Genomic DNA, 43,803 nt, shown 5'->3' with positions numbered 1-43,803 from the left:
GACCTGTTCAGCGACTGCAACAGCAGTCAGCGAACCAGACAGTGCAGCTTCAGCAGAACCTGCGGATGCAGGGGCAGTACCTGGACAGGGAAACGGGGCTGCACTACAACACGTTCCGGTACTACGACGCGGACTTGGGGGCGTTTACGACGCCGGATCCGATTGGGCTGTCGGGCGGATTGAACCTGCACCAGTATGCGCCTAACCCGATTAGCTGGATTGATCCTTGGGGGTGGTCGCCGTGCGATAAAAAAATTGCTGCATTGCGTAACGGTGGCAATGGGACAGCAGTTAACGTCAAAACTAAGAAAGAAGCAGATGAATTGCTAAAAGCAGCATTTCCTGGAGCCCAAAAGGTAAGAGGCATTGGGTCGCAAGATGCTCAAGGTATCCGTAAGCAGAGAAAAATGGAGCAGTTTAAGAAAAACGATGGTCAAATTCGATACCGTAAAGACTACGCGATGGACTCAAAGACTGGGCGTGTTTATGGACATAATGATCCAAAAGGCACTGGGCACGGATCCAAGCCCCATATCAACATTAAAAATCAGACGGTAAAATGGTTCGAATCGATATAGGGGATTGATTTTGAGTGTGCAGAAAATTATTGAGGCAATAAATTCGAGAAAGACGTGGGGTTATTCTTGTGAAGAGTGCGATGGGAATGTTGTTTTCTTTCTTCAGTTCGCGATGAAGAGGGAAGGCTCAAAGTTCATCTGCTATTTTTTTAAGATTCCCGTATCTGAAATGGACGTCGTAGAAGATATTCACGACTACGAAAAACTCTCTGAGTTTAATTCTTTTGATGATGCTCTTGATTTCATTCGATCAAACGGGGGATGCTTCGAGAATTTTTCTGCGTTTAAGGGGCTGAAGCCAATATAGCCGATTAGCGAAGTATTGAAATTTCCGGCGGGCTGATTTCGTCCCGATGTTTGCGCTATGCACCGCTGGCGCGCCTTCATGCCAGCGGGGCCGCCACGGAGCAAGGGGGCTGGAGCCACCCAAGAGCCGGCGCAGCAGATCCAGTAATCAATAACGATAGCGACCAGTGCTCTACCCACAGGCGCTGAAAGCCAAAACTCTCCAAATAGTAAACGGCGGAAGCGCAATACTGGGCCTCGTTGGAAACCCAGTCGCAACGACAAGCCATCCCTAGAACTGGCACGCAAGGGACTACAGCCTCGACCTCGTTTTGCGAGGTGTATCACTTCCACACCCAGCCCAACGGCCTGCCGGAAGAGCTGAGCGACACCAGCCGCCATTTGGTGTGGACAGCGCAGTACAGCACGTGGGGCAGTACTGTCAGGGAGGAATGGCAGAGCTACGACGAAGCGGGAAGACCTGTTCAGCGGCTGCAACAGCAGTCAGCGAACCAGACAGTGCAGCTTCAGCAGAACCTGCGGATGCAGGGGCAGTACCTGGACAGGGAAACGGGGCTGCACCACAACGCGCGATGGAGGTCCGTCGCCGCCATGGAGTACCAAACGCCGCAGTCTCAGGGTGTGGGCGGGGTGCACGAAAGTAGAGCGCGTCCCATCCTGCGAGTCCAAGGTCATGTGCGCTATCTGGAACAGCAGCGCAATTGACGGGCCGTTCTGCAGCCCACTTCACTTGGATAGAGGAGGAGATGCCCTGCCTACTTCGCCGTGATCTTCACCGCATGCAGTGCCTGCGTGGTGTTGAACTTCACCCGGATGGACTTGGCGGGCACGCCTTGCTTGACCAGTTCGTTGCGCACTGCCATGGCACGCATCAATGCGATCTCACGGGCATCGACCGGTGCGTCTTTGCGGTGGCAGAAGCCGGTAATCTCCAGGCGTTCTGTGGGCTCGCGTGTCGCGGCCAGGCGGGTCAGGATGGCCTGCGTCTCGGGCGACAGCTTGACTTGGTTGGCTTTGAACTGGGCCACCATGCCATCCTCAGGCAGGCGCGGCTCCTCCGGCACCGGTGCGGGCGCGGGTTCAGCCGGGGGTGCGGGGGGTACAGGGGCGGGCGCGGCAGCCACTTCGGGCTCCGGCGGCGGGGGCGGCGTGTCGGCGCAACCTGCAAGCAGCAGTGCGGCGGCGGTCAGCAAACCAACGGGGGCGAAGCGTGTGTGAAAGAGCATGGACATCCCTTCGAGTTGAAAAAATAGTGATGGAAACTTGCGCGCTGAAACGATGACTCTTTGAGCGGCCTGGAACTGACCAGTAGGTCCTCGCCAGTCCGCGCGGAGGCCCTCAGAGGGCCACTGGCGCGGCGGCCTGCTACCGGCGGGACACATTTCGCGGCCAGCCAGATAGCGACTGGCGGAGGCGTCACCTTGGTGGCGCAAATCCCGCCACAGAAGACCGAAGACGAGACTCGGTGCCGTGGCAGTGGCAGAGCCGCACAGCGGCCCTGTCCGCTATTGCACCAGTTGCCAGAAGGTGACCTGCGCGAATTTGGCGTCGTTGGCCCAAGGGTCCCAGATGGTTTTGTCCCCCCGGCTTTTGGCACCTGGCCACGAGCCCAACGAGGTGGACATGGCCGGCGCGTAACTGCCCCGCGTGCGCAGGGTCTCTGCCTTGCCGTCGCGGGTATAGCTGTAGCCGCCCGCCGTCGTGTCTGGCCCAGGGTAGACAACGATCACGTGCCCGTTGGTGGCCTCGGATTTGCCGCCCACCACCAGCACACCTTCGCGCGCCAGACGGCCCACCTGTCCTGCCGGGACGATCTTCCAGTGCGCCTGCCCGCGCATGTGTTCGACCAGTGCGTTGGCGCTCATCCAAGCCTGGTTGGGCAGGTACTGCTTGATCACATGCCAGACGGCATGGCTGCATGAGTTGGGATACAGCGCATAGGCAGCATCGCAAGCCTGCTTGAGCTTGCTGACGGACTGCGCGGTTTCGGCTACGTCTGTGGGCACGAGGTCTTGTCCTGTGAAGGGGTGGTGTTCTTGGGGGTGTAGGTCCCCTTGTGAGGATTCCAGTGCAGGCTGGGCAGCGTGGAGTCACCGCCCACGGCAGGGGACTGCACCTTTAGGCGCAGTTCGTGCGGGGTACCGCGCTGCCATCGCCCGGCGCTGATGGTTAATTCCTGCGGGGGATCGACTGGGAAGAGGTGCGGGATGCGGCCCAGGCAGCGACCCGTCGCGTCAACGAGCATGGGCAGAGGAAAGTCGCGCCACGCCGCATCAGCGGGCAAGGTTTTGTAATAGTCGTCGGTGAACACGCTGAGCAAGCTCACCTTGGCAGCAACCGGCGCAGCCACGGAAGGCGGCTGCTGCGCGATGGCACATATACGCACTGCAGCACGATAGGGCTCCATCTCGGCAGGCAGACCCACGCTGCGGTCCACCGGCACGCACAAGGCTGGTGGTATGTTCACAAAGTCATGGGCTTGAGCAGCGCAGGCGGCGACAAGAAATGACGCAGCGGCAAAGCACGCTCGCCATCCAGCGAAAGCAGACATGAAGAGGGGCCTCCCAAACAGCAGAAAATGCGACCGAGTGGTCTCTGCCACTCTGAAACGACGCCGAGTGTCGCCGGTGTTTTCTGCTGTTTTGACGTCAATGCGTCTGTAGGCAACTGCTTGATTCAGCTTTCACAAATGCCTACATGGCGCATCAATTGGTAACGCCAGGCATGCGCGGAGCACCCTGATATGTGCTGATAAGCTCATCATCGCCTGTGATGGCGCGCGCAAAGAGCGGTGCCGTCCTCCGCGAGCCGGGGCAGTGGGTTCAGGCCGCCAGTGCCGCCTCAATATCCCCCCCCAGCTTCTTCGGCGCGTCCTGCGGTGCATAGCGGCGTATCACGCGGCCGTCCTTGCCGACGAGGAACTTGGTGAAGTTCCACTTGATGGCCTTGCTGCCCAGCAGGCCCGGGGCTTCGGCGGTGAGCCACTGGTACAGGGGCGAGGCGTTGGCGCCGTTCACGTCGATCTTGGCCATCATCGGAAAGCTCACGCCGTAGTTGAGCTGGCAGAAGCTGGCGATCTCGTCGTTGCTGCCGGGGTCCTGGGCGCCGAACTGGTTGCAGGGGAAGCCCAGCACGACGAGGCCTTTGTCTGCGTATTCCTTGTGCAGTTCTTCCAGCCCGCCGAACTGGGGCGTGAAGCCGCAGGCGCTGGCGGTGTTCACGATGAGCAATACCTTGCCGCGGTATTGCGACAGGGGCACGGCCTGGCCGTTCATCTGCAGGGCTTCAAAGTCGTAGATGCTGGTGGACATGCGGGTTCTCCGGGTGGGGATGACGGGCCATCGTAGCCCCAGCTGCAGAGGCCTGTGCGCAGGCGGGTCAATCCATCAATGAGGGCCCGCAGCACCCGGTCGGCGGAACTGCAGCGCCGCCAGCAGCGAAGCCAGCAGGATCAGCGCCCCGCCCAGCACGGTGCGCGTGTTCAGCGTGGCCGCGCCCAGCAGGGCCGACGACACGCTGGCAAACATCACCTCCGACAGCATCACCAGCGCCGTCGTGCCCGCCGCCAGGCGGGCGGCGCCAAATTGCAGCGCCCAGTTGCCCAGCATCAGCACCCCGGCCAGCAGCAGGCCGGTGACGACCCAGGKGGCATTGACGGCAGGGAAGGGTTCCACCACGCCCACTTGCAGGCCAATGCTGGCCACCGCCAGCGCCATGAGCATGCAGCCGCCAAACATCGAGAACATGCGCGCGGGCCCCGGCACGGTGTGCAGGCGGCGCAGTGTGACGTTGGTGAGCGCGAACATGAAACCGCCCAGCAACGCCAGAGCGTCGGCCAGCGACAGGTTCTGCAGCAGGCGCGATGCAGGCGCGCCCTCGGGCAGCAGCACCAGCACCACGCCGCAGAAAGCCAGCGCCAGGCGCAGCAGCGCCGCAGGGGTAGGGCGCTCGCCCAGCACCTTCCAGGCCAGCAGCACGGCCCAGGCGGGCATCAGATAGAACAGCAGGATCACGCGCACCACGTCGCCAATGGTCACGGCCCAGTTGAAGGCCACGTTGTTCAGCCCCGAGGCCAGCGCCAGCAGCCACAGCTGCGGATGCGCGCGCACCTGCTGCACGATGCCGGGGCGCCACGCCAGCAGCGCCAGCAACACCACCGCATACATGCAGGCCGTGGCCCACAAGGGGTGCAGCCCCGCCTGGTGCATGTGCTGGAAAGGCCACCACGCCAGCCCCCAGACAAAGGCGTTGAACAGCAGGGCGGCAAAGGGGAGTGGAGAGTGCATTGAAGGCAAAAACAGGCTGTAGCGCTTTTTGAATATGCGCTGATAGCTATAAATTGTGTAGCAAATGGCGGTGATTCGTGCCGCTCAAAAACCGGCGCGGCCCAGACCAGTGCCACCGTGGAGCTGGCTTTGCCAGTCCACTGGTGGCGTCCCCCTACGGGGGAAGCGGCGCAGCCGCTCAGGGGGGCTTCTCAATGGTGCGTATCGTGCCGCGCGATGTCCAGCAGGTGGTTCACTTCGTCGCGGTGGTTCACGCAGTTGCGCTGGTGCCAGCGGCGGATGACCCACATGATGCCCGCCACCACCAGCCCGAAGGTGGTGATGGCACCAAACACCGACAGGCCCAGCTTGAGCGACAGGCTGTAGAACGCCCCCAGGCCCAGGATGCAGGCCTGCTCGTTGAAGTTCTGCACGGCAATCGASCGGCCYGCGCCCATGAGGTTGTGGCCSCKGTGCTGCAGCAGGGCGTTCATGGGCACTACCAGATAGCCGCCCAGGCCACCCAGCACGATGAGGAACGGAATGGCCAGCCAGATGTTGCTGATGAACACCATCAGGATCAGCAGCAAGCCCATCGCAATGCCCAGCGGGATCACGCGGGTGGCCATGTCCAGGCGCATGCGCATCGATGCCACCACGGCACCCACGGCGGTGCCGATGGCCACCACGCCGGTCAGGGCCGAGGCCTGGGTGGTGTTGTAGCCCAGGGCCACGGCGGCCCAGGCCAGCACGATGAACTTGAGGTTGCCACCGGCGCCCCAGAACAGGGTGGTGGTGGCCAGCGAGATCTGGCCCAGCTTGTCGCGCCACAGGCGGCTGTTGCAGGCCCAGAAGTCGGGCAGCAGGTTGAGCGCGTTGGCCACCACGCTGCGCGACGGGTCRGCGCGCAGGGGGCGCATCTCCACCCCGGTGTGCGGGATGCGGGTGTTGAACCAGGCAGCCAGTGCATAGACAGCGATCAGCGCTGCGATGGCGGCCTCGGCGGGGGTGTCCACGCCGGTGTCGATCACGGGGAAGTCAAAGCCCAGCAGCATGCCCGACAGCTGCTGCCCCACCAGCTGGCCGCCCAGTAGCACGCCCAGGATGATTGATGCAATGGTCAGGCCCTCGATCCAGCCGTTGGCCTTGACGAGCTGGGACGCGGGCAGCAGTTCGGTCAGGATGCCGTACTTGGCGGGCGAGTAGGCCGCAGCACCCAGCCCCACCACGGCGTAGGCCATGAGCGGGTGCGAGCCAAACAGCATCATCAGGCAGCCCGCCACCTTGATGGCGTTGCTGACAAACATGACCTTGCCCTTGGGCAACGCATCGGCAAAGGCGCCGACGAAGGGCGCCAGCACCACATAGAACAATGCGAACATGGGCACCAGGGCCGCACGCTGCCACTCGGGGGCGCCTCCGGTGCGCAGGAGTTCCACAGCGGCTACGAAGAGTGCGTTGTCGGCCAGCGAGCTGAAAAACTGCGCCGACATGATGGTGTAAAAACCGCGCTTCATCGAATGGCTGGTGAGAGCATCAGTTGGGCTGATGCCCTGGTAAATGTGAAGAATCGTAGCGAGGGACAGGCGGTTATATCACGCGGATAAACGGCCACAGTGCCAGAATCCGGCGCTGGTCCCCCGGTAAATCCCTCGCTCCATCAGGTCTGTCCCATGCCCCGTCCCATTGCTGCCACCATCCACACCACGGCCCTGCACCACAACCTCGCGCGCGTGCGCCAGTCGGTGCCTGACGCCAAGGTGTGGGCGGTGGTCAAGGCCAATGCCTATGGCCATGGCATCGAGCGGGTGTACGAGGGCCTGCGCGGCGCCGACGGTTTTGCGCTGCTGGACCTGGCCGAGGCCGAGCGCGTGCGCCACCTGGGCTGGCGCGGGCCCATCCTGCTGCTCGAAGGCGTGTTCGASSCGCGCGACCTGGAGCTGTGCTCGCGACTGGGCCTGTGGCATGCGGTGCACTGCGACGAGCAGATCGACATGCTGGCTGCGCACAAGACGCAGGTGCCGCACCGGGTGTTCCTCAAGATGAATTCGGGCATGAACCGGCTGGGCTTCACGCCCGAGCGCTACCGCGCCGCGTGGGCCCGGCTCAATGCGCTGCCGCAGGTGGACGAGATTTCGTTCATGACCCACTTCAGCGACGCCGATGGCCCGCGGGGCATTGCGCACCAGATGGCGGCCTTCAACGCCGCCGCGCAGGACCTGCCTGGCGAGCGCAGCCTGAGCAACAGTGCCGCCACGCTGCGCCACGCGCAGGATGCGGGCGTGCGCGCCGACTGGGTGCGCGCGGGCATCGTGGTCTATGGCAGCGCGCCTGACTTCCCCGAGCACCAGGCTGGCCACTGGGGGTTGCAACCCACCATGACGCTGTCCACGCGCCTCATCGCCACCCAGCAACTGCAGGCGGGCGACACCGTGGGCTATGGCTCGCGCTTCACGGCCGACGGCCCGCTCACCATTGGCATCGCCGCCTGTGGCTAYGCCGACGGCTAYCCGCGCCACTGCRACACCGGCACGCCGGTGCTGGTGAACGGCRTKCGCACSCGCMTGGTGGGSCGSGTGAGCATGGACATGGTGACCGTGGACCTTACGCCCCTGCAGCAGGCGGGTGTGGAGGTGGGCTTTGGCAGCGAGGTCACGCTCTGGGGCCGCGCCAGCAATGGTGTGGTGTTGTCCATCGACGAGGTGGCGCAGGCGGCAGGCACCGTGGGCTACGAGCTGATGTGCGCCCTGGCGCAGCGCGTGCCGGCGGTGGTGGACGCCGGGGCCTGAAGCCCCCCTTCATTGGCGTGCGGCAGGGCGCGGTTCGCGCACAAGTTCACGCCGCAGGGCCCGCCGGTGTGGGGCGCGGCCTGAAACTGGTGTGAAATGGCGCCGTCTGTTTGCCGCCGCGCGCAGCGCGCTCCTTCCATGGCCACACCCCGCAGCAACTCCTCCAGTTCCAAGAAAAAAGGCAGCTCCACTTGGCGCTCGGTGCGCATGCCGCACCACGGCGCGGTGGCGCGCACCCTGCAGCAGCGCTACAGCCTGCGCTGGCACGGGCTGCTGATCGGCAGCTTCACGCTGCTGCTGATGTGGGCCACCTCGTACCTGCAGATGGTGCTGGGCGTGGATTCACTGGCGCTGCGGTACTTGATCACGCTGTCGGTGGGCTACGTCGGCTATCTGCTGGTGCTGCGCGCCTGGGCAGCACGGCTGGTGCGTCGGGACGGGTCGTCGGGCGATGGCAGCAGTGTGGAATTGCCCGACATCTCCTGGCCCAGTGGCAATGGCCCCTCCGGTGGAGGCCAAGTGCCCTTGCCGCGCACCGGCGGTGGCAACTTTGGCGGCGGTGGCGCATCGGGGGACTTTGGGGGCGGATGGACGCAGGGCCTGTCCAGCGGGGGCTCCGGCAGCGACTCCAGCGTGCTGGGCGATATTGCCGGGGGCGCGGCCGATGCGCTGGGCAGCGCCGACGAGGGCGCCGTGGTGGTCGTGCCCGTGGTGGCCATCTTTCTCATCGGCGCGGCGCTGATCCTGGGCGCGGGCTCGCTCGCCATGCTGTTCTTTGGCTGGGATGTGCTGCTCACAGTGGCGGTGGAGATTGCCTTTTCGGTGGCCACGGCCCGCGCCGCCGTGGGGGTGGAGCGCGAGGGCTGGCTCAGCGCCGCCGTGCGCCTGACCTGGAAGCCGCTGCTGGGCGCGCTGGTTTGCGCCGTGCTGCTGGGCGCCACCATCGACCATTTCCTGCCCCATGTGCATTCGCTGCCCGAGGCGCTGCGCGTGATCCAGGGGCGCTGATTTGCTCTCTATCTGATAGCTGCCAGGGCATATTGCACTAGCGCTTGGGGCAAAAATCCCTTCAAAAGCGTTGGAAACCCCCTGTGGGGCCCTTAACGGGAGGACCGACCCTTGCCATGGCCGCAGTCCTCGCCAGTCTCCAGGGGTGGCAGCGCGTCCAGGTTGGTCCGCACCCGCGCCAGCAGGGCCAGCAGCTGCGCCTGGGTGGCGTCGTCGCAGCCCGCCAGCACCTGGGCCGACAGGGTTTGCCGCGCGGCCTGCAGCGCCTGGTAAAGCGCTTGGCCCTCGGCGCTCAGCGTGAGGCACAGGCTGCGCCGGTCCTCGGCGTGGGGCTGGCGCTCCAGCCAACCCTTGTCCTGCAACAGGCCCAGCATGCGCGCCACCTGCGCCTTGTCGGCGCCGCTGTGGCGCACCAGCTCTTTCTGCGTGGCGCCGGGGTGGCGGCCAATGAAGTTCAGCGCGCGCACTTCATTGAAGGTCAGGTCCGGGTGCACGGAGGTCATCGCGCGCACCATGCGCGCCCGGTAGGCGTGCATCAGGTCGTGCAGGGCTTCAAACACATCGGGGCGGGCACGTGGGGGCATGGCGTGGCTATCGGTTGACAAAGTCAACTGAATGGCGGATGATTTGGTTGATTAAATCAACATTTTACGCCATGAACGCTTCCTTGCCCCTGGCCGCCACGGCCCCCTCCCTCGCTATCGAGCGCATTCGCCATCCCCTGCAGGGCCGCCATCTCCAGGTGGTGCGCCGCACCCAGGTCAGCCCCGGCTTTGTGCGACTGACCCTGGCCGGCCCCGAGCTGGCGGGGTTTGTGAGCGCCGGGTTCGACGACCACCTCAAGCTCATCCTTCCCTCCCCCGGGCAAGACCGCCCCACCTTGCCCACGCTGCAGGACGGTCGCCCCGTGTTCGACGGCCCCCGCCCCGTGCTGCGCGACTACACCCCCGCGCGTTTTGACGCCGCAGCGGGCGAGCTGGACATCGAGGTCGCACTGCACGATGCGGGCCCCGCCACCGACTGGGCCGCCAGCGCCACCGTGGGCCAGTGGGTGGGCATTGCCGGGCCGCGCGGCAGCATGGTCGTGCCCACGGGCTTCGATTGGCACTGGCTGCTGGGCGACGAAACCGCGCTGCCCGCCATCGCCCGCCGCCTGGCCGAGCTGCCCGCCAGCGCGGTGGCCACCGTGCGCATCCAGCTGAGCAACCCGGCCGACCAGCGGGTGCTGACCAGCGCGGCGCAGCTGGACCTGCAGTGGGTGAGCGCGCTGCCAGCCGCTGTGGAGGCGCTGCCGCTGCCCGCGGGCGCGGGCTTTGTCTGGGCTGCGGGCGAACACAGCGACATGGCCGCCGTGCGCCGCGTCGTGCTGGCCAAGCCGGGCGTGGACCCGAAACGCATGCGCATCTCCGCCTACTGGAAGCGCGGCGCGGCGGACCACCACGAAGACCTGGCGAGCGCTGCGTAGTCGGCCCTTGCTTGCTACATCACTCTCGACTTTCCTCTCAGCGCAGCAGCGTCAGCGCAGCCGCCTTTTGTACTGCCTGCGTCACGTGCTGCAGGGCCTGCACGTTCAGGCGCCAGCACTGCCAGTACAGCGGCACGTCCACCGGCTTGTTCGCAATCAGCTCGACCAGGGCGCCGGTCTTCAGGTCGTCCTCTACCAGCGGGTCGGGCGTCATGCCCCAGCCCAGGCTGGCGCGGGTGGCTTTGACGAACGCATGCGCCTCGGGCAGCCAGTGCACGGGCGGCGCCAGCTTGCGGCGCGTGATGCGGCCCACAAAACGCGCCTGCAGCGCATCCTTGCGGTTGAACACCAGCATGGGTGCCTGCGCCAGGGTGGTTGCGTTCACGCCCTGCGCAAAGTGGCGCTCCATGAACGCAGGGCTGGCGAGCGCGCGGTAGCGCAGCGTGCCCAGCGGCAGCACCTGGCAGCCCTGCACGGGCTGCGGGTCGGCCGTCACGGCGGCCATCACGCGGCCTTCGCGCAGCAGGTTGGCCGAATGGTCCTGGTCTTCCACATGGATGTCGAAGGTGATGGCCTGCCCCTCGGCCGCCTGCGCCATGGCGTGGGGGAACCAGGTGGCCAGCGAGTCGGCATTCACGCCAATCGCCAGCCGCGCGGTGCTGTGCTGCCCGCCGCCAATGGTGGCCAGCGCATCGGCCTCGCTCAACGCCACCTCGCGCGCATGGCGGTACAGCGCCTGCCCGGCCTCGGTGGGCGTGCAGGGCGTGGCGCGGCGTACCAGCACCTGGCCCACGCGCTCTTCCAGCAGCTTGATGCGCTGCGACACCGCCGAGCGCGTGACATGCAGCACGGCCGCCGCCCGCTCGAAGCTGCCTTCATCGATCACCGTGGCAAAGGCGTTGAGCTGGGCGGAGTCGAGTTGCATGGGTGGTTAGCAATTCTGACGGATCGTTAAAAAGTATAGCTGGCGTCAACGCAGGCCCTTGGCCAGAATCCCTGCCCATGGTCTCCACTGCCTTCGTTCACGGTTTCACTTCCACTGCCATGCTCATCATGGCCATTGGCGCGCAAAACGCATWTGTGCTGCGCCAGGGTCTGCGGCGCGAGCATGTGATGCCCGTGGTGATGGTGTGTGCGCTGTCGGACGCGCTACTGCTGCAGGTGGGCGTGTGGGGCATGGGCGGCGTGCTACTGGCCCGGCCTGAATGGGCGCAGTTCATGCGCTGGGCGGGCGCGCTGTTCCTGTTGATGTATGCGGCACAGACGGCCTCGCGGGCGCTGCGCCCCGGCCAGTTGCTGGTCGCCACCAGCGGCCCCGGCGCCAGCCTGCGCACCACGCTGGCCACGGTGGTGGCGCTCACCTGGCTCAACCCGCATGTCTACCTGGACACCGTGGTGCTGCTGGGCACCATGGCCACGCCGTACCCGGCCTGGGGGCGTGCACTGTTTGCGGCGGGTGGCTCGCTGGCCAGCGCGCTGTGGTTCTTGTTGATCGGCCTGGGCGCCCGCTGGCTGGCGCCATTGTTTGCCACACCGGCGGCTTGGCGGGTGCTGGACGGGGTGACGGCCACCACCATGCTGGTGCTGGCAGGGGTGATGGCTCTAAGCTAAGAAGAATAAGTTCGTTTTCTAAAAGCGCCGCTTGGGGGATAGTCTGGCCATTCAGCATTCTTTGGCGTTTTTGCCTATCCTCCCGTCCATGCGCTTCAAGCACCTTCTCCTGGCCGCCGCCGTTGTTGCGGCCCTGCCCCTGGCCGCACAGTCCGCCACCTTCCGCTGGTCCCGCTCGGTGGACATTTCCACCTGGGACATCCACACCCAGAACGTGGGCGTGAACAACACCATGCACGGCGCGGTGTACGACACGCTGGTGGAATACAACAGCAAGACCTTCAAGCCCGAGCCCTCGCTCGCCACCGAGTGGAAGCTGATCAAGCCCACCCAGCTGCGCCTGACCTTGCGCAAGGGCGTGAAGTTCAGCGACGGCAGCGAGTTCACGGCCGACGACGCCAAGTTCTCGCTGGAGCGCGCCAAGGCCAAGAGCTCCAACTTCGCGGTCTACACGCAAGGCATTGACCGTGTGGAAAAGGTCGATGCCTACACCATCGACATCCACTCCGACCTGCCCAACCCGGTGCTGGTGAACCAGCTGACCGAGCTGCGCATCATGAGCAAGGCCTGGGCCGAGAAGAACAAGTCGGTCGAGCCCAAGGACATCAAGACCAAGGACGAAAACTTTGCCCACCGCAATGCGCTGGGCACTGGCCCCTACCAGCTCAAGCAGTGGACGCCTGACCAGCGCGTGGTGCTGGAGCCCAACCCCCACTGGTGGGGCAAGGGCAAGTACCCCACCAACCTTACCGAGATCGTCTACACCCCCATCAAGGCCGACGCCACGCGCACAGCGGCGCTGCTGTCGGGTGAGGTGGATTTTGTGATCGACCCGAGCCTGCAGGACCTGGCGCGCATCAAGCAGACGCCCAACCTGCAGGTGCTCGAAGGGCCCGAGTACCGCACCATCTTCCTGGGGCTGGACCAGTTCCGCGACGAGCTGCCCGGCTCGGACGTGAAGGGCAAGAACCCGCTGAAGGACCTGCGCGTGCGCAAGGCGCTGTACCAGGCCATCGACATCCAGTCCATCCAGCGCGTGGTGCTGCGTGGCCTGGCCCAGCCCACGGGCACACTCATCGCCAACCAGGTCAACGGCTGGACCAAGAAGGCCGACGTGCGCTACCCCTACGACCCCAAGGCCGCGCAAAAGCTGCTGGCCGATGCGGGCTACCCCAACGGGTTTGAGGTGGACTTTGCCTGCAGCGCGGGCCGCTACATCAACGACGAGCAGCTGTGCCAGGCCATCACCTCACACTGGGCCAAGGTGGGCGTGAAGGCCAAGCTGCGCTCGCTGCCGTTTGCCACCTACTTCCCGATGATCCAGCGCAACGAAGCCAGCATCTACCTGCTGGGCTGGGGTGTGCCCACGTTCGATGCGTTCTACAGCCTGCAGTCGCTGGTGCGCACGACGGGCGCGGGTGGGGACGGCAACTTCAACCTGGGCCGGTTCTCCGACCCGCAGATGGACGCGCTGATCGAGCGTGTGAAGAAGGAAACGGACACCGCCACGCGCAACGGCCTGATCGAACAGGCGCTGATCAAGGAGCATGAGCTGGTGTCGCACATCCCGCTGTACAACCAGGTGATTCCGTGGGCGGGCACCAAGAAGGTGGACATCATCCACCGCGCCGACAACCGCATCGATTGGCGGTATCTGAAGGTGAACTGATCCCGGTTGCCAGCAAAAAGCCCCGGTGCTTCGAGCCAGAAGCACCGGGGCTTTTTTGCGTCCGCAGGTGGCGTATCAGGCCAGTGCGCGCTGCACGGCGGGGCGCTGCAGCATGCGCTGCGTGTGTGCAAACACCTTCGGGAACTGGGCGATGTCCACGCCGTCGCTGTGCAGCCAGGTGCCGATGGTGAACAGGTAGCCGTCGGCCACGGTGTATTGCTCGCCCATCACCCAGGGCCCCTGGTCCGCTTGCGGCAGGTAGTGGGTTTCGATGAGATTGAAGCAGTCGGTCATGTTCTGCGGCACCTTGCGCTGCATGGCCGCCTGGGCTTCGGGTTCATCGGCCCAGCGGCTGGCGCGGGGGCGGTGGGCATGGGCGATGTGCACGGTGGACGCGAGGTAGCTGTGGAATTCTTGCAGGCGCGCAAAGCCATGCGCGTCGGCGGGCGCCAGGCGCGCCTCTGGAAAGCTCTGCGCCACGTAGGCCAGCAGGGCAGGGGTCTCCGTCAGCGTGCCGTGCGGCGTGGCCAGCGCGGGCACGCGGCCCTTGGGGTTCACCGCCAGGTATTCGGGCGTGCGTTGCTGGCCGGCGGCGAAGTCCACGCGCACCAGGTCGTAGGGGGCGCCCGCTTCTTCCAAAGCGATGCGAACGGCCTGCGCGCAGGTGCCGGGGGTGTAGTACAGCGTGAGTTGGGTCATGGTTGGTTTGCTATAAATTAAATAGCTGCTGGCACATATTCCACCAGCGCCTGCAGTCGATTTTGCTTGAAATGAATCAGTACAGGCCCCGCGTGCGCGCCATCAGCCGCGTGAGGCCCAGCAGGGCGTCTGTGTGCGGCGTGGGCGTGTGGGTGATCTGCCCCAGCTCGCGCACCGCGCCCACCAGGGCGTCGATCTCCATGGGCTTGCCCGCCTCCACATCCTGCAGCATCGAGGTCTTGAATGCACCCAGCTTGCGCGTGACGGCGTGGCGGTCCTCGGGCTGCTGGTCGATGGGCAGGCCCAACTGGTCGCCGATGGCCTTTGCTTCCAGCATCACCGCGCTGACAAAGCCGCGCACCAGCTCGTCGTCCAGGATGCGGTCGGTGGTGGCGCCGGTGAGGGCGCTGATGGGGTTCATGGTGAGGTTGCCCCAGAGCTTGAACCAGATGTCCTTCTGGATGCAGTCGCTCACTTCCACATCGATGCCACCGCGCTGCAGCGTGTCGGCCAGTGCTTGCAGGCGCGGGCTGCGGCTGCCGTCCGGCTCGCCCACGATGAGGCGGTTGCCAAAGTGCTGGCGGACGAAACCCGGAGCCTCCAGCGAGCAGCTGGTGTGCACCACACTGCCCACCACGTTGCGCGCCGGGATGGCCTGGGCAATGACGCCCCCCGCGTCCACGGATTCAAGGGCATGCCCCTGCGCCGCACCGCCAAAGCCGTCGAGRAACCACCACGGCACGCCGTTCATGGCGGTGAGCACGATGGTGTCGGGCCCGATCAAGGGCGCCATGGCACGCGCCACGTCGGGCAGGCCCGGGGCCTTGACGGCGACCACCACCAGGTCTTGCACGCCAAGTGCGGCCGGGTCGCTGTGGGCTGTGACGGGCACCTGCGCCAGCGAGCCGTCAGCGCGCCGCATGCGCAGCCCCTCTGCCTGCAGGGCGCGCAGTGTGTCGCCCCGCGCCACCATGCTGACGGTGTGGCCCGCTTGCGCCAGGGTCACGCCCAGCCAGCCGCCGATGGCGCCGGCGCCGTAAATACATGCTTTCATGGATGTCTGTCCTTGAGTCTGAAAGAAGAAAAGTTCAGTAGCCTGCGGGCCGGGTGGGGGCGGCGTCGGTCGCGCTGCGGTAGCGTGCCAGCAGCTCCTGCGCAGCACTCACCAGCAGCATGGTGTCCACGCCCACGGCCACAAACAGCGCGCCCGCCGCCAGCCATTGGCGCGCCTGCGACTCGGTGGTGGCCAGAATGCCCGGCGCCTTGCCTGCGCGCAGGATGCGGGTGATGCCGTCGTGGATGGCGGCCTGCACATCGGGGTGCCCCGGGGTGCCCGGGTGGCCCATGGAGGCCGACAGGTCGGCCGGGCCGATGAACACGCCGTCCACGCCGGGCGTTGCGGCAATGGCATCGAGGTGGGCCATGGCCTCCACCGTCTCGGCCTGCACCAGCAGGCAGATCTGCTGGTTGGCCTCGTGCACATACTGCGGGTACGCCTGCCAGCGCGACGAACGGGCCAGTGCGCTGCCCATGCCACGCACGCCCTCGGGCGCATAGCGCGTGGCGCGCACCAGTTGCTGGGCCTGCTCGGGCGTATCGACCATGGGAACTAATAAGGTCTGTGCGCCGATGTCCAAGTACTGTTTGATCAGTGCCGTGTCACCCACCGGCACCCGGGCGATGGGGTGGGGCGCCTGCACGCCTGGCGGCAGGGCGCTGGTGGCGCTGGCGATGGCCTGCAGCTGGTGCAGGATGGAGCGCAGGTCGTTGGGCGCATGTTCGCCGTCGACCAGCAGCCAGTCGTAGCCGGTGCCTGCGAGGATTTCGGCGCTGTAGGCGTTGGCCAGCCCGAGCCAGAGGCCGATTTGCGCCTGGCCTTGGGCCATGGCCTGTTTGAAGCGGTTGGTGGGTGTCTGCAATGTCAACTCCGTGCGGTGCCAAGCCCGCCATCGTACGGGCTGCGGCGGATCGATGTGGGCATGGCCGCTATAGTCGGCTGCCCCTGCATCGGGGCGCCTCACCGACACCTGCCATGGCCAAAGAAAAAACCACGTTCACCTGCACCGAGTGCGGCGGCACCAGCCCGCGCTGGCTGGGCAAATGCCCGTCCTGCGGCGCCTGGAACACGCTGATCGAGCAGGTGGCCGAGGCCGGGCCGGGCAAGAACCGCCTGAGCACGCCGCAGGGCTACGCGGGTTTGGCCAACGCGCAACCCGTCCTGCCGCTGGCGGCCATCGAGGCCCAGGACGTGGCCCGCACCCCCAGCGGCATCGACGAGCTGGACCGTGTGCTGGGCGGCGGCATTGTGGAAGGCGGCGTGGTGCTCATCGGGGGCGATCCGGGCATTGGCAAATCGACCCTGCTGTTGCAGGCCATGGACGCGCTGCAGCGCGCGGGCCTGCCCACGCTGTATGTGACGGGTGAGGAGAGCGGAGCGCAGGTGGCGCTGCGTTCGCGGCGCCTGGGCATCGACGRCAGCCAGGTACAGCTGCTGGCCGAGATCCAGCTCGAAAAGATTCTGGCGACCGTGGAGGCCACGCAGCCCGCCGTGGTGGTCATCGACTCCATCCAGACCACCTATTCCGACCAGCTCACCAGCGCGCCGGGCTCCGTCGCCCAGGTGCGGGAATGCGCGGCGCACCTCACGCGCATGGCCAAGGGCACGGGCATTGCTGTCATTCTGGTGGGCCATGTGACCAAGGAAGGTGCGCTGGCGGGGCCGCGCGTGCTGGAGCACATGGTGGACACGGTGCTGTACTTCGAAGGCGACACGCACAGCCAGTTCCGCCTGGTGCGGGCCATCAAGAACCGCTTCGGCGCGGTCAACGAAATTGGCGTGTTCGCCATGACCGAGAAGGGCCTCAAGGGCGTGAGTAACCCGAGCGCCATCTTTTTGAGCCAGCATTCCGAGCCCGTACCGGGCAGCTGCGTGATGGTGACGCTGGAAGGCACACGCCCGCTGCTGGTGGAGATTCAGGCCCTGGTGGACAGTGGCGGCCCCAGCCCCCGGCGCCTGTCCGTGGGCCTGGACAAGGACCGCCTGGCCATGCTGCTGGCCGTGCTGCACCGCCATGCGGGGGTGGCCTGCATGGACCAGGAYGTGTTYGTGAAYGCGGTGGGCGGCGTGCGCATCAGCGAACCAGCTGCCGACCTGGCGGTGATGCTGTCCATCACCTCCAGCCTGCGGGGCAAGGCGCTGCCGCGCGGCTTTCTGGCGTTTGGCGAAGTGGGGCTGGCCGGTGAGGTGCGACCCGCGCCCCGGGGGCAGGAGCGCCTGAAGGAGGCCGCCAAGCTGGGCTTCAGCGTGGCCGTGGTGCCCAAGGCCAATGCGCCCAAAAAACCCATCGAAGGGCTGACCATCCACGCCGTCGAGCGGGTGGAAGAGGCCATGAACGTGGTGCGCGGTCTGTAAGCAATGCCCACAGCGCCATGTCCATGGCGCCATAAGACAATCTCGACCTATGAACTTGCGCAATATTCTGGTGCCCCTGGGGGCGGTGGCCCTGATCGGGTTTGGTTTTTATGCCTACGGCTGGGCCGGGGTGGCTGCCGTGGCCGGTGGGCTGGTCATGTGGGGCCTGCTGCACTTCACGCGGCTGATGAGCGTGATGCAAAAGGCCGCCAAGCGCCCCATCGGGTATGTGGGCAGCGCCGTGATGCTCAACGCCCGGCTGACGAAGGGCGTGAACCTCATGCACGTGGTGGCCATGACCCAGGCGCTGGGAGAGCGCGTTTCTGCCGAAAACGTGCAGCCCGAGGTCTACCGCTGGACCGACGGTACCCGCTCGCACGTCACCTGCGAGTTCCAGCAGGGCAAGCTGGTGGTGTGGACCCTGGTCCGCCCCCAGGACAACCCTGCTGCTGATGGAGAAGGCGCGCCGCCCGCCGCCCCGTAAAATCCTGGTTTTGCGACCCACAGCAACCAAAGGACACCCATGAGCCCCGTAGTTCCCTCGMTGGMCGACCGTGACGGCAAGATCTGGATGGACGGCSARMTSGTSGAYTGGCGCGACGCCAAGATCCACGTGCTGASCCACACSCTGCAYTACGGCTGCGGCGCCTTCGARGGCGTGCGCGCCTACAACACCGCCAATGGCACGGCGATCTTCCGCCTGGMMGAGCACACCGASCGCCTSTTCAACAGCGCCAAGATCCTGCGCATGAAGATCCCSTTCACCAAGGAAGAGGTGAATGAGGCCCAGAAAGCCGTGGTGCGCGAAAACAAGCTCGAATCCTGCTATCTGCGTCCATTGACCTGGATCGGCTCGCAAAAGCTGGGTGTTTCGCCCAAGGGCAACCAGATCCATCTGATGGTCGCKGCCTGGKCCTGGGGCGCCTAYCTGGGCGARGARGGCMTSAAGCGCGGCATCCGCGTSAAGACCWSCAGCTWCACCCGCCACCACGTCAACATCACSATGACGCAGGCCAAGGCGGTGAGCAACTACACCAACTCCATCCTCGCCAACATGGAAGCSACGGACGACGGCTACGACGAAGCCCTGCTGCTGGACAGCTCGGGTTTTGTGTCTGAAGGCGCGGGCGAAAACATCTTTGTGATCAAGAACGGCGTGATCTACACGCCCGACCTGTCGGCCGGCGCCCTGAACGGCATCACCCGCAACACCGTGTTCCACATCGCCAAGGACCTGGGCCTGGAGATCGTGCAAAAGCGCATCACGCGCGACGAGGTGTACATCGCCGATGAGGCCTTCTTCACCGGCACAGCCGCTGAAGTCACACCCATCCGCGAACTCGACCGGATCGAGCTGGGCAGCGGATCGCGCGGCCCGATCACTGAAAAAATCCAGAGCGCCTTCTTCGACATCGTCGGTGGCCGCAATCCGAAATACGCCCACTGGCTGAGCAAGGTCTGAAGAACATGTCGCAAGCAACCGTTGAACTCCTGGCCAAAGACCTGAACGCCCAAGGCGGCGTKTTCTGTCCCAGCCCCAAGGCCGACATGAAGCTCTGGAACAGCCACCCCAAGGTGTACCTGGACGTAGCACGCACGGGTGAAGCCAAGTGCCCTTACTGTGGCACGGTGTACCGCCTGAAGGCCGGTGAGCACGTACACGCTGGTCACTGATTGATGCCGGTTGCAGTCGGCGGCGCTACGCCGCCGCCCACGTTGACCGTGGCGGTGCTGACCCTCAACGAGGCGCACCGCATCGAAGCCTGCCTGCAAAGCGCTGCGTTTGCCGACCAGTTGCTGGTGGTGGACAGCGGTAGCACCGATGACACCGTGGCCATCGCCCAGCGCCTGGGCGCCGAAGTCCACAACTACCCCGACTGGCAGGGCTTCGCCGTGCAGCGCAACCGGCTGCTGGCCCATGCGCGGGGCGACTACATCTTCTTTCTGGACGCCGACGAGGTGATGACGCCTGCGTTCGCCCAGGAGCTGCAGGCCATCGTGCGCTCTGGCGCGCAGGCCGTGTGGAGCATCCGCTGGCGCATGGTGGCCTACGGGCACGAACTCAAGTACTTTCGCTCGCAATCGCAGATCGAGCGCCTGTTCGTGCGCGCCATGGTCCGCGAGTTCACGGGCGTGGTGCACGAGCAGGCCGAACTGTTGCCGCCACCGGGCGGTGGCGCCGTGCCGCGCCGCCTGATCGAAGCGCGGCTGCTGCACTACTCGCGCACCACGGTGCGCGGCAGCCTGGAAAAGCTCACCCAGTACGCCATGCTCGGTGCCGCCAAGCGGGCGGCGGCAGGCAAGAAGGGCGGCGTGGTGCGGGGCCTGGCCTCGGGCACCAGCATGTTCCTGCGCCTGTATGTGTTTCGGCTGGGTTTTTTGTGTGGCGGGGCGGGTTTTCTGTATTGTCTGTTTGTGGCACTGGAGGCGTTCTTCCGGTACGCCGCCCTGGAGTACGACCACCAGCAACTGAGCGAGAGCGTGCGCCGTTGACCAAAGCTGACGAAATTTTTGTGCGCCTGTCGGGCGCGGCGGCCTTCATGGTGCCGGGTATGGCGCTGTGGGTGCGCTCGGGCTATTCCTGGGGGGCGGTGGTGCTGCTGTTGTGCAGCCTGGCCACCGCCGGGGTGTGGCTGCGGCGCCCGCCGGGGCGCGATGCCTGGCTGCTTTTGGCCTCCATCGTGGCGATGGGCACGGTCTGGGCCCTCGACTTTGACCCGGCCCAGGGCAGCTGGTCCAACCTGGACCGGCCTGCCAAGTACCTGCTGGCGCTGCCGTGCCTGCTGTATGTGCTGGCCTATCCCCCGCGGGTGCGCTGGCTCTGGGCCGGTATCGCCGTCGGCGCCTGTGGCGCGGGGCTGATCGGTTTGTACCAGGCCATGGTGCTGCACCTGCCGCGCGCCAATGGTTTTACCAACGCCATCCAGTACGGCGGGCTCAGCCTGCTGCTGGGGCTGATGTGTTCGGTCGCGCTGCTGGTGCTGTGGGACCGCTGGAAGCCCTGGCAGCGTGCGGGCTGGGCGGTGGGCATTCTGCTGGGCCTGGAGGGATCGCTGCTGTCCGAGTCGCGCGGGGGCTGGGTGGTGCTGCCGCTGGCGTTGCTGCTGTGCGCCTGGCTGCAGGCCCGCTGTGGCCAGCGCAAGCTGGCCCTTGTGGGCGGCGTGTTGGTCGTGGCGGGTGCGGCCGGGCTGATGGCCTTCAAGGCCAACGAGGTGCGCCTGCGCGTGGATGAGGCGCGGCAGGAGATCACGCAGTACGAGGCGCGGGGCGACGCGGCCAGCTCGGTGGGCCAGCGCCTGGCGCACTGGGGCCTGGCCTGGCGCATGGGCCTGGACCGCCCCTGGACCGGCTGGGGCCGCTACGGCTACGAGGCAGAGAAGCAGCGGCGGGTGGCTGCCGGCGAGGCGCATCCGATTGTTTTGCAGTTCAGCCACGCCCACAACGAGGTGCTGGACATCTTTGCCAAGCGCGGCATCCCCGGCGTGGTGGTCTTGCTGTTTTTCTATGGTGTGCCCCTGGTGCTGTTCTGGCCCACGCGGCGCCGCGTGTTCCCGGGGAGTGCGGGCGTGCTGGATACCGAGGGCCTGTGCCTGCGCATGATCGGGGTGCTGCTGCCCGTGTCCTACATGGGCTTTGGCACCACCCAGGTGTTTTTGGGGCACAACAGCGGCACCATGTTCTACCTGTTCATGGGCATGCTGGTGCTGGCCATCCTGCAAGGCCGCGAGCGCCAGCGGCTGCAGGCGCCGGGGCAGGCCACCGCTCTTTCCTGAAGGACCTCTGCCATGCACATCCTGCTGGTCAACAACTCCCCCATCCCTGTGTATGGCTACGGCGGCACCGAGCGCGTGATCTGGGACCTGGGCAAGACGCTGGTGCAGCAGGGCCACCGCGTGAGCTACCTGGTGCCCGAGGGCTCGACCTGCGACTTCGGCCAGGTGCTGCCCATCCGGCCTGACGAGCCCTGGGAGGGACCGATCCCGGCCGACGTGGACATCACGCATTTCCAGTTCAACCCACGCTCCGAGCTGTCCAAGCCCTACCTGGTGACCGAACACGGCAACGCCCGCAAGCCCAAGCCGCTTCCGCGCAACACGGTGTTCCTGTCGCGCGACCACGCGGCGCGCTACGGCTCCAGCGAATTCGTCTACAACGGGCTGGACTGGGCGGGTTATGGCACCGTTGACTTTGACCGCCCGCGCTCGCACTACCACTTCTTGGGCAAGGCGGCCTGGGGCGTGAAGAACGTGCGCGGTGCCATCAAGGTGGCCAAGATGGCCGGGGTGGAGCTGGACGTGCTGGGCGGCAACCGCATCAACTTCAAGCGCGGCTTTCGCTGGACGCTGTCGCGCAAGATCCACTTTCACGGCATGGTGGGCGGCACGCAGAAGACGGGCCTGCTCAACGCCTCACGCGGGCTGATCTTTCCGGTGCGCTGGCACGAGCCGTTCGGGTTGGCCGTGATCGAGAGCCTGTACTTCGGCTGCCCCGTGTTTTCCACCCCCTACGGCGCCTTGCCCGAGCTGGTGCCCGTGCACTGCGGTGTGCTGTCCGACCAGGCCTCAGTGCTGGCCGAGGCGGTGCGGGGCAACCGCTTTGACCCGCGCGCTTGCCACCAGCATGTGGTGGAGCACTTTGGCGCCGAGCGCATGGCCCGCAACTACCTGCGCATGTACGAACGGGTGCTGGCGGGCGAAACCCTCAATGCCCAGCCGCCCGTGATCCAGGGCCCTGCGCGCGAACTGCCCTGGAGAGGCTGAGACGCCCCCCTGAGTCGCCTTCGGCGCCTTCTCCCCAACGGGGGACGCCACCCGTGGCCTGGCAAAGCCAGCTCCACGGTGGCACGGGTTTTGGGGCGGTTTTGGCCCCAAGCGCTAGTTCAACATGCCTCTGATGCTATAGAAATAATAGCTATTGGTGGCCGACAGTGGAGTTTCCACGCGGCGCGGTGGCCTGCTGCCACTCCTGGGCCAACAACGCCACCAGCTGCGCCGCTGGCATGGGCCGCACCTGGGCCACCCCCTGGCCCGCCCACAGCGACAGGCAGTCGGCCTGGCCCGCCTGGGCGGCCGCGCGGCGCAGCGCGCCCGTCAGTGCGTTCTGCACGGGGTAGGGCGGCACGGTGGCCTCGTCGGCCTGCAGGGCTTGCATCATGCGGTTGACGATGCCGCGTGCTGGCCGGCCCGAGAAGATGCGGGTGGTGCGCGTGTCGGTGGCCTGGGCGCGTGCCAGGGCCTCGCGGTACGCCGGGCCAATCGCCGACTCGGGGCAGGTCAGGAAGGCCGTGCCCATCTGCACCGCCTGGGCGCCCAGCGCCAGCGCACCCGCAATGCCGCGCCCGTCCATGATGCCGCCCGCAGCGATCACCGGGATGGACAGGGCCTGCACGCACTGCGCCACCAGCGGCAGCGTACCCACCATGCTGGCCGCAAAGTCGGCCAGCGATGGCGCCGCTCCGGTGGCGCCGGGCTGTGTGGGCGTGAGGAACGTGCCCCGGTGCCCCCCGGCTTCCATGCCGGAGGCGCAGACAGCATCCGCGCCCACGCTGGCCCAGGCCTGCGCCTCGGCCAGCGTGGTGGCGGTGCCGATCACGTAGCTGCCTACGGCCTGTAGCCTGGCCACCTGCGCCGCCGTGAGGATGCCGAAGGTGAAGCTGGCCACGGCCGGGCGTGCGGCCACCAGGGCGTCGAACTGTGCCGCGAAGTCCTCACACCACTGTGCAGGCCGCTCGGGCACCAGGCCGAACTCCGCGTAGAACGGCGCCAGGCGCTGCAGTGCGGCTTGCACCGTGGCGTCGTCCGGCGTTGGGGTGGCCTGCACAAACAGGTTCATGCCAAAGGGCCGGTCGGTGCGGCGGCGCACCTCGGCGGCGGCCTCGGCCATGGCAGCGGGCGAGCGCATGCCGCAGCCCAGCATGCCCAGGCCGCCGGCCTCGGACACGGCGGCGGCCAGTGCGGGTGTGTCCGACCCGGTCATCGGGCCCTGGATGATGGGCAGCGCAAGGCCCAGGTGGGTGGTGAAGGCGGCGGGCATGGGGGCTCCTTGTGCGATCTGTGGGGGAGGGGGTCAGGTCGATGTGGCGGGGCGGTGTGCTTCGCCGGAGGTCAGTGCGGTCCGCAGCGCGTCCAGCGCGGGCGACTGGTAGCCACGCCGGTGCACCAGCACCGTGTCGCAGGTGGCCAGGGGCACCAGGCGCAGCGCAGGCGGCTCGCGCATCAGGTCGATCACGGCCTGGGGCACCACGCCCGCGCAGCGACCGGTGGCCACACAGGCCAGGATGGCGTGGTACGAGGCCAGCTCCAGCACGCGCGGCGGGCTGCCGTCCTTCTGTTGCATGAAGGCCTCGCCCATGCGGCGGTAGGTGCAGCCTGGGCTGAAGGCGGCCAGGGTGTCCAGCTGCAGGTCCTGGGGCGTGTGCACGGGCGGGTGGTCGGCGGGCAGGGCCAGCAGCAGGGCCTCGGCAAACACGGCGGTGCGCTCCACCGGCGCATCGGCTTCGATGCCCGGCGGGGGCCAGGCCACCAGCGCGCAGTCGATGGTGTGGGCCAGCACCTGCTCCACCAGCTGGCGCGAGGGGGCGGTTGACAGCTCCAGCACCAGCCCGGGCCAATGCGCATGCAGCCGGGCCAACGGCTGGGGCAGGCGTGCGGCGGCCGTGCTTTCCATGGCGCCCAAGCGCAGTCGGCCGCTGGGCTTTTTGGGGTGCACCGACTGGCGCGCTTCTTCGGCCAGCGCCAGCAGGCGGTCGGCATAGCCGCGCAGCGCCTCCCCGGCGGGCGTCAGCACCATGCGCTTGCCCTCGCGCAGGAACAGGGTGGCGCCGAGTTGCTCCTCCAGCTGCTGCACGCGTGTGGTCACGTTGGACTGCACGCGGCCCAGTCGCTCGGCCGCGCGGGTGACGCTGCCTTCCTGCGCCACGGCCCGGAAAATTTCGAGGGCGGCAAAATCCATCATGATTCTTGTTGTGAGATGATTAATGAAAAATAAATCTCAAAACAGAATCATAGACTGGAAACCGCCTGCATGGAACCGCGCACCGCCCCCCAAGACCGCCCCCTGTCCGTAGCGCTGGCGGGCATGGCCGCGCTGGCGGTGGCGATGGGTGTGGGCCGGTTTGCCTTTACCCCGCTGCTGCCCATGATGCTGCACGATGGCGCGGTCACGCTGGCGGGCGGCAGCTGGCTGGCTACGGCCAACTATCTGGGCTATCTCATCGGGGCGCTGGCCTGCATGGCGCTGCCCTGGGTGGCGCCCCGTGCGCGGCAGCGGTGGCATGCGGCGCGGCTGGCGCGCTGGGGGCTCGCGGCCACGGTGCTGCTCACCTTGGGCATGGCGCTGCCGCTGCCGGGCACCTGGCCCGCGCTGCGGTTTGCGGCCGGGGTTGCCAGTGCGCTGGTGTTCTTGAACGTCTCGGTGTGGTGCATGCTGCGGCTGGTGGCGCTGGGCCAGCCCGCGCTGGGTGGGTTGATCTTTTGTGGCCCGGGGCTGGGCATCGTGCTCACCGGCCTGTCGGCCAGTGCCATGGTGGCGCTGCAGTGGCCCGCTGCGGCGGGCTGGGCGGTGTTTGGGCTGCTGAGTGTGGGGCTGTGCGCTGCCATCTGGCCCGTGCTGCGGGGTGTGGCGATGCCCGGGGCGGCCGCAGCCTCCGGCCCGGTGGTGGACGGCTCCACCCCCGGCCACGGGTTCTGGGCGCGCACGGGGCTCACGCTGGCCTATGGGCTCGCAGGGCTGGGCTACATCGTCACCGCCACCTTTTTGCCCGTGATTGCGCGCGCTGCCTTGCCTGCAGGGTCGCCCTGGCCCGACCTGTTCTGGCCGCTGTTTGGTGCCGGCGTGGCGCTGGGCGCGGCGTTGTCCACCCGCACCCCGGCCGCGTGGGACCGGCGCTGGCTGCTGATGGCAGCCTACGTGGTGCAGGCCGGGGCCATCGCGCTCAGCCTGGTGTGGCCGGGGCCTGCGGGGTTTGCGCTGGGCAGCCTGCTGCTGGGCTTGCCGTTCACTGCCATCACCTTTTATGCCCTGCAGGAGGCGCGGCGCGTRTGGCCTGCGGCGGGCGACAGTTTTCCGGGGCTGCTCACGGCGGCCTACGGCATTGGTCAGATCGTGGGCCCGCCCATGGTGGCGTGGATGCTGCACCACGCGGCCACGCAGGGGCAGGGCTTTGTCTACGGGCTGGCTGTGGCCGCCGCAGCGCTCGGTGTGGGTGCGGTGCTATATGCCGCCATGGCCTGGCGCTGGCCCCTGGCGCCCCGCCCGGCAGCGCGCTGAGCGCACGCGAATGCAGGCGCCAATCAGTGCGTGGATGGTGCCAGCGGCAGCGCCAGCACAAAGCACGCGCCGCTGTCGCCGTCAGCACGGTCCTGGCAGTGCACGGTGCCGTTGTGGCGGCCGGCAATCGACCGCACCAGCGCCAGCCCCAGACCCACGCCGCCCGCGCGCTCGCTGGCGCCCGGCAGCCGGTAGAAGGGCTCAAAGATGCGCTCGCGCTGGCCGGGCGGTACGCCCGGGCCGTGGTCGCACACATGCACCTCGGCGCGGCCCTGGCGGCGGTGCACCACCACGGTGATCTCGCCGGTGCTGTAGCGGCGTGCGTTTTCCAGCAGGTTGCGGATCGCCCGGCGCAGCAGCTTGGCCACGCCGCGCACCTCCAGCGAATCGGGGCTCGCGCTCACGTCCAGGTCGGCGTCCACCCGCGCGCACTCTTCGGCGGCCAGCCCAATCAGGTCCACCAGTTCCACCGTGCCCASGTCGGCCTCGCKCGCGTCGAGCCGGCTGGCCAGSAGGATCTCGTCCACCAGCTGGTCCAGCTCGGCGATGTTGCGCAGGATTTCTTCGCGGAAGGCGGGCGAGGGCTGCTGCCCGCCCATCAGCTCCAGCCCCATGCGGATGCGGGTGAGCGGTGAGCGCAGCTCGTGCGAGGCATTGGCCAGCAGCGACTTGTGCGACTTGACCAGGGTTTCCACACGCTCTGCCGCTGCGTTGAACTGGCGCGCCAGGTCGGCCACCTCGTCCTGGCCCTGCTCGGGCACCCGCACCGACAGGTCGCCTTCGCCAAATTTCTTCACGCTGCGCTGCAAGGCCTCCAGCCGCTGCGTGAGGCGGCGGATGATGGGGTACACGCCCACCGCCACCGCCAGACCCACGATGCCCAGCAGCCACAAGAAGCCGAAGGGCGGGCGGGTCCAGAAAGCCGCCTCGTCCTGGCCGGGCCCCCCGGACCGGCCGCCGTTGCGGCCCATGCGGGGCTGGCGGGGCGCCATCTGCAGGGTGAAGATCTGGCCGTTTTCCGCCTCGATGTGGAATTCCACCACCTCGCCCGGCTCGGACGGCTGGCGCGTGGCCATGCCGCGCAGCACCAGGTTGCCCCCCGGGTCGCGCACCGCCATTTCGCGCGAAGGCGGCACAAACGGCTGGTTGTTCTGGGCCTTTTGTTCCTCGGCAATGCGCCAGGCCCAGCCCACGGTGAGCGTCAGCACTGCCATGCCGCCGACTACGGCGAGCCAGATGCGCAGATAAAGGCGGCGGGAAAAAGGGTTGGACAAGGACATGCGTGGGGCGACAGCGCAGGCAGCGGGGCCTGCGTCAGCGGTCAATCTTGCTGCTTGGCAAACACATAACCGACACCGCGCACCGTGAGGATGCGGCGCGGGTTCTTGGCGTCGGCCTCGATGGCCGCGCGGATGCGGCCCATGTGCACGTCGATGGAGCGGTCAAACGCCTCCAGCTCGCGGCCGCGCACGGCCTCCATGATCTGGTCGCGCGTGAGCACCCGGCCCGCGCGCTCGGCCAATGCCACCAGCAGGTCGAACTGGTACGAGGTGAGGTCCGCCAGCTGCCCCGCCACGGTCACGGTGCGCGCGTCGCGGTCGATCTCCAGCGTGCCAAAGCGCAGCACCTGGGTGGCAGCGGCCGCGCCGCCACCATCCGTGCGCCGGCGCAGGATGGCGCGGATGCGGGCCAGCAGCTCGCGGGGCTCAAAGGGCTTGGGCAGGTAATCGTCAGCACCCAGCTCCAGCCCGATGATGCGGTCCATGGGGTCGCCCTTGGCGGTGAGCATGAGGACCGGCACCTGCGCCGCGTTGCCCTGCAGCGAGCGGATGCGGCGGCACACCTCCAGTCCATCCATGTCGGGCAGCATCAGGTCCAGGATCACCAGGTCGGGCAGCGGCCCGGCATCAGGGCCCTGCAGCTGCGCCAGGCCACTCTTGCCATCGGCACGGTGCGTGACCTGCAGGCCCGACTGGCCCAGATACTCGCCCACCATCTGCGCGAGGCGGGCGTCGTCTTCGATCATCAGCAGTTGGGAGCTCATGGGGGCAGTGTAGTAGCGAGGCTTTGAAACTGTCTTCATGGTCCGGCCCAGCCGTCTCCCCGTGTTGAAGCCCCCGTAAAGTTCCGGTAAACCGGGTGGCGAGAGGCTTCAGAAGTTGCTATTGATTTGGTAGCTTTCTGGACATATGAATCAGGCGCCACCGACCTTCTGGATGCGCGATGCCAGCCACACCAGCACCAGCACCGGCAGCCCCAGCAGTGCCGTGGAGGTGAAGAACTGGGCGTAGCCAAACGCATCCACATAGTCGCCCGAGAAGCCCGCCACGAATTTTGGCAGCAGCAGCATCATCGAGCTGAACAACGCGTACTGCGTGGCCGAGTAGCTCACGTTGGTCAGGCTCGACAGGTAGGCAATGAACGCGGCCGAGGCAATGCCGCTGGCCAGGTTGTCGGCCGACACCACSGCRATCAGCGCCGTCASGTCGTGCCCGYGSSMSGCCAGCCAGGCRAASAGCAGGTTGCTSGCCGCGCTSAGSAYSGCGCCSAGCATCAGSAYGCGCATCACGCCMARSCGCATSGACARYACGCCGCCCACRAAGGCGCCSGCCAGCGTCATGAYCACRCCGTARATCTTGSTSACSGYGGCCACYTCGTCCTTGGTGAAGCCCATGTCCACRTARAASGGGTTGGCCATGATGCCCATCACCACRTCGCTGATGCGGTAGACGGCAATCAGCGCCAGGATCAGCGCCGCATGCCAGCCATAGCGGCGCAGGAAGTCGGCAAACGGGGCCACCAGCGCGCCCTGGATCCACTCGGCGGCGTTCTTGGCAGGGGGCAGCGCCACCGGCGCAGGCTCACGCGAGAACAGCACGGTGACCACGCCCACCACCATCGACGCGGCCATGGCCAGGTACGCGGCCTGCCAGGCGCCGTTCTGGTACGCGGCGGCACCCAGGGCCACGGCCTGGCCGGCCGCGGGCGCGACCTCGGAGCGCGCGGCAATCCACAGCACACCGGCTCCGGCCCAGATCATCGCGAGGCGGTAACCCGTCTGGTACGACGCCGCCAGTGCGGCCTGGTGGTTGGCGTCGGCCGATTCGATGCGGAAGGCATCGAGCGCAATGTCCTGCGTGGCCGAGCCAAACGCCACGGCCAGCGCGCACCACACGATGGGGCCCAGTGTGAGGCGCGGGTCGGCCAGCGCCATGCCGATGAGTCCCGCCACCACCACCAGCTGTGCCAGCAGCAGCCAGCTGCGCCGCCGCCCGAGCAGCCGCGTGAGCACCGGGATGGGCATGCGGTCCACCAGCGGCGCCCACACCCACTTGAAGCCGTAGGCCAGGCCCACCCAGCTCAGGTAGCCGATGGTGCTGCGGTCGATGCCCGCCTCGCGCAGGCGAAAGCTCAGCGTGCCCAGCACCAGCAGCAGCGGCAGCCCGGCCGAAAACCCCAGCGTCAGCATGCGCAGGCTGGCGGGCTCCAGGTACACGCGCAGGGTTTGCAGCCAGGGGGTGCGCGGGGGCTTGTCCGGGGCGGTAGCGGGAGCGAGGCTGGGGGTGGAAGATGTGGAGGTGTCTGACATGGGCGAGCGGGGGTTTTGTCTATCATCGCCGACGCACCCTTGTAGCCATCCTGTCAGCCTCCATCTGCGCGGCAGGCTCTGGTGTGTTGTGTGCCAGCGCTGCTCATTATTCCTTCTGGGATTGCCTTGTATGTGTCTTTTCTGCCCCGCTCCCTCCATCGCGCCGTCGTCCCCCTGGTCCGCACGCCGCGCGTTCCTGATGGCAGCGGGCGCCGCTGCGGCCACGCCGGTGCTGGCGCAGGTGGACGTGGGTTCGGCATCCAGCCTGCGCAAGCTGGTGCCCGCCGAGACGCTGGAGCAGTCTGCCGCCCAGCAGTACCGCCAGATGCTGGAGCAGGCCCGCGCCAAGCGCGCGCTGGCGCCCGACAACCACCCCCAGCTGCAGCGCCTGCACGCCATCGCCAAGCGGCTGATCCCGTACGCCACGCCCTGGAACGACCGCGCCCGCCAGTGGCGGTGGGAGGTCAACCTGATCGGCAGCTCGCAGATCAATGCGTTTTGCATGCCCGGCGGCAAGATTGCGTTCTACACCGGCATCCTCGACCAGCTCAAGCTCACCGACGACGAGGCCGCGATGATCATGGGCCACGAGATGGCCCATGCGCTGCGTGAGCACGCACGCGAGCGCATTGCCAAGACGCAGGGCACCAACCTGGCGCTGCGCCTGGGCTCGCAGCTGCTAGGGCTGGGCGACCTGGGGCAGGCGGCGGCGGGTTTGGGCGGGCAGTTGCTCACGCTGCAGTTCAGCCGGTCTGACGAGAGCGAGGCCGACCTGGTGGGGCTGGAGCTGGCCGCGCGCGCGGGCTACCAGCCGTCGGCCGCCGTGAGCCTGTGGCAGAAGATGGGCAACGCCAGCGGCAGCAAGCAGGGCGGGCTGGCGTTTTTGTCCACCCACCCATCGGGCCCCGCGCGCATTCGCGAGCTGGAGCAGAACGTGCCCAAGGTGCAAGGCCTGTACGAGGCCGCGCGCCGCAACGGTTGAACCGTCGAGCCAGCGTATTTAAGCGCTGGCCGCCACTGCATCGGTGGCGTCTTCACCCGCCAGCTGCACCCGGTTGCGCCCCGCGTGTTTGGCGGCATACAGCGCCTGGTCTGCGCGGGCAATGGCGGCCTGCAGGTCGTCGGGCCCGTGCACCAGGGCCACGCCAAACGACAGCGTCAGGGCCAACGGCTCGGGGCCGACGGGCAGCGGTGCCCGGGCCACAGCGGCACGGATGCGCTCGGCCGTGGCGCTGGCGGCGTCCAGCGGGCTGGCGGGCATCAGTGCCAGAAACTCTTCGCCACCCCAGCGTGCCAGCACATCGCCCTCGCGCAGGTTGTCGGCCAGCACCTGGCCCATGGCCACCAGCACCTGGTCGCCCACGGCGTGGCCGTACTGGTCGTTCACGCGCTTGAAGTGGTCCACATCGCACAGCAGCAGCGTCACCGGCACACCGCTGCGCCGGCTGCGCTCCAGCGCCTCGGTGGCCTGCGCGTCAAAGTGGCTGCGGTTGGCCAGGCCGGTCAGCGGGTCGCGCGTGGCCTGCTTGCGCAGGCGCGCCTCGGCAATGAGGATGGTGCGGCGGTAGAACGCCGACAGCGCTGCCGACATGGCAAACACCACGCAGATGTGCACCCAGTTCACGATCTTCACGCTGTGCGCGGGCAGCGGGTCCAGCGGCCCCACGGCGTCGCTCAGCATGTGCAGGCCCAGGTAGTAGGCCAGCAGGGCCAGCACCATGGGCGCGGCATAGCCGCGCGTGTTGGCGATCACGATGGCGGGGATGAACATCAGCAGGTAGTAGTGAAAGCCGCTCTCCCAGCCGATGAGCAGCGAGCCCAGGGCCGAGTGCCCGATCACCTCCAGCCAGATCAGGGCCAGTGCAGCGGTGTTGTAGCGCTTCTGGATGAGCCGGTAGGCGCCCAGGTACATGGCGATGCTCAGCACATTCACGGCCGCCAGCGGCATCGAGCCCAGCCACAGAAACAGCAGGATGTAGCCCGCGTCGATGGCAGCGGCCGTCAGCGCAACCCGCTGCACCATGGCCCAGTAGGCCTTGCCCGCGAGGCTGGAGCCGCGCTGAGGTTCAAGCGGGGGGCGCGGCGCGTTGGATGGGGTCATGGCACGGGGGCACGGGCGGCCTGCAGAGGTGGCAAACCGCTCCATCGTAGCCCCCGGCGGTGTCGGGGGTGCGGCGAACTGGCAGGTATCCCGGGGTCTGATCGCCGCTGGGCACCCGGCGGCGCGGAGCACGCGACCAGGGCCTGTGACGGCCTCCGGCAACCCATTTCAAGCCCAATCGGCTGGATGCGCTAGTGGAATATGCCTGAAATGCTATGAATAAGAGAGCATTGATGGTCCATGCTCAGGTCCCGCCCACGTAGGGATTGCTTTGCCGTTCGCGCCCGAAGGTGCTCTCGGGCCCGTGGCCGGGAATGAACACCGTCTGGTTGCCCATGGGCCACAGCCGCTGCGTGATGCTGTCGATGAGCTGCTGGTGGTTGCCCTGGGGAAAGTCCGTGCGGCCAATGCTGCCCGCAAACAGCACGTCGCCGACAAACGCGCGGTCGATCTGCGGCGCGTGGAACACCACATGGCCAGGCGTGTGGCCGGGGCAGTGGCGCACGGCCAGCGTCTCGTTGCCGATCTGCACGGTGTCGCCGTCGTGCAGCCAGCGCGTGGGGGTGAAGTGCTGCGCGGGCGGAAAGCCGAACATGGCGCTTTGCTGCGGCAGCCCGTCGATCCAGAACTGGTCGCCCGGGTGGGGGCCCACGATGGGCAGCGACAGGCGCTGGGCCAGCTCGCCCGTGCCGCCGGCGTGGTCAATGTGCGCGTGGGTGAGCCAGATCTGGGACAGCGTCAGCCCGTGCTCTTCCACCGCGGCCAGCAAGGTGTCCAGGTCTCCGCCTGGGTCGATCACGGCGGCCTGCCGGGTGGCGTCGCACCAGACGATGGAGGCGTTCTGCTGGAAAGGAGTGACGGGGACGGTGAGGTAGCGGAGCATGGGATGGAGGCAGTAAACCCATCGCCCATCGGGCCAGGGCTGCTTTCTCCAAGGGGGCGATAGCGGCTGGCGCGGCGGCGGCAGGGCCGGAAGGCAACAGCCGCGAGTTTCGCACAGGGGTGTGCAGCGCCCGCCGTCCCTTGGCGGCCGCTTGGGGCCTCAGTCTGCGTCCACAGGCCGGCCCAGCAGCCGGTTCACGGCGGTGCGCAGGCCCTCGAGCGACGTGGTGTTGAGCACGAACACCACAAAGCCCTCGATCTGGCTGCTCAGCAGCTCAAAGCGGATGTGCAGGAACACCACCAGGTGGTTCTGGATGCGGGTGCCCAGGATGGTGCGGCTGTCGCCCATGTCGAACCGTGGCGGGCTCAGTTCGAACTCGTGGCCCAGCAGGTCGGACAAGGCGGCGATGCAGGCGTTGAGCATCACGTTGCCCACCTCGGTCAGCGCATCCTGCTCGATGGCGCTCAGGTCTTCGCTGGGCACGTTCTGCCCGGCGACGATGCGCACGATCTCCAGGCTGCGGTGGCCTGGAAAGATCAGCAGGGCATCGCCGTTGAGCACGCCGCGAAACGGCTGGCGCACGCCATACATGGGGTGGCCCTGGGTGCCCAGTTGCTGCGCCGCCTCGCTCACGGTGAACACGCTGACATGCGGCACCGACAGCAGCACCTCGTCGCGCAGCAGGCTGCCCATGGCGGCGGCGGCCTTGCCCACGCCGATGTTGAAGATCTCGCTCAGTGCATCGATCTGTTCGGCGTCTAGCTGGATGGGCATGTCAGGCTCCTGCGAGGGCGATGAGCTGTTGGGCGGCTTGGGCGGTGATGGGCTTGGCAATAAACACCATACCCGCTTCCTCGATGCGCTCCTGCACGGCGTTCTGCACATTGGCCGTGAGGATGGCAATGGGCACCCGGGGCAGCAACTGGCGCAACGCCAGTGCGGCATCCAGGCCGTTCATGCCGTGCATGTTGAAGTCCATGGAAACCAGGTCCACGGGGTTCTCGCGCGCCAGCTGCAAGGCTTCTTCGCCGCTGCTGGCGTGCACGATGGTCCAGTCGGGGTGGGCCTGTTGCACCAGGCCCTGCAGGATCAGGCGGGACATGCGGCTGTCATCCACAATCAAAAGGCGCAGGCTCATGGTTGTTGTGTCGTTGGTTAAGGTCAGAGTGCGGGGTGCGCCGCCTCGTGGGTCAGCACCCGGTTGCGGCCGGCGGCCTTGGCGCGGTAGAGCGCCGCGTCGGCATCGGCCATCAGCGGCTCGATGCCTGTGTGGTGGCGCTCGCTGGAAGCCATGCCGATGGAAATGGTGAACGTGACCGGGTGCCCTGCAGGCGACGCCAGGCCCAGCTGTGCGATGGCGCCCCGGATGCGCTCGGCCACCTGGCGTGCGCTGTCGGCGCTGGCATGGGGCAGCAGCGCGGCAAATTCCTCCCCGCCCAGGCGGCCGAGCAGGTCGGCCTCGCGCAGGGCCTGGCCGATGGCCTCGGCACAGGCGCGGATGGCGGTGTCGCCCATCTGGTGGCCGTACCGGTCATTGATGCGCTTGAAGTGGTCGATGTCGATCATCAGCACGGTGCAAGGTTGTCCATGGCGGCGGCAGTGGTCGAACAGGGCGGTGCTGCGCTCCATGAAGGCCCGGCGGTTCAGCAGGCCGCTGAGCGCATCGCGCGTGGCCAGTTCGCGCAGCTGGGCCTCCAGGGCCTTGTGGGTGCTGATGTCAAAGCCCCACAGCAGGTGTGCCAGCTGGCCCTCGACGTCGATGAGGCGGGCCGACAGTGAACTCCAGCGCGGGGCATGGGTGCCGATCTGCGCCTCCATGGCATCGACCTGCCCGTACTGGTCCAGGGTCTGCATGAAGCGCTGGCGTGTGTCGGGGTCGTGCAGCAGGTCGGGCAGAAACAGGGTCTGAGGAGCGGTTTTGAGCCCCAGGCGCTCGGTCAGCCGGTGGTTGATGAAATGCACGCGACCGCTCTCGACCTCGGCCAGCAGCACGTCGCTGGGGCTGGTGTCCAGGATGAAGCCCAGCAGCGCGCGGCTTTCTTCGAGCTTGCGCGTGCGCCGGGCCACGCGGTCTTCCAGCTCCCGGTTGGTTTGCGCCAGCTGCCGCGATGCGGCTTTGGCGGCGCGTGCGTCCTGCACCAGCCGGGCAATCAGCAGCGTGGTGCCCACGAGCAGAGCGCTCAGCACCACGCTGAGCACGATGAAGCGCTGGTGCAACTGCTGGCGCGCCTGGTCTGTCTGCTGGGTGCTGAACAGGTGCACGGTGGCCACCGCCTGGCGCAGGCGCTCCAGCAGCGCGTCGGACTGGCGGGTGATGTCTTCGGCCACGCGCAGCGCCTGGGTGGGTGCGGCCGTCGCCTGCGTGCGCCGCGCCGCGGTGCTGCCGGGCTCGTTGGCGCTGCCGCTGGCCTGCGACGACCAGCGCTCCACCTGAGTGCGCAACCCGTCCAGGCCCTGTGCGGTGTCCGGCAGTGCCTCGCGCAGCTGGGTGCTCACGCGCGGTCCGCGACCGCTGGTGTCGAGGGTGCTGTACAGCACGTCCAGCCGGTCGACCAGGTCTTGCGCGCTGGCCTCCCGGGCCCGCAGCTGGCGCGCCAGCAGACTCACCCGCGCCAGTTCGTTGTGTACGCTGGCGATGTACCAGAGGTCGTTTTGCTGGTGGGGCTGCGCAAGGTCCTGGGCCTGGCGCAGCGTCCACCACAGGGCCGCAGAGGTGCCCAAAGCCATGGCCACCACCAGGGCCAGCAGCCGGTGGGTGGTACGTGTGTTGCTGGCGGCGGGCTGCTGCTTAGCGGATGGAGACAGCATGGACCTGCCAGATGGTGCGGTTGACGTAGTCCTGGCCCTGCTGCAGAGCGGGGTGGGCATCAAACGGGTAGATCAGGATCAGTGGCCCCTTGTCGCGGATGCCCATGCGCTGGCCGTCGCGCCGGTAGGCCAGCACGGGGTTGTAGCGAAGCAGGTCGCTCCAGGGGATCACGACGGCATAGTCGTTCAGGGCCATCAGCACGATGCGGCTGCGTTCGCCGCCCCCGAGCTGCTCCACCAGGTGGCGCAGCGGCACACCGGTCCAGCGGTGTGTACCCGCCATGCCCAGCGCGGGAGGCAGGGCGGTGGTGATGTCTAGCGCTGGCAGTCGCTCCAGGGCCTGCAGGTCGCAGGCCTGCGCCTGACCGTCGCCGRCAGGCTGCAGTTGCAGCACGCTGCGGCCCTGGGGGGCTGGGCACAGCGGGGCGGGGTGGGCCCACAGCGGCAGGCACAGGCTCAAAGGTCCGAGCAGGGCCACCAGGGTGGCGTCTGTGCGGGCCCGCAGGGCAGCCAGGAATCGGAACAACATCGTCACCACTTTCACATCCAGCCAGCGCCCCGGGGGCCTGGAATGGCTCCAGGTGCGGTAGCTGGCACGGCTTGACTATGCCCGTGAAAGCAGGAAAACCGACTGCCGTCCAACGGAAAATTGCCGCGAGATGGGTGGTTTTGACAATTGTTGACGGTTTTTGGGGGCTTGTGAGTGACTGCCGGGGCTGAAGGCTACAGGTTGGTCGCCGCCACCACTTCGCTCATGTCGGTCAGGCCCTGCAACACCTTTTCGATGCCGTCCTGGCGCAGGGTGAGCATGCCGGCGGTGAGCGCAGAGTGCCGGATGTCCGAAGCCGGGGCCCGGTGGCGGATGTGCTGGCGAATGGCTTCGTCACTCATCATCAGCTCGTGGATGCCCAGGCGACCGTGGTAGCCGTGGCCTTCGCATTTGGCGCACCCCACGGGGCGCCACATCCGCAGCTCGCCCTGGGCGCCGCCGTATTGCTGGCGCCAGCGTCCGATCTGCGCCTGGCGCGCCTCAGCGGTGTTGTGGGTGCCACTCTCCAGGTACTGCGACGCCAGGCCCGCCAGCATGTCGTCGTCGGCCACACGCGGCTCGCGGCAGGCGGTGCACAGGCGCCGCACCAGGCGCTGCGCCAGGATGGCCAGCAGCGAGTCCGAGAAGTTGAACGGGTCGAGGCCAATTTCGAGCAGGCGCGCAATGCTCTCGGGCGCGGAGTTGGTGTGCAGGGTGGACAGCACCAGGTGCCCGGTGAGCGAGGCCTCGATGGCGATGCGTGCCGTCTCCTCGTCGCGCATCTCGCCGATCATGATCACGTCTGGATCAGCGCGCAAAAAGGTGCGCATGGCGGCGGCAAAGGTCCAGCCGATGCGTGGGTTCACCTGCACCTGGCGCAGGCCCTCCTGCGTGATCTCGATGGGGTCTTCGGCCGTCCAGATCTTGCGGCCTGCGGTGTTGATGTCGCGCACCACCGAGTGCAGCGTGGTCGTCTTGCCGCAGCCCGTGGGGCCACACACCAGCACCAGGCCATAACTTTTTTGCACCACCGCGCGCAGCGCCAGCAGGTTGGGCTGGCTCAGGCCGATGTTCTCCAGCGGCAGGGGCTTGGCGCCTGCCAGCAGGCGCAGCACAACGTCCTCCAGTCCGCGCGAGGTGGGCACCGTGACCACCCGCAGCTCCACCGGCGGGCCGCCAAAGCGGGCAAAGTCGATCTTGCCGTCCTGCGGTTTGCGGTGCTCCGAGATGTCCATGCTGGCCATGATCTTGATGCGTGCCACCATCGCAAAGCGGTAGCGCGCGGGCAGCTCCAGGTAAGGCACCAGGTCGCCATCGATGCGCAGGCGCACGCGCACGTTGTGCGGGGCGGGCTCGGTCTCAATGTGGATGTCCGACGCACGGTGGCTGATGGCTTCGTCAATCACCGAGTTGATGAGCYGCACCAGGGTGTTGTCCGACTCGCTGATCACGTCGGCCTGCTCGGTGTCTGCGTCTGGCGACGCAGTGGCCAGGTTGGTCAGCAACTCCTGCGAGGTGGCGCGTGCGCCGGCTGCCGCGCCGCCCGCGTCGGCAGGGCGGGTGCGGTAGGCCTTGTGGATGGCGGGCATCAGCGTGCCGGGCGCTGCGCGCAGCGGGATCAGCCGCCGCTGGGTCAGAAAGCGGATCTCGTCGATCAGCACGCGGTCCCAGGGGTCCGCCATCAGCAGCACCAGCGCGTCCTCGCGTGCGATCAGGGGCAGCACGGATTCGCGCTCGGCCACGGCACGGGGGATGAGTGCCAGGGCCGGCGCTTCGGGCGTGATGTCGCCGGGGTGCACGGTGTATTCACCCAGCCAGGTGGCAATCACGCTGCGCAACTGGTCCTGGGTGAGTGCCCCCCGGTCCACCAGAATCTGGCCGATGGGCCGCTGCACGCCATTGCCGCGCTCCTCCTGCTGCGCCTGCAGGCCCTCTGCCAGGTCCGGCGTGGACAGCAGCCCCGCGTGGACCAGCGCCTCGCCCAGGTGCCGGGCCTTGCCCACCGTGGGGTGGGGGGTGGAGATCTGACGCCACAGCGCTTCGGCGCTCTGGGGGCGAAAACTGTGGGCGGGAGGCGGGGCGGAGGTGCTGGCGTCGGTCATCGGGGCAGAGGGGCTGGGGCAGGGCTCAGAGGGTCAGTGCGTAGTCCACCGTGATGGGTGCGTGGTCCGAGAACTTTTCGCCCTTGTAGATATGTTCAGCACGCGCCAGCGCCGCGATCGCAGGGGTGGCCAGGTGGTAGTCCAGCCGCCAACCCACGTTGTTGGCATAGGCCTGGCCGCGGTTGCTCCACCAGGTGTAGGCGGTGTCGGTGGCGGTAGGTTGTAACTGACGGTAAACGTCTATGATGCCGCCGCCTTCATCAGTTGTGTGCAACAACTTTGTCATCCAGGCGCGTTCTTCGGGCAAAAAACCACTGTTCTTCTGGTTGCTGCGCCAGTTTTTGAGGTCGATTTGCTGGTGCGCAATGTTGATGTCGCCACACAGGATGAAGTCGCGCTCGGCCTTCAGGCGCATGAGGTGGGGGTGGAACTCCGCCAGAAAGCGGAATTTGGCCTGTTGCCGCTCTTCGCCCGACGAGCCGCTGGGAAAGTACGCACTGATGATCGACAGCTTGCGGGCGGGCGTATCAAAACGCAGCTCGACGTATCGGCCTTCTGCATCGAACTCGGTCGATCCATAGCCAATGACTACATCCGACGGCACGTGCCGCGTGTAGATGCCGACGCCCGAATAGCCCTTTTTCTGGGCAAAGTGGAAGTGCCCCTGCAGGTCGGCCAGGCGCTCGAAGCGGTTGGCCATGTCGGCGGCCTGGGCCTTGACTTCCTGCACACAAATACAATCCGGCCGCGTGGCTGCCATCCAGCTTTCCACGCCTTTGCTGGTGGCCGAGCGGATGCCATTGAGATTGAGGCTGGTTAACTTGAACAAGGATTTCCCCATGGTGGATGTTGGCGTGCAAACCCCCGAACAGGGCCAGCTGGCGCAGGATTTCGTCCGTTTTGCCGTCGAGTCGGGCGTGCTGCGGTTTGGCGAATTCAAGACCAAAGCCGGGCGCCTGAGCCCCTATTTTTTCAACGCCGGACTGTTTGATGACGGCCGCAAGATCGGCCGGCTCGCGGAATTCTATGCAAAAGCCCTGCTGGCCAGCGGCATCGAATTCGACATGGTGTTTGGCCCCGCGTACAAGGGCATTCCGCTGGCTGCCACCGTGGCGGTGGAGTTGGCGCGCCTGGGCCGCACCGTGCCCTTTGCCTACAACCGCAAGGAGGCCAAGGACCACGGCGAGGGTGGGACCCTGGTGGGAGCGCCTCTCAAGGGCCGGGTGCTCATCGTCGACGATGTGATGTCGGCCGGCACGGCCGCCCGCGAGTCCATCGCCATCATCCGCGCCGCCGGCGCCACGCCCCACGCAGTGGCCATTGCGCTGGACCGCCAGGAGAAAGCCACCGAGAATGGCCAGGACGTGGACCACAGCGCGGTGCAGTACGTGCGCAACCAACTGGGCATGCAGGTGTGTGCCATTTCACGGCTGGCAGACTTATTGCTCTTTCTTGAGAAAAATGGGGAAGAGGGGATGCGTTCCCACCACGAAAAGGTGCTGGCCTACCGCCAGCGTTACGGCGTCAACGAGGGGTAGATGGTTTGAGCAAATCGGCGTGGATCATGGGCGGGGTTCTGTTGGCCACCCTGGGCGCTGATTGGGCGCGGGCGCAAGCCCCCGGGACATCCGGCGGCATCTACACCTGCGTGGACCGCAATGGCCGGCGCCTGACGGCCGACCGTCCGATCGCTGAATGCCTGGACCGCGAGCAGCGGGAACTCGGGCCCTCGGGCATCGTGCGGCGGCAAATTGGCCCCTCGCTGACCGAGCAGGAACGCGCCGCGCAAGAGGCGCAGCGCCGCAAGGAGGCCGAAGCCCGTGCCCGCGAGCTGGAAGAACGCCGCCGCGAGCGCGCGCTGACGGCCCGCTATCCCGACAAGGCCACGCACGATGTGGAGCGCGCTGCGGCCATTCAGCTCGTCGATGACGTGACCGCCACCGCCGAAAAGCGCCTGGTCGAACTGGCCCAGCAGCGCAAAGCCTTCGATGTGGAGATGGAGTTCTACAAGAAGGACCCCAACAAAGCCCCCATGGCGCTGCGCCGCAAGATTGCCGAGAACGAAGACAGCATTGCCGAGCAGCAGCGCTTCATTGCCGGGCAGGACCAGGAAAAGCGCCGCGTGCACCAGCGCTTTGACGTGGAGCTGGCCCAGCTGCGCAAGCTGTGGGATGCGCAGCGCATGCCGCTGCCGGGCACAACGCCTGCCAGCGACGCCTCCGCTCCAGCCGCCACGCGGTGAGGGCCGCGCGGGCGGGGCGCAATTCCCTTGCCCTTGGCCTACGACGTCCACCACCCCATTTGAGACGATCTAAACAACAAAGGGCCTCGCGGCCCTTTGTTGTTGGTGTTGTTGCCAGTCGGCTTGCGCGTCAGCCCGCCAGCTTGGCGCGCAACAGTTCGTTGACCTGCGTCGGATTGGCCTTGCCCTTGCTGGCCTTCATGATCTGGCCGACCAGCGCGTTGAAGGCCTTGTCCTTGCCCGCACGGAACTGCGCCACGTTGTCGGGGTTGGCGGCAATCACCTCGTCGATGATCTTCTCCAGCGCGCCGGAGTCGTTCATCTGCTTGAGGCCCTTGGATTCGATGACGGCATCCACTTCGGTCGACTCTCCGGTCCACAGCGCATCAAACACCTGCTTGGCGGCGTTGTTGGAGATCGTGCCGTCGGCAATGCGGCCGATCAATGCGGCCAGCTGCGCTGCAGTCACAGGAGCTTGCTCGATACCGGTCTCCGCCATATTCAGGCGGCGCGACACCTCTCCCATGATCCAGTTACTGGCCAGCTTGGGCTGGCTGCAGGCTTTGGCGGCTGCTTCAAAGTATGCCGCCATGGCTTTGCTCTGCGTGAGCGTGGTGGCGTCGTACTCGGGCAGGCCATAGTCCGCCACAAAACGTGCGGCCATGGTGCGAGGCAATTCGGCCATCTGCGCACGTTCATCCTGCACCCACTGCTCTGAAATGTGTAGCGGAGGCAGGTCGGGGTCTGGAAAGTAGCGGTAGTCCGCCGCGTCTTCCTTGGTGCGCATSGYGCGSGTYTCGCCSGTGTCGGGGTCGAACAGCACGGTGGCTTGCTGGATTGCATGACCGTCTTCGATCTGCTCGATCTGCCAGCGAATTTCGTAGTCGATGGCCTGCTGCATGAACTTGAACGAGTTCAGGTTCTTGATCTCGCGGCGCGTGCCCAGTGGCTGGCCAGGCTTGCGTACCGACACGTTGGCRTCGCAGCGGAACCTGCCCTCCTGCATGTTGCCGTCGCAGATRCCRATCCAGGTGACGATCTTGTGCAGCTCSYKSGCATARGCSACGGCCTCKKCGGWSGAGCGCATGTCGGGYTCGGTCACGATCTCCAGSAGCGGCGTGCCSGCGCGGTTCAGGTCGATACCACTCTGGCCGATGAAGTCTTCATGCAGTGATTTGCCTGCGTCTTCTTCGAGGTGGGCGCGCACCAGGCGCACGGTCTTCTTCTCGTCACCCAGAAAGAACTCGACCTCGCCGCCCTGCACCACCGGGATCTCGAACTGGCTGATCTGGTAACCCTTGGGCAGATCGGGGTAGAAGTAGTTCTTGCGCGCGAAAATGCTCACGGGCGCAATGTGGGAGCCGAGGGCCAGTCCCAATTTGATAGCGCAGGCCACGGCTTCGCGGTTCATCACCGGCAAGGTACCGGGCAGGGCCAGGTCCACGGCGCAAGCTTGCGTGTTGGGCTCGGCGCCAAAGGCGGTGGGAGCGCGGCTGAAGATCTTGCTCTGGGTGGCGAGCTGGGTGTGGGTTTCGAAGCCGATGACAACTTCGTAGCCATGGATCAGTTTGGCGGTCATGTCAGAAGCCCTCCGGACGGCGGAGGTGGAAGTCGGTGGCTTGCTGCAGGCGGTGCGCAGCGTTCAGAAGGCGGGCTTCCTGGAAGTAGTTGCCCAGCAGCTGCAGGCCCACGGGCATGCCCCCCTCGCCAAAACCGGCGGGCACGCTCATGCCGGGCAGGCCGGCCAGCGAGCCGGGCAGGGTGAAGATGTCGGCCAGGTAGTCGGCCAGCGGATCGTTGCCGTGGTCGCCCAGCTTCCAGGCCACCGTGGGGGCCACGGGGCCGGCGATGACATCGCATTCCTTGAACGCGTTCTGGAAGTCGTCGGCGATCATGCGGCGGATCTTCTGTGCCTGCAGGTAGTAGGCGTCGTAGTAGCCGTGGCTCAGCACGTACGCGCCAATCATGATGCGGCGCTTGACCTCGTCGCCAAAGCCTTCGGCGCGGGTCTTCTTGTACATGTCCACCAGGTCGGTGTAGTCCTTGGCGCGGTGGCCGAACTTCACGCCGTCAAAGCGGGAGAGGTTGGACGACGCCTCGGCCGGGGCAATGATGTAGTAGACCGGGATGGACAGCTGCGTGCGCGGCAGGCTGATGGGCACGAGCTTGGCGCCGAGCTTCTCGTATTCCTTCAGGGCACCATCTACGGCGGCGCGCACATCGGGCGCCAGGCCTTCGCCAAAGAACTCGGCGGGGATGCCGATGCGCAGGCCATCGATGCTGTCGTTGAGCTTGGCGCTGAAATTCTCGGCGGGCATGTCCAGGCTGGTGGAGTCGCGGTCCGGGTCSGGGCCGCACAWGGCSGACAGCAGCAGCGCGCARTCTTCGGCCGAGCGGGCCATSGGGCCGGCYTGGTCGAGGCTGGAGGCAAACGCGATCATCCCGTAACGGCTGGCGCGGCCATAGGTGGGCTTGATGCCGGTGATGCCACAGAACGACGCGGGCTGGCGGATGGAGCCGCCGGTGTCGGTGCCGGTGACGGCCGGGGCCAGGCGCGCGGCCACGGCCACGGCGCTGCCGCCGGACGAGCCGCCGGGGATACGGTCCGTGGCCCAGGGGTTGCGCACCGGGGCGGGGGCGTCAAAGCCCACGGGGGCGACGGCGGAGTTCTCGTTGGCCGAGCCCATGGCGAACTCGTCGCAGTTGAGCTTGCCCAGCGTCACGGCGCCAGCGTCGGCCAGCTTGGTGACCACGGTGGCATCAAAGGGGGACTGGTAGCCCGCGAGCATCTTCGAGCCTGCAGTGCTGGGGAAACCTTTGGTGACAAAGATGTCCTTGTGCGCGATTGGCACGCCCGCCAGCGGGCCGGCGGTGCCTGCGGCAATGGCGGCGTCCTGGGCGCGGGCCTGGGCCAGGGTGATGTCCGGGTTCACGGCCACGTAGGCGCCCAGGTTCTGGTGGGCCTGCGCGCGGGCGAGGAAATGCTGGGCGGCCTCGACGGCCGAGACGCGGCGCTCGCGCAGCTCGGTGGCCAGCTGGGCCACGCCCAGGTCATGCAATGCGGTGGAAGTCATGCGGCGGGGCTCTTACTCGATCACTTTGGGCACGAGGAACAGGCCTCGTTCGACGGCAGGGGCGCTTTGCTGGTTGGCTTCGCGCTGGTTGGGCTCGCTGGCCACGTCCTCGCGCAGCCGCAGGGCCACGTCCTGGATAGCTGCGACGGGGTGGGCCAGGGGCGTGACGCCCGAGGTATCCACAGCCCGCATCTGTTCCACGATGTCAAAGAAGCCATTGAGCTGAGTGAGCATGCGCTCACTTTCGGAGGGCGTCAGCTCAAGCCGCGCCAAGTTGGCAATGCGGCCGATGTCCTGGGGGGTCAGTGCCATAGGGAGGAGAATCTAGAGAAACCAGAAGTAAAGCTGTGATCCGGGCTGCGCCGGAGGGAGTTATTCACAGGGGATGGGGTCAGGGGATGGGGT

45 protein-coding genes are annotated in these 43,803 nt (G+C 66.9%); 18 read left to right on the top strand and 27 right to left on the bottom strand.

Features of this window, described 5'->3' with window-relative positions:
* Both AC04MI_RS07055 and AC04MI_RS07050 read left to right on the top strand, forming a co-directional pair.
* Nucleotides 1–578, top strand: a 578-nt coding sequence (locus tag AC04MI_RS07055) for an RHS repeat-associated core domain-containing protein (protein WP_476497436.1), incomplete at its 5' end; no start/stop codon positions are given.
* Between the two features lie 624 nt (nucleotides 579–1,202).
* A complete protein-coding gene (locus AC04MI_RS07050; RefSeq protein ID WP_288853126.1) occupies nucleotides 1,203–1,589 on the top strand; it encodes an RHS domain-containing protein in 387 nt (128 codons plus the stop codon).
* Nucleotides 1,590–1,639: 50 nt separating this feature from the next.
* Here the strand turns inward: AC04MI_RS07050 and AC04MI_RS07045 are convergent, their stop codons facing one another.
* From AC04MI_RS07045 to lplT, 6 genes are all read right to left on the bottom strand, one after another.
* Nucleotides 1,640–2,110 carry an OmpA family protein gene (locus AC04MI_RS07045; protein ID WP_436076525.1) on the bottom strand — a complete coding sequence of 157 codons (471 nt, stop codon included), beginning with the start codon at nucleotides 2,108–2,110 and terminating at the stop codon, nucleotides 1,640–1,642.
* Between the two features lie 279 nt (nucleotides 2,111–2,389).
* Nucleotides 2,390–2,890 carry a hypothetical protein gene (locus tag AC04MI_RS07040; RefSeq protein ID WP_116748605.1) on the bottom strand — a complete coding sequence of 167 codons (501 nt, stop codon included), beginning with the start codon at nucleotides 2,888–2,890 and terminating at the stop codon, nucleotides 2,390–2,392.
* Nucleotides 2,875–3,351 carry a hypothetical protein gene (locus AC04MI_RS07035; RefSeq protein WP_476497434.1) on the bottom strand — a complete coding sequence of 159 codons (477 nt, stop codon included), beginning with the start codon at nucleotides 3,349–3,351 and terminating at the stop codon, nucleotides 2,875–2,877. Before AC04MI_RS07035 ends, AC04MI_RS07040 begins: the two co-directional genes overlap by 16 nt.
* A gap of 355 nt (nucleotides 3,352–3,706) precedes the next feature.
* Nucleotides 3,707–4,195, bottom strand: coding sequence for a glutathione peroxidase (locus AC04MI_RS07030; RefSeq protein WP_436076524.1), 489 nt, complete (start codon nucleotides 4,193–4,195; stop codon nucleotides 3,707–3,709).
* Nucleotides 4,196–4,270: 75 nt separating this feature from the next.
* The gene (locus AC04MI_RS07025; protein WP_476497432.1) at nucleotides 4,271–5,170 is read right to left on the bottom strand and encodes a DMT family transporter; all 900 of its coding nucleotides are present in this window, start codon (nucleotides 5,168–5,170) and stop codon (nucleotides 4,271–4,273) included.
* Nucleotides 5,171–5,361: 191 nt separating this feature from the next.
* Complete coding sequence (gene lplT / locus AC04MI_RS07020; RefSeq protein ID WP_476497430.1) at nucleotides 5,362–6,666, bottom strand: lysophospholipid transporter LplT; 1,305 nt, start codon at nucleotides 6,664–6,666, stop codon at nucleotides 5,362–5,364.
* A gap of 156 nt (nucleotides 6,667–6,822) precedes the next feature.
* On the opposite strand from lplT, the gene alr reads away from it, so the two are divergent.
* On the top strand, nucleotides 6,823–7,938 hold the full coding sequence (gene alr / locus AC04MI_RS07015; protein WP_476497428.1) for an alanine racemase: 1,116 nt from the start codon (nucleotides 6,823–6,825) through the stop codon (nucleotides 7,936–7,938).
* Nucleotides 7,939–8,076: 138 nt separating this feature from the next.
* Nucleotides 8,077–8,946 carry a hypothetical protein gene (locus tag AC04MI_RS07010; protein ID WP_436076521.1) on the top strand — a complete coding sequence of 290 codons (870 nt, stop codon included), beginning with the start codon at nucleotides 8,077–8,079 and terminating at the stop codon, nucleotides 8,944–8,946.
* Nucleotides 8,947–9,038: 92 nt separating this feature from the next.
* Here the strand turns inward: AC04MI_RS07010 and AC04MI_RS07005 are convergent, their stop codons facing one another.
* Nucleotides 9,039–9,530, bottom strand: a complete 492-nt coding sequence (locus AC04MI_RS07005; protein WP_436076520.1) for a MarR family winged helix-turn-helix transcriptional regulator — start codon at nucleotides 9,528–9,530, stop codon at nucleotides 9,039–9,041.
* A 71-nt stretch (nucleotides 9,531–9,601) separates the two neighbouring features.
* Here AC04MI_RS07005 and AC04MI_RS07000 point away from each other — a divergent pair, with 71 nt between their 5' ends.
* Nucleotides 9,602–10,411 (top strand): siderophore-interacting protein, encoded by an 810-nt coding sequence (locus AC04MI_RS07000; RefSeq protein ID WP_436076519.1) that lies wholly within the window; start codon nucleotides 9,602–9,604, stop codon nucleotides 10,409–10,411.
* A gap of 37 nt (nucleotides 10,412–10,448) precedes the next feature.
* Here the strand turns inward: AC04MI_RS07000 and AC04MI_RS06995 are convergent, their stop codons facing one another.
* Entirely contained in the window at nucleotides 10,449–11,336 is an 888-nt protein-coding gene (locus AC04MI_RS06995; protein WP_436076518.1) for a LysR family transcriptional regulator ArgP, read from the bottom strand.
* Between the two features lie 77 nt (nucleotides 11,337–11,413).
* Between AC04MI_RS06995 and AC04MI_RS06990 the strand changes: the two genes are divergently transcribed.
* Both AC04MI_RS06990 and AC04MI_RS06985 read left to right on the top strand, forming a co-directional pair.
* Nucleotides 11,414–12,022, top strand: coding sequence for a LysE/ArgO family amino acid transporter (locus tag AC04MI_RS06990; RefSeq protein WP_476497427.1), 609 nt, complete (start codon nucleotides 11,414–11,416; stop codon nucleotides 12,020–12,022).
* A gap of 88 nt (nucleotides 12,023–12,110) precedes the next feature.
* Entirely contained in the window at nucleotides 12,111–13,691 is a 1,581-nt protein-coding gene (locus tag AC04MI_RS06985; RefSeq protein ID WP_108498040.1) for an ABC transporter substrate-binding protein, read from the top strand.
* Between the two features lie 75 nt (nucleotides 13,692–13,766).
* On the opposite strand, the gene AC04MI_RS06980 is transcribed toward AC04MI_RS06985, so the two are convergent.
* From AC04MI_RS06980 to AC04MI_RS06970, 3 genes are all read right to left on the bottom strand, one after another.
* Nucleotides 13,767–14,390: a glutathione S-transferase family protein gene (locus tag AC04MI_RS06980; RefSeq protein ID WP_444825902.1), complete on the bottom strand. Its 624-nt coding sequence runs from the start codon at nucleotides 14,388–14,390 to the stop codon at nucleotides 13,767–13,769.
* A 76-nt stretch (nucleotides 14,391–14,466) separates the two neighbouring features.
* Entirely contained in the window at nucleotides 14,467–15,444 is a 978-nt protein-coding gene (locus AC04MI_RS06975; protein WP_476497425.1) for a 2-dehydropantoate 2-reductase, read from the bottom strand.
* A gap of 34 nt (nucleotides 15,445–15,478) precedes the next feature.
* On the bottom strand, nucleotides 15,479–16,309 hold the full coding sequence (locus tag AC04MI_RS06970; protein ID WP_476497424.1) for an aldolase/citrate lyase family protein: 831 nt from the start codon (nucleotides 16,307–16,309) through the stop codon (nucleotides 15,479–15,481).
* Nucleotides 16,310–16,422: 113 nt separating this feature from the next.
* Here AC04MI_RS06970 and radA point away from each other — a divergent pair, with 113 nt between their 5' ends.
* Genes radA through AC04MI_RS06935 form a run of 7 tightly spaced genes read left to right on the top strand, consistent with a single transcriptional unit; the run spans nucleotide 16,423 to nucleotide 22,562 of the window.
* A complete protein-coding gene (gene radA / locus AC04MI_RS06965; RefSeq protein ID WP_476497422.1) occupies nucleotides 16,423–17,802 on the top strand; it encodes a DNA repair protein RadA in 1,380 nt (459 codons plus the stop codon).
* A 49-nt stretch (nucleotides 17,803–17,851) separates the two neighbouring features.
* A complete protein-coding gene (locus AC04MI_RS06960; RefSeq protein WP_108498036.1) occupies nucleotides 17,852–18,286 on the top strand; it encodes a glycerate kinase in 435 nt (144 codons plus the stop codon).
* Nucleotides 18,287–18,325: 39 nt separating this feature from the next.
* Nucleotides 18,326–19,264 carry a branched-chain amino acid transaminase gene (locus tag AC04MI_RS06955; protein WP_476497420.1) on the top strand — a complete coding sequence of 313 codons (939 nt, stop codon included), beginning with the start codon at nucleotides 18,326–18,328 and terminating at the stop codon, nucleotides 19,262–19,264.
* Nucleotides 19,265–19,269: 5 nt separating this feature from the next.
* Nucleotides 19,270–19,476: a zinc-finger domain-containing protein gene (locus tag AC04MI_RS06950; protein WP_056057299.1), complete on the top strand. Its 207-nt coding sequence runs from the start codon at nucleotides 19,270–19,272 to the stop codon at nucleotides 19,474–19,476.
* Nucleotides 19,477–19,479: 3 nt separating this feature from the next.
* Complete coding sequence (locus AC04MI_RS06945; protein WP_260665916.1) at nucleotides 19,480–20,295, top strand: glycosyltransferase family 2 protein; 816 nt, start codon at nucleotides 19,480–19,482, stop codon at nucleotides 20,293–20,295.
* The gene (locus AC04MI_RS06940; protein ID WP_436076512.1) at nucleotides 20,292–21,575 is read left to right on the top strand and encodes an O-antigen ligase family protein; all 1,284 of its coding nucleotides are present in this window, start codon (nucleotides 20,292–20,294) and stop codon (nucleotides 21,573–21,575) included. The genes AC04MI_RS06945 and AC04MI_RS06940 overlap by 4 nt, the downstream gene beginning before the upstream one ends.
* A gap of 12 nt (nucleotides 21,576–21,587) precedes the next feature.
* Entirely contained in the window at nucleotides 21,588–22,562 is a 975-nt protein-coding gene (locus tag AC04MI_RS06935) for a glycosyltransferase (RefSeq protein ID WP_476497418.1), read from the top strand.
* 151 nt (nucleotides 22,563–22,713) lie between these two features.
* On the opposite strand, the gene AC04MI_RS06930 is transcribed toward AC04MI_RS06935, so the two are convergent.
* Together AC04MI_RS06930 and AC04MI_RS06925 are read right to left on the bottom strand one after the other, a co-directional pair.
* Nucleotides 22,714–23,835, bottom strand: a complete 1,122-nt coding sequence (locus tag AC04MI_RS06930) for an NAD(P)H-dependent flavin oxidoreductase (protein ID WP_436076510.1) — start codon at nucleotides 23,833–23,835, stop codon at nucleotides 22,714–22,716.
* Nucleotides 23,836–23,868: 33 nt separating this feature from the next.
* Nucleotides 23,869–24,753 carry a LysR substrate-binding domain-containing protein gene (locus AC04MI_RS06925; RefSeq protein WP_476497438.1) on the bottom strand — a complete coding sequence of 295 codons (885 nt, stop codon included), beginning with the start codon at nucleotides 24,751–24,753 and terminating at the stop codon, nucleotides 23,869–23,871.
* 72 nt (nucleotides 24,754–24,825) lie between these two features.
* Between AC04MI_RS06925 and AC04MI_RS06920 the strand changes: the two genes are divergently transcribed.
* Nucleotides 24,826–26,070, top strand: coding sequence for a YbfB/YjiJ family MFS transporter (locus tag AC04MI_RS06920; RefSeq protein WP_436076508.1), 1,245 nt, complete (start codon nucleotides 24,826–24,828; stop codon nucleotides 26,068–26,070).
* Between the two features lie 23 nt (nucleotides 26,071–26,093).
* On the opposite strand, the gene AC04MI_RS06915 is transcribed toward AC04MI_RS06920, so the two are convergent.
* From AC04MI_RS06915 to AC04MI_RS06905, 3 genes are all read right to left on the bottom strand, one after another.
* Nucleotides 26,094–27,350 carry a HAMP domain-containing sensor histidine kinase gene (locus tag AC04MI_RS06915; RefSeq protein ID WP_476497417.1) on the bottom strand — a complete coding sequence of 419 codons (1,257 nt, stop codon included), beginning with the start codon at nucleotides 27,348–27,350 and terminating at the stop codon, nucleotides 26,094–26,096.
* A 41-nt stretch (nucleotides 27,351–27,391) separates the two neighbouring features.
* On the bottom strand, nucleotides 27,392–28,114 hold the full coding sequence (locus AC04MI_RS06910) for a response regulator (RefSeq protein ID WP_056057318.1): 723 nt from the start codon (nucleotides 28,112–28,114) through the stop codon (nucleotides 27,392–27,394).
* A 150-nt stretch (nucleotides 28,115–28,264) separates the two neighbouring features.
* Complete coding sequence (locus AC04MI_RS06905; RefSeq protein WP_476497416.1) at nucleotides 28,265–29,659, bottom strand: AmpG family muropeptide MFS transporter; 1,395 nt, start codon at nucleotides 29,657–29,659, stop codon at nucleotides 28,265–28,267.
* 130 nt (nucleotides 29,660–29,789) lie between these two features.
* Here AC04MI_RS06905 and AC04MI_RS06900 point away from each other — a divergent pair, with 130 nt between their 5' ends.
* The gene (locus AC04MI_RS06900; RefSeq protein WP_436076506.1) at nucleotides 29,790–30,641 is read left to right on the top strand and encodes a M48 family metallopeptidase; all 852 of its coding nucleotides are present in this window, start codon (nucleotides 29,790–29,792) and stop codon (nucleotides 30,639–30,641) included.
* Nucleotides 30,642–30,659: 18 nt separating this feature from the next.
* Here the strand turns inward: AC04MI_RS06900 and AC04MI_RS06895 are convergent, their stop codons facing one another.
* The 8 genes from AC04MI_RS06895 to AC04MI_RS06860 all read right to left on the bottom strand — a co-directional run bounded on the left by AC04MI_RS06895 (nucleotide 30,660) and on the right by AC04MI_RS06860 (nucleotide 38,911).
* Nucleotides 30,660–31,760: a GGDEF domain-containing protein gene (locus AC04MI_RS06895; RefSeq protein ID WP_395457628.1), complete on the bottom strand. Its 1,101-nt coding sequence runs from the start codon at nucleotides 31,758–31,760 to the stop codon at nucleotides 30,660–30,662.
* Between the two features lie 244 nt (nucleotides 31,761–32,004).
* Nucleotides 32,005–32,643 (bottom strand): MBL fold metallo-hydrolase, encoded by a 639-nt coding sequence (locus AC04MI_RS06890; RefSeq protein ID WP_056057330.1) that lies wholly within the window; start codon nucleotides 32,641–32,643, stop codon nucleotides 32,005–32,007.
* A 159-nt stretch (nucleotides 32,644–32,802) separates the two neighbouring features.
* Entirely contained in the window at nucleotides 32,803–33,417 is a 615-nt protein-coding gene (locus AC04MI_RS06885) for a chemotaxis protein CheC (protein WP_108496943.1), read from the bottom strand.
* A 1-nt stretch (nucleotide 33,418) separates the two neighbouring features.
* The gene (locus AC04MI_RS06880) at nucleotides 33,419–33,781 is read right to left on the bottom strand and encodes a response regulator (RefSeq protein ID WP_225580994.1); all 363 of its coding nucleotides are present in this window, start codon (nucleotides 33,779–33,781) and stop codon (nucleotides 33,419–33,421) included.
* Nucleotides 33,782–33,804: 23 nt separating this feature from the next.
* Nucleotides 33,805–35,451: a GGDEF domain-containing protein gene (locus AC04MI_RS06875; protein WP_056057438.1), complete on the bottom strand. Its 1,647-nt coding sequence runs from the start codon at nucleotides 35,449–35,451 to the stop codon at nucleotides 33,805–33,807.
* Complete coding sequence (locus AC04MI_RS06870) at nucleotides 35,432–35,980, bottom strand: putative pterin-binding protein (protein ID WP_476497415.1); 549 nt, start codon at nucleotides 35,978–35,980, stop codon at nucleotides 35,432–35,434. Before AC04MI_RS06870 ends, AC04MI_RS06875 begins: the two co-directional genes overlap by 20 nt.
* Before the next feature lie 194 nt (nucleotides 35,981–36,174).
* On the bottom strand, nucleotides 36,175–38,082 hold the full coding sequence (locus AC04MI_RS06865) for a GspE/PulE family protein (RefSeq protein WP_476497413.1): 1,908 nt from the start codon (nucleotides 38,080–38,082) through the stop codon (nucleotides 36,175–36,177).
* A gap of 25 nt (nucleotides 38,083–38,107) precedes the next feature.
* Nucleotides 38,108–38,911, bottom strand: coding sequence for an exodeoxyribonuclease III (locus tag AC04MI_RS06860; protein ID WP_056057754.1), 804 nt, complete (start codon nucleotides 38,909–38,911; stop codon nucleotides 38,108–38,110).
* A gap of 10 nt (nucleotides 38,912–38,921) precedes the next feature.
* Between AC04MI_RS06860 and pyrE the strand changes: the two genes are divergently transcribed.
* Together pyrE and AC04MI_RS06850 are read left to right on the top strand one after the other, a co-directional pair.
* Nucleotides 38,922–39,620 carry an orotate phosphoribosyltransferase gene (gene pyrE, locus AC04MI_RS06855; RefSeq protein ID WP_436079296.1) on the top strand — a complete coding sequence of 233 codons (699 nt, stop codon included), beginning with the start codon at nucleotides 38,922–38,924 and terminating at the stop codon, nucleotides 39,618–39,620.
* A 26-nt stretch (nucleotides 39,621–39,646) separates the two neighbouring features.
* Nucleotides 39,647–40,324, top strand: coding sequence for a DUF4124 domain-containing protein (locus AC04MI_RS06850; RefSeq protein WP_056057449.1), 678 nt, complete (start codon nucleotides 39,647–39,649; stop codon nucleotides 40,322–40,324).
* A gap of 130 nt (nucleotides 40,325–40,454) precedes the next feature.
* Here the strand turns inward: AC04MI_RS06850 and gatB are convergent, their stop codons facing one another.
* The 3 genes from gatB to gatC are packed head-to-tail and all read right to left on the bottom strand — an operon-like array spanning nucleotide 40,455 to nucleotide 43,710.
* Nucleotides 40,455–41,903: an Asp-tRNA(Asn)/Glu-tRNA(Gln) amidotransferase subunit GatB gene (gene gatB / locus AC04MI_RS06845; protein WP_476497411.1), complete on the bottom strand. Its 1,449-nt coding sequence runs from the start codon at nucleotides 41,901–41,903 to the stop codon at nucleotides 40,455–40,457.
* Between the two features lies 1 nt (nucleotide 41,904).
* Nucleotides 41,905–43,398, bottom strand: coding sequence for an Asp-tRNA(Asn)/Glu-tRNA(Gln) amidotransferase subunit GatA (gene gatA / locus AC04MI_RS06840; RefSeq protein WP_476497410.1), 1,494 nt, complete (start codon nucleotides 43,396–43,398; stop codon nucleotides 41,905–41,907).
* Between the two features lie 12 nt (nucleotides 43,399–43,410).
* Entirely contained in the window at nucleotides 43,411–43,710 is a 300-nt protein-coding gene (gene gatC, locus AC04MI_RS06835; RefSeq protein ID WP_008907365.1) for an Asp-tRNA(Asn)/Glu-tRNA(Gln) amidotransferase subunit GatC, read from the bottom strand.
* Nucleotides 43,711–43,803: the final 93 nt, after the last annotated feature.

It is taken from the genome of Acidovorax sp. LjRoot204 (genome assembly GCF_056175785.1).
This window is presented reverse-complemented; position numbering and strand designations above follow the sequence as displayed.

What these genes read in the sequence shown, in the direction of transcription:
- AC04MI_RS07045 (WP_436076525.1), bottom strand. Translation starts at nt 2,110, where the DNA reads ATGCTCTTTCACACACGCTTCGCCCCCGTTGGTTTGCTGACCGCCGCC.
- AC04MI_RS07030 (WP_436076524.1), bottom strand. Translation starts at nt 4,195, where the DNA reads ATGTCCACCAGCATCTACGACTTTGAAGCCCTGCAGATGAACGGCCAG.
- AC04MI_RS07010 (WP_436076521.1), top strand. Translation starts at nt 8,077, where the DNA reads ATGGCCACACCCCGCAGCAACTCCTCCAGTTCCAAGAAAAAAGGCAGC.
- AC04MI_RS07005 (WP_436076520.1), bottom strand. Translation starts at nt 9,530, where the DNA reads ATGCCCCCACGTGCCCGCCCCGATGTGTTTGAAGCCCTGCACGACCTG.
- AC04MI_RS07000 (WP_436076519.1), top strand. Translation starts at nt 9,602, where the DNA reads ATGAACGCTTCCTTGCCCCTGGCCGCCACGGCCCCCTCCCTCGCTATC.
- AC04MI_RS06995 (WP_436076518.1), bottom strand. Translation starts at nt 11,336, where the DNA reads ATGCAACTCGACTCCGCCCAGCTCAACGCCTTTGCCACGGTGATCGAT.
- AC04MI_RS06985 (WP_108498040.1), top strand. Translation starts at nt 12,111, where the DNA reads ATGCGCTTCAAGCACCTTCTCCTGGCCGCCGCCGTTGTTGCGGCCCTG.
- AC04MI_RS06980 (WP_444825902.1), bottom strand. Translation starts at nt 14,390, where the DNA reads ATGACCCAACTCACGCTGTACTACACCCCCGGCACCTGCGCGCAGGCC.
- AC04MI_RS06960 (WP_108498036.1), top strand. Translation starts at nt 17,852, where the DNA reads ATGAACTTGCGCAATATTCTGGTGCCCCTGGGGGCGGTGGCCCTGATC.
- AC04MI_RS06945 (WP_260665916.1), top strand. Translation starts at nt 19,480, where the DNA reads ATGCCGGTTGCAGTCGGCGGCGCTACGCCGCCGCCCACGTTGACCGTG.
- AC04MI_RS06935 (WP_476497418.1), top strand. Translation starts at nt 21,588, where the DNA reads ATGCACATCCTGCTGGTCAACAACTCCCCCATCCCTGTGTATGGCTAC.
- AC04MI_RS06930 (WP_436076510.1), bottom strand. Translation starts at nt 23,835, where the DNA reads ATGCCCGCCGCCTTCACCACCCACCTGGGCCTTGCGCTGCCCATCATC.
- AC04MI_RS06925 (WP_476497438.1), bottom strand. Translation starts at nt 24,753, where the DNA reads ATGGATTTTGCCGCCCTCGAAATTTTCCGGGCCGTGGCGCAGGAAGGC.
- AC04MI_RS06910 (WP_056057318.1), bottom strand. Translation starts at nt 28,114, where the DNA reads ATGAGCTCCCAACTGCTGATGATCGAAGACGACGCCCGCCTCGCGCAG.
- AC04MI_RS06900 (WP_436076506.1), top strand. Translation starts at nt 29,790, where the DNA reads ATGTGTCTTTTCTGCCCCGCTCCCTCCATCGCGCCGTCGTCCCCCTGG.
- AC04MI_RS06895 (WP_395457628.1), bottom strand. Translation starts at nt 31,760, where the DNA reads ATGACCCCATCCAACGCGCCGCGCCCCCCGCTTGAACCTCAGCGCGGC.
- AC04MI_RS06890 (WP_056057330.1), bottom strand. Translation starts at nt 32,643, where the DNA reads ATGCTCCGCTACCTCACCGTCCCCGTCACTCCTTTCCAGCAGAACGCC.
- AC04MI_RS06885 (WP_108496943.1), bottom strand. Translation starts at nt 33,417, where the DNA reads ATGCCCATCCAGCTAGACGCCGAACAGATCGATGCACTGAGCGAGATC.
- AC04MI_RS06880 (WP_225580994.1), bottom strand. Translation starts at nt 33,781, where the DNA reads ATGAGCCTGCGCCTTTTGATTGTGGATGACAGCCGCATGTCCCGCCTG.
- AC04MI_RS06875 (WP_056057438.1), bottom strand. Translation starts at nt 35,451, where the DNA reads ATGCTGTCTCCATCCGCTAAGCAGCAGCCCGCCGCCAGCAACACACGT.
- pyrE (WP_436079296.1), top strand. Translation starts at nt 38,922, where the DNA reads ATGGTGGATGTTGGCGTGCAAACCCCCGAACAGGGCCAGCTGGCGCAG.
- AC04MI_RS06850 (WP_056057449.1), top strand. Translation starts at nt 39,647, where the DNA reads ATGGGCGGGGTTCTGTTGGCCACCCTGGGCGCTGATTGGGCGCGGGCG.
- gatC (WP_008907365.1), bottom strand. Translation starts at nt 43,710, where the DNA reads ATGGCACTGACCCCCCAGGACATCGGCCGCATTGCCAACTTGGCGCGG.